The organism is Pedobacter sp. (genome assembly GCF_965227205.1).
Lineage (GTDB): Bacteria > Bacteroidota > Bacteroidia > Sphingobacteriales > Sphingobacteriaceae > Pedobacter.
The window spans coordinates 4,037,010-4,094,680 of the sequence record NZ_OZ245727.1 but is presented as its reverse complement, the minus strand read 5'-3'; the positions used below and the strand labels follow the sequence as shown (position 1 = coordinate 4,094,680).

The 57,671-nt window shown below is 35.8% G+C and carries 49 protein-coding genes (1 of these 49 only partly in view); 19 read left to right on the top strand and 30 right to left on the bottom strand.

Annotated elements, in window-relative coordinates:
* Both ACO05K_RS17715 and ACO05K_RS17710 read right to left on the bottom strand, forming a co-directional pair.
* On the bottom strand, positions 1-87 hold the beginning of the coding sequence (locus ACO05K_RS17715) for a SusD/RagB family nutrient-binding outer membrane lipoprotein (RefSeq protein WP_421945744.1). 1,488 nt of this gene lie to the left of the window's left edge; 87 of the gene's 1,575 nt are visible here — the first part of the coding sequence; the start codon lies at positions 85-87; its stop codon lies beyond the left edge, outside the window.
* Positions 88-97: 10 nt separating this feature from the next.
* Complete coding sequence (locus ACO05K_RS17710) at positions 98-3,190, bottom strand: SusC/RagA family TonB-linked outer membrane protein (protein WP_421945743.1); 3,093 nt, start codon at positions 3,188-3,190, stop codon at positions 98-100.
* A 233-nt stretch (positions 3,191-3,423) separates the two neighbouring features.
* Here ACO05K_RS17710 and ACO05K_RS17705 point away from each other — a divergent pair, with 233 nt between their 5' ends.
* On the top strand, positions 3,424-4,173 hold the full coding sequence (locus ACO05K_RS17705) for a DeoR/GlpR family DNA-binding transcription regulator (RefSeq protein ID WP_421945742.1): 750 nt from the start codon (positions 3,424-3,426) through the stop codon (positions 4,171-4,173).
* Between the two features lie 46 nt (positions 4,174-4,219).
* On the opposite strand, the gene ACO05K_RS17700 is transcribed toward ACO05K_RS17705, so the two are convergent.
* From ACO05K_RS17700 to ACO05K_RS17665, 8 genes are all read right to left on the bottom strand, one after another.
* Positions 4,220-4,681: an Hsp20/alpha crystallin family protein gene (locus ACO05K_RS17700; RefSeq protein ID WP_421945741.1), complete on the bottom strand. Its 462-nt coding sequence runs from the start codon at positions 4,679-4,681 to the stop codon at positions 4,220-4,222.
* Positions 4,682-4,697: 16 nt separating this feature from the next.
* A complete protein-coding gene (locus ACO05K_RS17695; RefSeq protein ID WP_421945740.1) occupies positions 4,698-5,078 on the bottom strand; it encodes a hypothetical protein in 381 nt (126 codons plus the stop codon).
* Between the two features lie 8 nt (positions 5,079-5,086).
* Positions 5,087-5,314, bottom strand: coding sequence for a hypothetical protein (locus ACO05K_RS17690; RefSeq protein ID WP_421945739.1), 228 nt, complete (start codon positions 5,312-5,314; stop codon positions 5,087-5,089).
* A gap of 3 nt (positions 5,315-5,317) precedes the next feature.
* Positions 5,318-5,584: a hypothetical protein gene (locus ACO05K_RS17685; RefSeq protein WP_421945738.1), complete on the bottom strand. Its 267-nt coding sequence runs from the start codon at positions 5,582-5,584 to the stop codon at positions 5,318-5,320.
* A 614-nt stretch (positions 5,585-6,198) separates the two neighbouring features.
* Positions 6,199-6,543, bottom strand: a complete 345-nt coding sequence (locus ACO05K_RS17680; protein ID WP_421945737.1) for a hypothetical protein — start codon at positions 6,541-6,543, stop codon at positions 6,199-6,201.
* Between the two features lie 11 nt (positions 6,544-6,554).
* Positions 6,555-7,106 (bottom strand): RNA polymerase sigma factor, encoded by a 552-nt coding sequence (locus ACO05K_RS17675; protein WP_421945736.1) that lies wholly within the window; start codon positions 7,104-7,106, stop codon positions 6,555-6,557.
* A gap of 608 nt (positions 7,107-7,714) precedes the next feature.
* On the bottom strand, positions 7,715-8,623 hold the full coding sequence (locus ACO05K_RS17670; protein ID WP_421945735.1) for a TolB family protein: 909 nt from the start codon (positions 8,621-8,623) through the stop codon (positions 7,715-7,717).
* A gap of 86 nt (positions 8,624-8,709) precedes the next feature.
* The gene (locus tag ACO05K_RS17665) at positions 8,710-9,459 is read right to left on the bottom strand and encodes a DUF4197 domain-containing protein (RefSeq protein WP_421945734.1); all 750 of its coding nucleotides are present in this window, start codon (positions 9,457-9,459) and stop codon (positions 8,710-8,712) included.
* A gap of 411 nt (positions 9,460-9,870) precedes the next feature.
* Between ACO05K_RS17665 and ACO05K_RS17660 the strand changes: the two genes are divergently transcribed.
* The 3 genes from ACO05K_RS17660 (at position 9,871) to ACO05K_RS17650 (ending at position 12,530) form a co-directional block, all read left to right on the top strand.
* On the top strand, positions 9,871-10,449 hold the full coding sequence (locus tag ACO05K_RS17660) for an RNA polymerase sigma factor (protein WP_421945733.1): 579 nt from the start codon (positions 9,871-9,873) through the stop codon (positions 10,447-10,449).
* Positions 10,442-11,716, top strand: a complete 1,275-nt coding sequence (locus tag ACO05K_RS17655) for a carboxypeptidase-like regulatory domain-containing protein (RefSeq protein WP_421945732.1) — start codon at positions 10,442-10,444, stop codon at positions 11,714-11,716. Before ACO05K_RS17660 ends, ACO05K_RS17655 begins: the two co-directional genes overlap by 8 nt.
* Before the next feature lie 199 nt (positions 11,717-11,915).
* The gene (locus tag ACO05K_RS17650) at positions 11,916-12,530 is read left to right on the top strand and encodes an FMN-binding negative transcriptional regulator (protein ID WP_421945731.1); all 615 of its coding nucleotides are present in this window, start codon (positions 11,916-11,918) and stop codon (positions 12,528-12,530) included.
* 177 nt (positions 12,531-12,707) lie between these two features.
* On the opposite strand, the gene ACO05K_RS17645 is transcribed toward ACO05K_RS17650, so the two are convergent.
* The 10 genes from ACO05K_RS17645 to ACO05K_RS17600 all read right to left on the bottom strand — a co-directional run bounded on the left by ACO05K_RS17645 (position 12,708) and on the right by ACO05K_RS17600 (position 22,253).
* Complete coding sequence (locus ACO05K_RS17645; RefSeq protein ID WP_421942443.1) at positions 12,708-13,727, bottom strand: IS110 family transposase; 1,020 nt, start codon at positions 13,725-13,727, stop codon at positions 12,708-12,710.
* Between the two features lie 371 nt (positions 13,728-14,098).
* On the bottom strand, positions 14,099-15,109 hold the full coding sequence (locus tag ACO05K_RS17640) for an inorganic phosphate transporter (RefSeq protein WP_421945730.1): 1,011 nt from the start codon (positions 15,107-15,109) through the stop codon (positions 14,099-14,101).
* A gap of 12 nt (positions 15,110-15,121) precedes the next feature.
* Positions 15,122-15,763, bottom strand: a complete 642-nt coding sequence (locus ACO05K_RS17635; protein ID WP_421945729.1) for a DUF47 domain-containing protein — start codon at positions 15,761-15,763, stop codon at positions 15,122-15,124.
* Positions 15,764-16,033: 270 nt separating this feature from the next.
* The gene (locus ACO05K_RS17630) at positions 16,034-17,059 is read right to left on the bottom strand and encodes a sensor histidine kinase (protein ID WP_421945728.1); all 1,026 of its coding nucleotides are present in this window, start codon (positions 17,057-17,059) and stop codon (positions 16,034-16,036) included.
* Positions 17,060-17,092: 33 nt separating this feature from the next.
* The gene (locus ACO05K_RS17625; protein WP_421945727.1) at positions 17,093-17,857 is read right to left on the bottom strand and encodes a TIGR03915 family putative DNA repair protein; all 765 of its coding nucleotides are present in this window, start codon (positions 17,855-17,857) and stop codon (positions 17,093-17,095) included.
* 37 nt (positions 17,858-17,894) lie between these two features.
* Positions 17,895-19,151, bottom strand: coding sequence for a putative DNA modification/repair radical SAM protein (locus tag ACO05K_RS17620; protein ID WP_421945726.1), 1,257 nt, complete (start codon positions 19,149-19,151; stop codon positions 17,895-17,897).
* An 84-nt stretch (positions 19,152-19,235) separates the two neighbouring features.
* Complete coding sequence (locus ACO05K_RS17615) at positions 19,236-19,769, bottom strand: hypothetical protein (RefSeq protein ID WP_421945725.1); 534 nt, start codon at positions 19,767-19,769, stop codon at positions 19,236-19,238.
* A gap of 91 nt (positions 19,770-19,860) precedes the next feature.
* Positions 19,861-20,505, bottom strand: coding sequence for an HD domain-containing protein (locus tag ACO05K_RS17610; protein WP_421945724.1), 645 nt, complete (start codon positions 20,503-20,505; stop codon positions 19,861-19,863).
* A gap of 68 nt (positions 20,506-20,573) precedes the next feature.
* A complete protein-coding gene (locus tag ACO05K_RS17605) occupies positions 20,574-20,858 on the bottom strand; it encodes a helix-turn-helix domain-containing protein (protein ID WP_421945723.1) in 285 nt (94 codons plus the stop codon).
* A gap of 216 nt (positions 20,859-21,074) precedes the next feature.
* The gene (locus ACO05K_RS17600) at positions 21,075-22,253 is read right to left on the bottom strand and encodes a THUMP domain-containing class I SAM-dependent RNA methyltransferase (RefSeq protein ID WP_421946309.1); all 1,179 of its coding nucleotides are present in this window, start codon (positions 22,251-22,253) and stop codon (positions 21,075-21,077) included.
* 72 nt (positions 22,254-22,325) lie between these two features.
* Between ACO05K_RS17600 and ACO05K_RS17595 the strand changes: the two genes are divergently transcribed.
* The 3 genes from ACO05K_RS17595 (at position 22,326) to ACO05K_RS17585 (ending at position 25,592) form a co-directional block, all read left to right on the top strand.
* Entirely contained in the window at positions 22,326-22,694 is a 369-nt protein-coding gene (locus tag ACO05K_RS17595) for a DUF3127 domain-containing protein (RefSeq protein ID WP_421945722.1), read from the top strand.
* A 185-nt stretch (positions 22,695-22,879) separates the two neighbouring features.
* Positions 22,880-24,709 carry a sensor histidine kinase gene (locus tag ACO05K_RS17590; RefSeq protein WP_421945721.1) on the top strand — a complete coding sequence of 610 codons (1,830 nt, stop codon included), beginning with the start codon at positions 22,880-22,882 and terminating at the stop codon, positions 24,707-24,709.
* 187 nt (positions 24,710-24,896) lie between these two features.
* On the top strand, positions 24,897-25,592 hold the full coding sequence (locus ACO05K_RS17585; RefSeq protein WP_421945720.1) for a response regulator transcription factor: 696 nt from the start codon (positions 24,897-24,899) through the stop codon (positions 25,590-25,592).
* Positions 25,593-25,644: 52 nt separating this feature from the next.
* Here the strand turns inward: ACO05K_RS17585 and ACO05K_RS17580 are convergent, their stop codons facing one another.
* Both ACO05K_RS17580 and mqnB read right to left on the bottom strand, forming a co-directional pair.
* The gene (locus ACO05K_RS17580) at positions 25,645-26,478 is read right to left on the bottom strand and encodes a menaquinone biosynthesis family protein (protein WP_421945719.1); all 834 of its coding nucleotides are present in this window, start codon (positions 26,476-26,478) and stop codon (positions 25,645-25,647) included.
* A 42-nt stretch (positions 26,479-26,520) separates the two neighbouring features.
* Complete coding sequence (gene mqnB / locus ACO05K_RS17575) at positions 26,521-27,144, bottom strand: futalosine hydrolase (RefSeq protein WP_421945718.1); 624 nt, start codon at positions 27,142-27,144, stop codon at positions 26,521-26,523.
* Positions 27,145-27,274: 130 nt separating this feature from the next.
* On the opposite strand from mqnB, the gene ACO05K_RS17570 reads away from it, so the two are divergent.
* The 4 genes from ACO05K_RS17570 (at position 27,275) to ACO05K_RS17555 (ending at position 33,107) form a co-directional block, all read left to right on the top strand.
* Positions 27,275-27,685 (top strand): 6-pyruvoyl trahydropterin synthase family protein, encoded by a 411-nt coding sequence (locus ACO05K_RS17570; protein ID WP_421945717.1) that lies wholly within the window; start codon positions 27,275-27,277, stop codon positions 27,683-27,685.
* Between the two features lie 6 nt (positions 27,686-27,691).
* Positions 27,692-28,327: a GTP cyclohydrolase I FolE gene (gene folE / locus ACO05K_RS17565; protein ID WP_421945716.1), complete on the top strand. Its 636-nt coding sequence runs from the start codon at positions 27,692-27,694 to the stop codon at positions 28,325-28,327.
* A gap of 81 nt (positions 28,328-28,408) precedes the next feature.
* Complete coding sequence (fabD, locus tag ACO05K_RS17560; RefSeq protein WP_421945715.1) at positions 28,409-29,290, top strand: ACP S-malonyltransferase; 882 nt, start codon at positions 28,409-28,411, stop codon at positions 29,288-29,290.
* An 88-nt stretch (positions 29,291-29,378) separates the two neighbouring features.
* Positions 29,379-33,107 (top strand): ATP-binding protein, encoded by a 3,729-nt coding sequence (locus ACO05K_RS17555; RefSeq protein WP_421945714.1) that lies wholly within the window; start codon positions 29,379-29,381, stop codon positions 33,105-33,107.
* Between the two features lie 4 nt (positions 33,108-33,111).
* On the opposite strand, the gene ACO05K_RS17550 is transcribed toward ACO05K_RS17555, so the two are convergent.
* On the bottom strand, positions 33,112-34,014 hold the full coding sequence (locus tag ACO05K_RS17550; RefSeq protein WP_421945713.1) for a hypothetical protein: 903 nt from the start codon (positions 34,012-34,014) through the stop codon (positions 33,112-33,114).
* 210 nt (positions 34,015-34,224) lie between these two features.
* Here ACO05K_RS17550 and ACO05K_RS17545 point away from each other — a divergent pair, with 210 nt between their 5' ends.
* Entirely contained in the window at positions 34,225-35,769 is a 1,545-nt protein-coding gene (locus ACO05K_RS17545) for a glycoside hydrolase family 10 protein (protein ID WP_421945712.1), read from the top strand.
* On the opposite strand, the gene ACO05K_RS17540 is transcribed toward ACO05K_RS17545, so the two are convergent.
* From ACO05K_RS17540 to nagB, 3 genes are all read right to left on the bottom strand, one after another.
* The gene (locus tag ACO05K_RS17540) at positions 35,770-36,912 is read right to left on the bottom strand and encodes an acyltransferase family protein (protein WP_421945711.1); all 1,143 of its coding nucleotides are present in this window, start codon (positions 36,910-36,912) and stop codon (positions 35,770-35,772) included.
* A gap of 107 nt (positions 36,913-37,019) precedes the next feature.
* Positions 37,020-37,523, bottom strand: a complete 504-nt coding sequence (locus ACO05K_RS17535; protein ID WP_421945710.1) for a transposase — start codon at positions 37,521-37,523, stop codon at positions 37,020-37,022.
* Between the two features lie 145 nt (positions 37,524-37,668).
* The gene (gene nagB / locus ACO05K_RS17530) at positions 37,669-39,591 is read right to left on the bottom strand and encodes a glucosamine-6-phosphate deaminase (protein ID WP_421945709.1); all 1,923 of its coding nucleotides are present in this window, start codon (positions 39,589-39,591) and stop codon (positions 37,669-37,671) included.
* Positions 39,592-39,747: 156 nt separating this feature from the next.
* Here nagB and ACO05K_RS17525 point away from each other — a divergent pair, with 156 nt between their 5' ends.
* From ACO05K_RS17525 to ACO05K_RS17505, 5 genes are all read left to right on the top strand, one after another.
* Positions 39,748-40,944 carry an anhydro-N-acetylmuramic acid kinase gene (locus ACO05K_RS17525; protein ID WP_421945708.1) on the top strand — a complete coding sequence of 399 codons (1,197 nt, stop codon included), beginning with the start codon at positions 39,748-39,750 and terminating at the stop codon, positions 40,942-40,944.
* A 70-nt stretch (positions 40,945-41,014) separates the two neighbouring features.
* On the top strand, positions 41,015-44,143 hold the full coding sequence (locus tag ACO05K_RS17520) for a SusC/RagA family TonB-linked outer membrane protein (protein ID WP_421945707.1): 3,129 nt from the start codon (positions 41,015-41,017) through the stop codon (positions 44,141-44,143).
* A 15-nt stretch (positions 44,144-44,158) separates the two neighbouring features.
* Positions 44,159-45,460: a RagB/SusD family nutrient uptake outer membrane protein gene (locus ACO05K_RS17515; protein WP_421945706.1), complete on the top strand. Its 1,302-nt coding sequence runs from the start codon at positions 44,159-44,161 to the stop codon at positions 45,458-45,460.
* A gap of 164 nt (positions 45,461-45,624) precedes the next feature.
* Positions 45,625-46,860, top strand: a complete 1,236-nt coding sequence (locus ACO05K_RS17510) for a DEAD/DEAH box helicase (protein WP_421945705.1) — start codon at positions 45,625-45,627, stop codon at positions 46,858-46,860.
* A 64-nt stretch (positions 46,861-46,924) separates the two neighbouring features.
* Positions 46,925-47,836 carry an AEC family transporter gene (locus ACO05K_RS17505; RefSeq protein WP_421945704.1) on the top strand — a complete coding sequence of 304 codons (912 nt, stop codon included), beginning with the start codon at positions 46,925-46,927 and terminating at the stop codon, positions 47,834-47,836.
* A 650-nt stretch (positions 47,837-48,486) separates the two neighbouring features.
* Here ACO05K_RS17505 and ACO05K_RS17500 read toward each other — a convergent pair.
* Entirely contained in the window at positions 48,487-49,914 is a 1,428-nt protein-coding gene (locus ACO05K_RS17500) for an L-serine ammonia-lyase (protein ID WP_421945703.1), read from the bottom strand.
* Between the two features lie 79 nt (positions 49,915-49,993).
* Between ACO05K_RS17500 and ACO05K_RS17495 the strand changes: the two genes are divergently transcribed.
* The gene (locus ACO05K_RS17495; RefSeq protein WP_421945702.1) at positions 49,994-51,052 is read left to right on the top strand and encodes a TonB family protein; all 1,059 of its coding nucleotides are present in this window, start codon (positions 49,994-49,996) and stop codon (positions 51,050-51,052) included.
* Positions 51,053-51,072: 20 nt separating this feature from the next.
* A complete protein-coding gene (locus ACO05K_RS17490) occupies positions 51,073-51,570 on the top strand; it encodes an RDD family protein (RefSeq protein ID WP_421945701.1) in 498 nt (165 codons plus the stop codon).
* Here the strand turns inward: ACO05K_RS17490 and ACO05K_RS17485 are convergent.
* From ACO05K_RS17485 to ACO05K_RS17475, 3 genes are all read right to left on the bottom strand, one after another.
* Positions 51,551-52,210: an MgtC/SapB family protein gene (locus ACO05K_RS17485; RefSeq protein ID WP_421945700.1), complete on the bottom strand. Its 660-nt coding sequence runs from the start codon at positions 52,208-52,210 to the stop codon at positions 51,551-51,553. The two genes, ACO05K_RS17490 and ACO05K_RS17485, sit on opposite strands and share 20 nt — an antisense overlap.
* Positions 52,211-52,233: 23 nt before the next feature.
* Positions 52,234-53,115, bottom strand: coding sequence for a PorP/SprF family type IX secretion system membrane protein (locus ACO05K_RS17480; protein ID WP_421946308.1), 882 nt, complete (start codon positions 53,113-53,115; stop codon positions 52,234-52,236).
* A 140-nt stretch (positions 53,116-53,255) separates the two neighbouring features.
* Positions 53,256-57,506 (bottom strand): PKD domain-containing protein, encoded by a 4,251-nt coding sequence (locus tag ACO05K_RS17475; RefSeq protein ID WP_421945699.1) that lies wholly within the window; start codon positions 57,504-57,506, stop codon positions 53,256-53,258.
* Positions 57,507-57,671: the final 165 nt, after the last annotated feature.

Sequence of the window (57,671 nt, the reverse complement as noted above, 5' to 3'; positions counted from 1 at the left end):
TGGATTTGTATTTACATCCAGAAATTTTTTACAGCCACCCAAGGCCAAAAGTCCAAAAAGTGCTGTTATGATATATATCTTTTTCATTTTATTTTCTTTATAAACCAACTCTAATACCAAAGTTTAAACCAATAGGCATTGGGAAGTTACCATAATCAACACCTTGAGCGCCAGAGCCACCCACTGCAGCTGTATTTCCGTTTACAACAGGGTCAAGACCTGAATAGTTTGTTATCAAAAACAAATCTGTACCAGTAACAAAAACACTTGCCGATTTAACAAACTTTTGGCGTTTTAATAACTTAGGTGATAAACGATAGTTTAAAGTAACATCTTTTAACCTAATCCAGTTGATGTCTTTTTCAATAAACAACTCTTCACTCATTAGGGTATAAAATGAGTTTTGATAAAATGGGGTTACTGAAATATTATTAACTGTTGGATTCGCTGAGTTCTCTCTTCCATCTTGCAAAACACCTGTTACAACACGTGGCTGCAAACGATCTAATGTTTTGGTTGATAAACCACGTTGTGTTAAGAAAGCTTGTGTACCGTTAAATACATCACCACCTTTTCTAATATCCAATAAGAAAGAAAGCGAAAAATCTTTATAACTGAAACTGTTAGTTATACCTAATTGAAAATCTGGCTGTCTATCATAACCACCTTCAATAAACACAGTAGAACGTACTGGTAATCCAGTAGCTGGATTAATTAAAATTTGCCCAGCATTATTTCTGAGGTAAAAGAATCCTGTTAACGAACGTGTAGATTGGCCTGGAGTTACTCCATTACGAACGTTACCGTATAACCAGGTATCAGAGACATAAGATTCAGGTAATGAACGTGGAAGTTCCAGTACCTTACCTCTTGTAGCATCAAAATTAGCTAAGATATCCCATTTAAAGTTCTCTGTTTTAAATGGTGTACCTCTCAAACTAACTTCCCATCCCTTATTTTGAGTTTTAGCACCATTTAAGTTAAACAATACGTAACCTGTAGCGTAACTTCCTCGAATATCATTTACAATCTGATCACGGGTTTCCTTGCTGTAATATGTAACGTCTAAACCTAATCTATCATTAAAAAATGCTAACTCTGTACCGAATTCGTATGAACTTGCAAATTCAGGAACCAGATTTGGGTTGGGACCAGTAAAACCATATCCATATCCACCACCAACTGTCGTTTTACTTTCGAGAGCTGGTACGTAAGCATAAGGTTTAGCATCCTTACCTACATTTGCATAAGCTGCTCTTAATTTACCTGAGGTAAATATTTTACTTAAAGCTGGTTTAAAGGCCGGAACATCTGTGAATATAAAACTTCCAGAAACTGATGGATAGAAGAATGAGTTTTCTCCAACCGGAATAGTAGAAGTCCAGTCATTACGACCAGTTGCTGTTAAATAAAAATAATTTTTATATCCAATTGTTGCTCTTCCGAATAAACTTACAATTCTTTGTTCTATAGTTGTTGACTTTGCATTTCTTAATGTAGCAGTAGTATTATTAATAGATACAAAATTTGGATCTAAAAAATTCTCACCATAAGCACTTTCTGTAACAGATTTTAAAGCTTTCACTGCATTACCAACCGTCATATCAAAAGTAATGTCCTTTGTAATATTTTGCTTGGTTAAGTTAACTAAGGTTTGAGAGTTTAGGTTTCTCGTATTATCGTTTGCCAAATCTAAAATTCCTCCTTTTAACAAGCCTCTTCTACTTTCAGGATGACTTACTAATATTGCGTTGTTATTATAAGCATCTATACCAAAAATGGTTTTGATGTTTAAAAATTTAAATGGAGTAATGGTAAAACTTGCATTAGATAAAATCCTGTTATTTTTGGTAGAATTTCTATTCTTATTAACGTTGAAATAAGGATTTTCAATTTCGGAAGTTAAATCGGTTGCTGTGGTAAAACGTCTACGCGTACCAGATGCTGTTAAATAATTCCTTGCGTCATCCTCTTGAGGCCATAACAACAAACCAATTAAAGCACCCCCATCTCCTTTAAACGCTTGATTATTTAAGGCATAAGAATAATTCATAGAGAAATCTGCAGTTAACCACTCATTTAGTTTGCCGCCTGCAGAGCCAGTTAATGTAAAACGGCTGTAATCTGAACCTGGGACTACGCCATTTTGGTCAGTGTAAGATGTTGATACTCTATAGTTAGCTTCATTTCTACCACCTTCTAAAGATAAGTTGTGTTTTTGTGTGAAAGCTGTTTGGAAGAAACCGTCTATGTTATCGTAAAATTGTGTGTTAGGCGCATACCTAGGGCCGAAATAAGTAAATGCAGTACCTGCAGATACGCCACCTGTACCTAAACCAAAATCACGCTGTAACTCTGGCTGGTATCTGGTTTTTTCTACTCTAAAGCTATTGTTGTAGTTAATAATCCCTTCACCAGCTTTACCTCTTTTTGTAGTAATCACGATAGCTCCATTAGCAGCATCAATACCATACAAAGCTGCTGCTTCTGGTCCTTTTAATACTACCAAGCTTTCAATATCTTCAGGATTAATATCGGCTGCACGGTTTGTAAAATCCACACCCCTATTAAATAATCCTGTTGTAGAACTATTGTCTGAATAAAAGGCGGAAGTATTCATTGTTTTGTTATCAATTGGCAAACCATCTACAACAAATAGTGGTTGATTACTCCCGCTAATTGAACTAATACCACGTATAGTAATTGATGATGATGCACCCGGTACACCCGAAGAACTTGTAACCTCTACACCGGCAACACGTCCTTGTAATGCATTAATAAAATTTTCTCTTTGCGTGCCGGCAATGTCAGCACCCTTAACGGTTTGTTGCGCAGTACCCAATGACCGCTTTGAAGCTGTTTGGCCCAATGCTGTAACAACAACCTCATTTAATGAATTGCTATTTTGCTGCATGAATACATTAAATATTGTATTATTGCCAACTGTTTTTTCTACAGTTGTATAGCCTACATAAGTAAATGATAGAACATCTGTTTTGGCGGCTTTAATAGAGTAATTTCCATCGCCATTGGTTTGAGTTACCGTTGTGCCTCCTTTTATTTTAATAGAAACACCAGGTATTGGTCCGTCGGATGACGTAACCTTACCAGTAACAGTTATTTGCTGCGCAATGGCATGAGCCAGCAGCAAAAACGTACCGATAAAAACTAAGAGTAGCTTTTTTTTCATAAACAGCCAATAAGGTTAGTAAAAAAGTTTGTTTGTAGTTAGTTATTCCAGTTAAGAAAAAACACGCACAATACCGCATGATTTTCAATATTTAGCTAATATCATAAATGTTTTCCAATAAAAGAACAAACTTTATTAAATATAATTTACAACCAGCAACACATAATTGCATAAAACCGCAAAAAAACGCAATTAATTAATATTTTTTTTACATTAGCACAAACCAAACTTATATGCTTAAAAAAGAACGACATGATTTCATTATGCGCCAAATTAATTTGCACAATAGGGTGCTTACTTCTGATTTGGTTCAATTATTAAATGTTTCGGAAGATACCATTCGAAGAGATCTACAAGAGTTGGTAGATTTAGGCAAACTTTACAAGGTTCATGGTGGAGCATTATCCAAATCCTATCACTCCTCTTTTGATGACAGTACGGTGTATGCCCGTGATAGTAAAATTATCATCGCAAAAAAGGCAATTACCTTAATAAAAGACGGCATGGTTGTTTTAACCGGTGGTGGAACAACCGTGTTAGAATTTGTTAAGCAACTTCCTGAAAATTTAGAAGCAACATTTTTTACGATTAGTCCACTGGTTGCGGTTGAACTTGCCAAATACAACAATGTGGAAGTTATCTTGATTGGTGGCTCTTTCTCGAAAAACTCTCAGGTATCCTATGGTGGCAGTGTTATCAATCAGTTATCAGAAATAAAAGTAGATTTATGTTTGATGGGAACCAGTGCATTACATCCTGAAGAAGGCATGACAGATACAGATTGGGAAATTAATCAATTGAAAAAAGCGATGCTTGCCGCGTCAAAAAAATCTGCGGTGTTATGCATCTCTGAAAAATTAGATATTACGCTGCGTTTAAGAGTATGCCCAACAGAAAGCATAAGTTATTTGGTTACAGAATTAAATAGTAATGATGAATTACTTCAACCTTATTTTTCGAAAAACAATATTAATATTTTATAAAAAAAGCCCCGAATATTCGGGGCTTTGGACATTATATAGACGAAACTTAATTAACTGCGATATCTACCGCTGGTTTATTAGTTTCGGGATTTTTTGGAAGGGTTACTTTCAAAATTCCATCAGCATAACTGGCTGAAATATTTTCACTCAATACTTTTCCGTTTAAGGCAAAAGCTCTTTCGAATGCACCATTACTATATTCTCTTCTGCTGAACTTTTTATCAGTATCTGCTTCCTCTTTGGGTGTGTAAGTGATTGTTAAAACATCATCTTTTGTTATCACTTTTAAATGCTCTTTTATTAATGCAGGAGCAAAAAGATGAATGACAAAGAACTCTTCAGTTTCTTCAATATTAGCAGCAACATTTCTGAATCTACTAAAGAATTGTTCTGCATGGCGGGCAAATCTTCCATGGTGATGACCAAATCCTCCACCTCTTGCTGCGCAACCTCTATTCATTTTGCCATTATGGCATCTATATTCGTTATACATTGTATTATTTTTCACTTATTAAATCTGTTAATTAGTTTGAAACACAATATTGGGTTTTCGGAATCCCTAATAACTGGGTTATGATATTTGCGTATGGGTAAGCTGGAGAAAAAACAGCATAATCGAACTTTAAATCTCTAATTTGCTCAACAATATTGTCGATAAACTTCATCGGTTCTAGCAAAGCCGTTATTAAACCCGATTTTTGATTTTCTCCCTCAACCTTGTTAAAAACGCCTAAATCCTTGCCATAAGCCTTAAAATCAGCACCAATACTTTCTATCGGTTTCTTAAATTCATCCGAGCTAAAGAATGTTACTTGTTCGCCACGAGTAATCATTTCGCTGGCTAAATTTAAAATCGGATTAACCGCATTTAGTGAAGGGTTGCTTAAAAATAAAACTTGTGACATGGCTTTAATTATTTTCTTGTGCTATCAATCGGTGTTATATTACTGTCAATGGTTTTTCTGCTATGATGACTAAAACCGTGGTTTCGGTAATGTTCATAGTGGCAATCCACATCATGATAATTTCTATTCTTGAAATCTAACCTATCACGATATCCATTTTGAACAGCCAACACATTTAAGCTGTAAAAAGTTGCTCCTGCAACCGCCAACGCTAATAATATTCTAAATGCTTTCATCGCTTAATAATTTACGTTAATGTTTTGCACCATACCATTACCTTGTACCGTTGGTTTATACCATTGGTTATCAATTGGAACTATAGCAGAATGGTTATTTTCAAAGTGGTTAAACCGCTCCATAAAATGCCTGCGTTTTCTGTGAGCAAACATTCTTACAACCATTCCAATTACCATTGCAATTAGAATAAACTTAAATATGAATGGAACAAAGAACATGGTTGCACCTAGCACAATCCCAAACCCTATTGCTTTTAATATCTTTTTCATCGTGTTATTTTATTGTTATTTAAAAGGGTAGACGATGGGGATTTATTTTTACTTTAAATAATTTTACTTTTTTTCACTACCTAAGAAATCTAAGGGTAAGAAACCTCACCCTGTGAAAGGAATTCGGGAAATCTAATGTGTGCAATCCCTCTCCTATGAAGAGAGGGAAATTTAAGATTGTGGGTTTAACCCAGAGACTGAAATTACAGGAACCTGAATGCGAGGACGAAGCAATATTCATAGTTGCGAGGACCGGCATAGCAGATATTTGCAGTAAAAAACGACAAACTGTTCGCAGTTTCAATCATAAACCACCAAACAAAATAATTTTCAGCTGTGTGGAGGAATTGCGGAGTGGAAAGAGCCTAACAAATTATTTTCGAAAACAGTTTATCGAATTTTTACACAAATAGATGCAAGCCTTGATTTATTCATCTGTTTCTATATTTTATTGGTATTCATGAACTCGCCGAAAGGTTCGGTTTTGCTCCACTTTTTATCAAGAAAAAGTGGAAAGCCAGTCTGGCTAAGACAAAAAAACAAAATCTATAAAAAATTAACACGATAACCATTATTAAAACAAAAAAAAACCAGCTGAAAAGCTGGCTTTAAAATTAATCTTTATTGCGGTGTCCCCATCCCCCACATCTTTGCCTGTATTCTTCTTTAAACTTCGCTCTTTCTTCATCGTTCATGCTTTGCCACTTAGAACGCAAACCCATTGCCTTTTCTCTGAAACGGTTATTACCGCCGCCTTTATTAAAGTTGCCAAATAGTAATCTGCACAGAACCAATAAGCCAAGGGCCTGCCAAAAATTCAATCGCCCACAATGCGTCACTTCGGGCAAAATCCAGTTCCATAAATACATTACAGTGTAACCTAAAGCAGTAGCAATTAACGCTACAACAGGTAAAAAGAAAATGAACTTCTTGCCCTTACTAAACTTTCTGTTTCTCATCTCCTGCCAAATTAATAGTTTATAAATTCCTGATATAAATTTTGTAACCGATTACGCAGATGTTTCACCGCATAACCTTTTCTCGATATTAATGTTTTAATGTTTTCGCCAGTTTCATCTGCAAGTTCTTGCAAAGTTCTATCCTCCAATTCATTCTGAACAAAAACATAACGTTGATTTTCCGGTAGTTCTGCCAACGCTAAAAAAAGTTGATCCCAGAAAAGTTTTTTTAAACTTTCTTCCTCGGGCGAGAAAGATTCAGCCAATAAAATCTCTCTAAAGTTTATTTCGCCTTCATCATCCTCATAACTCAAATCCTCAATAAGCACATCTTTTTGCTTCCGGTAACGATCTGTAATTTTATTTCTGGCTACACGATAAAGCCAACCACCAATCTGTTCTATAGCGCCAGCTTCGGGCTGATTGCTCAACTGGCACCACACATCCTGCAAAATATCTTCCGCGTCCTCATCCGTATTCACCCGCCCACGAATGAAACTGAATAAGCGCTTACCATAATCGGCAACTGTAGAAATTATATTTTGGGATTCGTTTGTTGGCACTAAATTATCTTTGTTAAACCAGTAAACGGATGAAAGCCAATATTACTTTAAATTATTTTATTTTTTTTTTAGGAAGGTTGAGAAGCGTTACTAAAATTAAAGATTTCTTTTTTGAAAACTAAAGGAAGTAGTTTTTGGCGAAATTCAGCCCTGCTTTTCATTACAATCTTTTTGTGAATGGTAGTACCCAATATTGTCACGCTGAGTTTATCGAAGCGTCAGCAAGTATTAACCGAATCCTTCGACAAGCTCAGGATGACAGTGCACCAAAAAGTATTTCCATTGCAATCAGGTTTAAGAAACTTTGGCTTGTGAAAGAAACTTAGGTTGCAAATCGCACACTCAACTTAGGGAGTAATGAACTTTAAATTGCCTTTTGGCTAGGCCGAACCACTTAGTCCCCGTTTTACTTAAATCGGCCTAACATCCCGTACGTACGGGATTGGGGAAGCACAATAAAGCCCAACCACTTACTTAAATACAAAAACGGCGAAGCCCTCATGAATACCAATAAAAAAATAAAAGCCAATGAATAATTTTAAGCCGACATTTTTGTTTCTTTTGATGCCAAAAGAAAAAAGCCCGTCTGGCCAAGACAAATGAAGTGTTTACTTCAAAGCACCAGTCGGATAAGTTCCTTTGTTAACCAACAATTTACTATTACCATCTAAATCAGAAACATAAATTTTATTGTTCGAAGATTTTTCAGCTCCGCTGTAAAAAATTCTATCATCTGCTGTTACAAAAATGTAAGGAACATTCATTCCTTCAGGCGAAATTCTATCTACTTTTTTACTTGCTAAATCTAAAATATAAACCGCTTCACCCGTTTTGTTATTTGCATTAAAAACAAGCCCCTTCCCATCACTTGTATAAAAAAAGCGATTACTACTTGCTATAGCGAAATCATTTCCTATTAATGCAGCAATTGGCTGGGAGTTTTTCAATTTTCCAGAAATATCAAAAGTGTATAGATTAGCCAAATCATGCCCAATTAATTCTTGCTCATTTTTCCAGGTTGGCGAAAAAACATTAATTTTCGATGCACTATCTAAAACCGTTAGGCCAGTATTATCCGGTTTAACAACACCAATTTTCCATATATTTTTTGCACTAAAAATACTAAAGGCTAAAACGTTTCCACTTGGCGACCACATGGCTTGATAATAATTACCACTATTTGCCAGCAATTGCAATTGGCTTTTATTTTCCATATCTGCAACCCAAACACTTCTGTGTCCGGCGCTATCCGTAACCGTATAAGCTAATTTATTCCCATCAGGGGAAATTGCCGGATTAGTTGCGCCACCAAAAGAAATTTGTTTCATTGTATCAATACTTGTTGCTACAATTTTATTTTCATCCTGATAAGCTAAAGCGAAGTTTTTGTTGCTTAAAGAAACCGTATCCAAGATAGCTTTTGAATTTTCTTCAGTAGTTTTATTGTTGCTGCAAGAAATAATAATGGCTACACACGGAATTAAAAGTGTCGCTAATTTGCCCGAAATTTTAGTCATGCACAATTTTACAAATAGTTTTTAAACAAAAAGATTCAGGCGCTTTTGAAACCTGAATCTAATTGTTTTTATGATTTTAATAAGACTTAACTCTTTTTCTTATCGGCGTAGCCGAAAACTTTTTGCAATAAGGTAGAGCTACGTGAGCTGAAATTATCTCTGATTTTTAATTCTTCTTTAGCTACTTCTAAAAACAAACCATCAATCGCTTTTTGCGTTACATATTCCGTTAAATTAGTGTTTACAGGTTTTACCAATGGCAATCTATTATATTGTGTGGTTAAGTCGCTGTAATATTTAGTTGCTTCAACTTTGTTTAAACTGGTCGTAACTATCGGACTAAACTTTTGCATCAATTGAGCTGTAGTTGTTCTCTTAAAGTATTCAGTTGCAGCATCTTTATTTCCTAAAAGGATATTTGTTGCATCAGTTAAGGTCATTTGTTTAATTGCAGAAACAAATATTGGTTTAGCTTCTGTTGCTGCATCTTCTGCAGCTCTATTTAAACTCGTAATTACATTGTCGCAGAGTTTATTTAACCCGATTCCTCTCAGTGTTCTCTCAACCTTTTGCGCTTCGGGTGGCATTAAGATTTTAACAGCTAGATTACCAAGAAATCCATCTTTAACCGAAAGTCTGTCGGCACCGGCAGAAACTCCAATTTGTAAGGCTTCTTTAATTCCCTGTCCAATTTCTAAGGTAGATGGTGTACCTGTTGTAGTCGTTTTTTCTGTTACTTTCTTAAAAATGTCGCTTAATTTAAACTGAGCATTGGCATTCAGGTTTGTAAATAATATTAATGCTAGGGATGCAGATAGAATATTAATTTTTTTCATTTTGTGTGTGTTTAGTTTTGCTATGCAAAACAACTGCCATAAATTTTATCGGCATTCAAAGATAAGGCTTTGTGTAAAAATGAAATGTTAAATCTTTAGGGCGTTATGCAACTGAAGTTTCTTGCACAAACCTGCGTTATATAAACCCGATTGCAGTGGAAATACTTTTGATGCACTGTCATCCTGAGCTTGTCGAAGGATTCGGTTAATATTTGCAGACGCTTCGATAAACTCAGCGGGACAATATTTAGTACTACCATTCACAAAAAGATTGCAACAAAAAGCGGGACTGTGGCGACCAAAAATGTGCTGGTTTTGCTTTTCAAAAAACAAGTCCTAATCATTTTATAGTACCGCACTGGAAAATATTTTTTATACTTGAATGATAATTTGCCTTAGCTACCCAATTTTTTGAAGTTTATAAAAAATACAGCTGGAAATAACCAGAAAGAAGATGCAGAATTAATTGCCGAGTATAAAAATACTGGCAATTTAGATTCTTTGGGTTCGCTGTATAATAAATATATGCACTTGGTTTTTGGGGTTTGCCTTAATTATTTTAAGGATGAGGAGTTGAGCAAAGACGCGGTTATGCAAATTTTTGAGGAACTTGTAAGTAAACTCAGGGTGCATGAGGTTCAGAACTTTAAAAGTTGGCTGCATGTACTTACTCGAAACCATTGCTTAATGGCACTTAGAAAATCTTCTAAGCAAAATAATGTTTCTATCGATGAAAATTTTGTGGAAAACACTGAGTTTGTGCATCTGGATATTGACGATACAAAAGAAACACAGCTTACCATAATGGAAAAGTGCATGGAAACATTGCCTGAAGAACAGCGGAAAAGCGTAGATTTATTTTATTTACAAGAGAAATGCTATAAAGAAGTAGCCGATATTACGGGTTACGATATGCTGAAGGTTAAAAGTTATATTCAAAACGGAAAGCGGAATTTAAAGATTTGTATAGAGAAAAATAGTAGTGAATAACGATTGGTTAGATATTGATGTACTTGAGGATTACCTTGATGGTAAGCTTGATGCTAAAGGTATGCACTTTGTAGAACGCCAGGCTTTGGAAGATCCTTTCGTGGCTGAAGCTTTAGAAGGGCTTAAACAATCGCCAAAACGCAAGCAAACACTTTCTATACTTCAAAAACAACTTTACGATAGGGTTGCCCAAAAACCAATTAGGCGAAAAATGTGGGGCATTACCACACAACGTTTAAGTATTGCGGCAACAGCTACGGTTGCTTTTATTGCAGTAAGCATTTTATTCTTTATGCGTGAAACCAGTCGTAAAAACGCTGAAATTGCGGCCAGAAAATCTAATGGTGTAGTTGTAGAGGTGTTGCCAAAATCTGATTTAGCAGCAGCTAAAGAAAAGGAAGCTGAAACAACTGCTAGCGATGGCGTGAAAAGTGCAGTAATAGATAAAGCAATCGCTGATTCGAAATCTGGAGATTTAGCGAAAAATATGAAGGTACCTTCTGCGCCGAAAAATGCTACTGTATCTGCGGCGGTTGCTGAGAATATGCCAGTTAAAGAAGAAAGTGCGGTAATTTTACGTGATGCTGTTATTAACCGTGCTGAGCCTGCCGCAAACAAAGATGCTGTTGCTTATTCTACAAACTCGCTCTCTAACAGCGGTTTAGTTTACAGCGGTAATGTGATTTCGCAAAGTGGACAACCTGTACCTGGTGCTGTTATTAAAGTTGCCGGAACAAAGGCAGTTACCAGTACAAACTCCAGAGGATTTTTCACGCTTCCGGTTGATAGCACTGATAAAAACAAAGAAATATTAGTGAAAGCGCAGGGCTTTGACGATAAAGCAGTTACTACAGATCCTGAAGCCATACGTTTGGCTTTAAGTGGAAATCGTTCTTTAAATGAGATTGCGATGATAACACGTTCTAAAGGTCAAAAAACTCCAATACCTACACCTAAAATTGTGCTGAAAGCTGTTGAGAATTTGGATAAAAATACCGCAGAAGTTAATAAGCCCATTCCGGTATCGACCGTTAATTATACACAATACTTAGAAAGTAACAATAAGTTTTACAACCCAAAAGGGCCCGAGCAATTTGTTATCCTAAGCTTTAAAGTAAAAAGTAACGGCCGTCCATCAAATATTAAGGTTATTAAATCTTTAAATAAAAACGCTGATGCAGAAGCAAAACGGCTTGTTTCAGCTGGTCCAGATTGGGTATTACCTAAAAAAGGAACAAATACTGTTGAGCTTAGCATTAAGTTTTAGTTTAAAGATTTAACCGCAAAGGCGCAAAGTTTTTCGCAAAGTACGCTAAGTTTTACTAAGCAAGCTATCTATTTTAGATGATATTAACCACCGAGTACACTGAGAAATATACACAGAGAAAATTTGAGTTAACAACATAAATTCTTTGTTTATTCCGTAAAAACTCCTTTACTCTGTAGTTAAATAAATTAGTAATTCTATGTACAAACTCCCATATTTCACAGCAGATAATCAAGAAGAAGTTCTTGAATTTATGCACAAGAATACCTTTGTAACTTTAATTGGTTATGATGGCAATTTTCCGGTAGCTACGCAAATTCCTGTTAAAACTGTTGTAGATGGAACATCAATAAAATTGATTGGTCACATTATGACTAAAACCGACCATTGTGAAGCTTTTGCGCAAAATCAAAATGTACTTGCAATTTTTACCGGCGCTCATGCTTACATAAGTGCCTCTGTTTATACAGAACCAGCTTCAGCATCTACCTGGAATTATAAAACGGTACAAGCTAAAGGAACCATAAAACTTTTAAATTCTGAAGAAACGTATAATGTTATAAAAGATTTAACAGATAAATACGAAAACCCAGAAAGTAGCCCCGCAGCTTTTAACAAAATGAGCGAGGATTATATTAGAAAGCATTTAAAAGCAATTACAGGTTTTGAAATTTTAGTTACCAATATTGACCACGTTTTTAAAATGAGCCAAAATCATTCTGAGCACAATAAAGCTAAAATTGTTGAATATTTAGAAAAAAGTGATGATGTTTCAGCGCAAGAGGTGGCAAAAGAAATGAGGGGTGAATTGTAGATAAATTATTTTACCAAAGGAAGCAAAATTTTTTATTGTACTTAGTTTTTGAAAATGCTTTGTACAGTAAGATTTTCCAAAGAATTACCTACAATCATTTTAAACCCGATTGTAGTGAAAATACTTTTTGTTGCAGGTCTTCGACGAGCTCAGACTGATTGTTATGACTTTTGCAAATTAGGCTGCTATATTATAATTGCTTTTATAAGGTTGTTGTGTTTTAATTACAGCTGCTATTCTTAGCGTTATTTTATTTCTCACTGCATTAAGTATACTCATGCTATGCTTACCTTCATCCTTTTTCCTTTGGTAGTAGTTCTTGAATTCCATATTATGTTGGATAACTGATAATGCGCATAGATGTAGTAGTTTTTTAAGGTCTTTGTTTGCCATCCTATGTACCCTGGTTTTACCTTTTACACTAATCCCGCTCGAGTGCTCGAACGGAGCGACTCCTGCATAGCATGCCAATTGCTTTCCACTTGGGTTGCTGGCAAAATTCGCTGTACAACCAATCAGGTAAACCGCGGTGACATGTCCGATCCCTGGTATACCGGTCAACAGGTTATAGTTTCGTTGAAAGGCGCTGTTTTCTTTAATAATTTTGCGGATTTGTTCTTCAATATTTTTAATCGATTTTGCTATTCCATCAATAGCAGATTTAAGTGCTTTCTCAATTAGTTTCTGATGTGATTTTTCATTTACATTACCTAGCTCTTTAATTGAAACGCTAAGTCCTGTAGCCTGCTTGAGTAATTTTGTTCTGGCAGATATGAAATCTTTTAAATGCAATAACTGTGGATCTAAGGCTTCTGTGGCCTTTAATGTATCAGATTCCTTAAAGGCATACTTGCATAAACGGACACTATCTATCTTATCATTCTTTCCTCTAGCTATCCCAAAACTCCATTTAATATGGGCTGCATTACCAATATGAATTGGTACGTGTTTGTTACTGCAGAATGACCAGATTAGCCGGTGATAGATCCCTGTATTTTCAATCACCACCAGAGTGTCTGGATTAAAGGTGACCTTATGAAATTTAAGCCATTTCTCAAATGTCTTTATCCCAGAAGCTGTATTCTCAAACCGGGCGCTTTGGATAGCTTGTTTTACATGACTGATAACAGTCATTAAAGAAGCATCAAAGTAGGGCTTTGATACATCAATCCCAATAAAGAAATTTGTATTAATCATATTATTTATTCTTTAAATTTGTAGCAATTACCTAAGTTTTACCCCATCGATCCAAGTCCTTAATAATGGGTAATGCCCTAATTGTTATCTGGTCACTAAGGGAAAATCGGTAGCGGATTATATCAGTCTATAGGTATCTAACCTTGACAACGCTTAATGAGCCGCTACCGATTTAGGTAACTTGTTAAATATAAATCAATTCAATCATTTTAGACCACTGCAAATCTAAAGGACAATAACAAAAAAATTGCAACGAAAAGCGGGGCTGCTGTTGGCGAAAAGCTTCTGCCTTTGCTTTCCAAATCTCTTATAAACGAAAAAAGACTAAAGCAATTTGCCTTAGTCTTTAATAAGAATGATTTTTGAGTATTTTATTTTAAATAATAAATTGCTGCATAAATAATAGCTGCAAGCGTCGCAGAAACCGGGATGGTTAAAATCCATGCCCAAATTAAGTTGATGGTTACACCCCAACGTACTGCTGAAACACTTTTTACAACACCCACACCCACAATCGAACCTGTAATGGTGTGCGTAGTTGAAACCGGGATACCAAAATGCTCGGTTATACCTAAAGTAATTGCTCCAGCACCTTCTGCCGCAACACCTTCTAATGAGGTTACCTTTGTTATTTTAGAACCCATTGTTTTCACAATTTTCCATCCACCACTCATTGTACCCAATGAAATTGCAGAGTAACAGGCAATAGGAACCCATGCAGGCATCGAATCAAAATCTGGAATAACTTTAGCCGCAATTAATGCTGTAGCTATAATACCCATAACTTTTTGCGCATCGTTACCTCCGTGGAAAAAACTTAAAGCTGCAGATGATAACAACTGCAAACGTTTAAACCATTTCTCGGCAGTGGCAGGTTTTGCATAGCGGCAAATGTTGATGATGATTAATGTTAAAATAATCGAAATTACCATACCAATTATCGGTGCTAACACAATAAAAGATACGATTTTAACAACGTAACCCATGTTTACAGCATCAATCGGACTAGCGCCTGTAAGCAAGGCATGTGTCATACCTGCACCGGCAAAACCACCAATTAACGTATGCGAAGAACTTGAAGGAATACCGTACCACCACGTTAAAAGATTCCAGATAATTGCGGCAACTAAGCCGGCAAGAATAACTTCTAAGGTGATGTAGTTTTCTATTACAGTTTTAGCAACTGTATTGGCAACTTTATGGTCGGTAAAATAAAAGTAAGCGGCAAAATTAAATAATGCTGCCCATAAAACGGCTTGAAAAGGTGTTAGAACTTTTGTAGAAACAACAGTTGCAATCGAGTTAGCGGCATCGTGGAAACCATTTATGTAATCGAAAGCAATAGCTAGAATTACAACAACAACCAATAAGGTAGTTACCATGTTTTTGTTTGATTAAGCGTTTTTAACTAAGATAGTTTCAAGCACATTTGCTACATCTTCGCATTTGTCTGTTGCTTTTTCTATCGTTTGTAAAACCTCTTTTTGTTTAATTAATTCAATTGCATTTGTTTCGTATTCAAATAAACGGGCAACCGCTAAAGTAAATACATAATCAGCTTGGTTTTCGCCACTGTTAATACGAATACAAGCATCAGCAATAACACGTATGTTTTTGAAACTGCGTAATTCTTTAATTGCTTTATCAATATCGGTACACATTTCTACCAAAAGCTCAGCAATTTTAACAATCGGTTCGCTAATAGCATTCATGTTATACATCTGCATTCTATTGGCTGTACCGTAAATGTAATCAGCTACATCATCAACAGCAGTTGCCAGTTGGTGAATGTCTTCTCTATCAAACGGTGTAATAAAGTTTCTACTTAACTCTAAGAAAATTGAGTGTGTAATATCATCACCAACGTGCTCTAAACGCTCAATTTCTTTAAAAATAGATTTTCTGCTTTCCGGATCTCCCGTACTAACCATTTCTAAAAGTGCCTCAGCTATTTTCAACGCATTGCTTCCAGCTTGCTCAAATAGAGGGTGAAATTTTTTGTCTTGAGGGGTAAAGAACTTAAAAATATTGTTCATGTTAATTTTTAATATGCTGCAAAGCTACGAGCCCAATGTTAACTTAATGTTAAGTTGCCAATTATATTAACGAATTATCTTGCTGTGTACTAGTGCATAGTCTGTTTTACATCAACTATATTCTAAGTTTTAGAAAATGAAAGTCAGTATTCCATTTGAAATGGTAGTCTCGCTGTAGCCTCATTGCATTTCCGGGCTGCCGCTTATATCGGGTTTAAAAACTTAAGCTAATCGTTCTTAGGGAAAAACCAAATCGTTAATAACCATTGCTTAGCCAACTTTCTGCAAGGTAAATGCAAAGGTTGTACCAATTCCGGGTGTACTTCTAACCGAAATAGTTTGCTGGTGAGCCTCAAGAATATGCTTTACAATTGCCAGACCTAATCCCGTTCCGCCAACTTCTCGAGAACGGTGTGAATCGATACGATAAAATCTTTCGAACAAACGCAACAAATGTTTTTCTTCAATTCCAATTCCGTTATCCGTTACTTCAATTAAAAACTGATCATGAAGTTCGAAAATTTTAATTGCTGTTTCGCCTCCATCAATACCATATTTAATGCTGTTAACCATTAAATTAATTAAAACCTGACGAATCTTTTCTCTATCGGCAGAAACGGATGTTAACGCTGTATATTTATCTTTAAAGAAAAGCTTAATATTCTTTCTTTTTGCACGGTCTTCAAGGTTTTCCATAACCTCTTTAGCAAGCTGCACAAAATCAAATTTCTGATAATTTATAGGTGCTTCACCAGTTTCGAGTTTAGCAATTGCATCTAAATCGTTAATTAAATAACTTAAACGCTCAACATTGTTTTCAGCTTTCTTTAAAAACAAAACAGCCTGATCGGGATCATCAACAATACAATCTTGCAATGTTTCTATATAACCTTGTATCGCAAAAAGAGGCGTTTTAAATTCGTGAGAAACATTTGAAAGAAATTCTCTTCTAAATTGCTCTTGCTTTTTAAGCAAATCTATTTCCTTTTTCTTAGCTCCTGCCCATTCCTTTACTTCCTGTTCAACATCGTTTATTGGGTCAGAACTTACATATTCTCCAAGCGCATCTTTTAAATCTTTGCCTAATTTCAGATTATGAATAAGCTTATATATCAGTTTGATTTTAGTGTAAATGTACTTTTCTAACAAATAGTAGAAAACTAAGAAACTGCTTAAAAAAGAAACGCCAAAAGAAATTGCCAGATAATACCAGCTGTGCTGAAAGTAAAAGTTTACCATGCCAATAGACAACGCTACGGCAAGGGCAGTAAATAAAACCAGCACACTTAATTTCATGCTGCAATTTAGGATTTTTGTGTTAATAGAATATTAACTCAATTGCTTTTCGGTTAAATATTTCCAGTAACGCTTTGGCACATGCTGTATATGGAGCTTGGTATTTTTTCGTGCTACAATATTTGTACTATTAAAATAATCTTTCCATAAAACGGAATAAAGCTCTTCTTTTTCATCCATTAAAATACTTGCCGGGTTAGCTTTATTTACATTTTTTTCAAACGAAATTGTAATTTCTTCAACCGTGTTTAAATTATAATGCAAACCGCACTTCCGCTTCAAATCATAAATTATCCATTGCTGGTCGGCGTAGCGGTTTTTAAAATGATTGGAAATTAGCGGCAATACATTAAAGTCAGGGTCTATGCCTGCGTAAAACATTCCATCTCCGGTTTTTTGAAAACGGATAAAAGCTTCCATTCTATGTTTTTCCCGCTCTACACTTTTTGCATATTTTGCTAAAGCAATTACGTGTTCATTTCCATAGTTATTTTCAGCACCACTTTCATTTTGAAAGATATAAATTGCGAAGTAAAAAAGGTGATTATAAGCTTCCGGAAGCTCAGATAAATAGCTGCAATAAAATTTCCGCAACCAATCTTTCTTTACCTTTTTTTGCAAACCCGCCCAAACTCTGTCCGATTTTTCTGAATCGGTAATAACCGTAAAGCTTTCTGCAAAAGCTTCTGGCTGAAACAGCGAAATAGATTTCAATGTAACTTTTCCAGGTTTATGCTCAAACCAATCGAAAACTGCCGTTAAAAGCCCAGCTAAAGAACCATCAAAAATGTAAGTCATTCAATTCCGTGTTTTCTGTGTTTCCGTGGCAAGAGCCCTAAAACAAAAGCATTTGATTATTATCTGTTTTTAAATATTTACTCTGGCTTTCAGCTAAAATAAAGGCTTTAATTTGTGTTCCTTGATAATCTCTCAATTGATAGGGAGAATCTGCACAAACAATAAAATGTTTGGCCCGGTTGTAAGAAACTCCAATTTTTTTAAGTTGATCAATTCTTAATTTACCAAATTTACGTGCCTGAACAATTTTCTGAGCCGACATAACTCCTATACCAGGAATTCGTAAAATCATTTTATAATCAGCAGTATTAATATCAACCGGAAAATGCTGCATATTCCGAATTGCCCAGCTCAATTTCGGATCTATATCTACATCAAGATTTGGATTTGCATCATTAAGAATTTCCTGAACTTTAAAGCCATAAAAGCGCATGAGCCAATCTGTTTGATAAAGTCGGTTTTCTCTCAATAATGGTGGCTGAGTGCCCAAAACTGGCATCCTAGTATCATTACTAATTGGAACGTAGCCAGAATAATAAACCCTTTTAAGCGCAAAGTTTTTATAAAAAGCATTGGCGGTGTACATAATGTCTTTATCACTTTCGGGCGTTGCACCAATAACCATTTGAGTACTTTGCCCCGCCGGAACAAATTTTGGCGTATGTTTTATTAACTTTTTTTCTTCGGTTAGCTGTATCATTTGCTTGTTCACAAAATCAAGCGGTTTTATAACATCTTCGTGATTTTTTTCTGGGGCGAGAAGCTTCAAACCAGCTTCAGTCGGCATTTCCAAATTAATGCTCATCCTGTCTGCATATAATCCGGCCTCTCTAATTAATTCTTCACTTGCTCCGGGAATTGTTTTTAAATGAATGTAGCCGTTATATTTTTGTTCCAATCGAAGTTTCTTGCAAACTAAAAGCAAACGTTCCATGGTAAAATCGGCATTTTTGAAAATTCCAGAACTCAAAAACAGCCCTTCAATATAATTTCTGCGGTAAAAATTCATGGTTAAATCCACAACTTCATCTACCGTGAAGGCTGCTCGTTTTATATCATTGCTTTTTCGAGATACGCAAAACAAACAATCGTAAATACAATGATTGGTTAATAAAATTTTTAAAAGCGAAACACATCGACCATCTTCTGTATAAGTATGGCAAATTCCAGAAGTATGGCCATTTCCTAATCCTTTATTATCATTCTTTCTATTACTTCCACTCGATGAGCAAGAAACATCATACTTTGCTGCATCAGCAAGAATGCTCAACTTTTCACGAATTCTATCAGGCATACACAAAAATTTACTAACAAATATAGCTTAAAAAGCTAAATATATTAGTAAATTAAGATGTAAATCTAACGCTATTTGGGAATATTAAGCTTGAGCTAATTTTTGAGCAGAACGTTTATGGTAGGTTCTTTTTGCTTCGCTGATTAAATATGTATTTTGATAGTATTCCAATTCAGAGAATAAATAGTCTGCTTCAGCATCCTTCTCTTGTATTGGACTTAAATTAACTGTGATATTCGGATTTTTAAATTTTAATCGGTAAAAATATTTACCTGTTGCATTGCAAAATATCTCTGATATTCCTATAACGTTTTCCCATCCCGAGTAGAAATCTTTACGCTGATAGAATAAGCTTCTTTTCAGAAATCTATAACCAATTCCGTTTTCAGTTACATCTACCTTGCAAGGAATATTTATTTCTTTATTAATTGCCCAATATAAAACTATCGCCATTAAAAATATCGAAGTTACAATTGAGCTAACAGTTAAAACACCAAAAGATTCTTTTGGTAAAGAAAGTAAGGTAATTAGCAGCAACAATGTACCTAACAATGGAATTGCTATTATAAAACACAACAGCAAGATATTTTTATGGTAGTTTAGGATGAGATTTTTCACGGCGCTAAAAATTTATATAAATTTAGCGTTAATCATTTTACCAAAACATACCCAATAAGAGGTATTTTAAAAGGGTATTTTTACCTTTTGATTAATTCCCCTCCCACTCCGAGTAGAATTGCTCTAGGTAACTAAGCATAAAATTATGACGCTTTTCAGCTATTGCTTTCCCTCTTTCGGTATTCATCATATCTTTTAATAACAAAAGCTTTTCGTAAAAATGATTAATGGTTGGCGCAGTTGTATTTTTGTAACTTTCTTTAGATAGATGTTGTTCGGGTTTTATTTCAGGATCATATAAAACGCGATTTTTGAAACCTCCATAAGTAAAAGCTCTTGCAATACCGATAGCTCCAATTGCATCAAGTCTATCCGCATCTTGTACAATATTCATTTCTTTAGAGGTGTAACCTGCTTTATCAAAACTGTTTTTAAACGACATATTTTGAATAATCAACTTTACCTCATTAATAATGTGTTCATTTACATTTATAGATTTCAGAAAATCTGAGGCAACATTAGGCCCGAGTTCTTCATCGCCATTATTAAATTTTGGATCGGCAATATCATGCAGAAGCGCAGCGAAAGACACAATTAATTCATCGCCCTTTTCAATTTTATTGATATTAAGGGCAGTTTTAAAAACCCTTTCGATGTGAAACCAATCGTGACCAGCTTCAGCATTTTCAAGGGTTTTTTTAACGAAATTTATTGTTTTTTCTATATAATTCTGCATGCCCAAAGGTATCAGAATTTAGAGTTGAAAGAAAAACCGAATGGTTAATATTTCAAATTAAAGCACATTTATTTTGTTCCAACGGCTTCCATTTGATTTTCGGAAGAAATATTTTTAATTAACTCTGCGTGGTCTAAAGTTAGTAATTGAGTAACCTCTATATCTAAAATTGCAGAAATTTGAAATAACCTTTCTATTGTTAATTTACTGTAACCAAGTTCAATTTTACTATATGCGTTTTGCGAAATCTTTAATTTTGCAGCAAGGTAATCTTGAGTATAATCTCTGTATTCTCTGATTTTTCTAATGTTCCCTGCAACATTTTTCGTCTTCAAAGCCATCTGATCTTCCATAGGGGTGAGGATTTTTTTTATTATCTAATACGCATATAAACGAAAATTGTTCCAAAAAGGATCTTAAAAAACTGCATTTTACAGAAAAGCAGCTTCCAAGTTATTGAAACACATGTTTTGTCGATATATTTTTTACAATTTAAAAAATAAAATAAAACAAATACTACAATTTTTTAAGAAAAATTTACCTAAACCTAATCAAGAGGTTATTTGAATTTAATCTTCTAGCGGATTTATCCTTCTTGTACCATCGTACAATTCGTACTCTAACAACCTGCAATCGAGCTTGCCATTATAAAACTCCACTTTTTTAGAAGCCTTAAGTCCTATTTTTTTAGCCAAATCAGGGTTTCCAGTAAAAATGTAACCAGAGTAACCTTTACAATGCTGCTTCATATAATCGCCCATTCTTTTATATGTTGATTCGAGCTTGCTATGTACACCCAAGCGTTCGCCATATTCCGGATTAAAAACTACCGCACCTTTTCCACCTTCTGGAACTGGAGTTAGTTCGAAATCGCAAACCTGAAAATCGATGAGCGTATCTACACCCGCAGTTTTGGCATTTCTTCTGGTAACTTCTACTGCATCTTCAGAAATATCAGAAGCGATAATTTTAATATCAGCATTTTTAATAACCTGATCCTTTAACAATCTGCGCTCTGCAAAAAACACTTCTTCATTATAACCAATAATATGCATAAAACCATAATTCATGCGGTATAAGCCTGGAGCACGGTTAGTTGCAATTAAAGCAGCTTCGATAGCTAATGTTCCAGAACCACACATTGGATTTATGAATGGCGATTTTTTATCCCATTGGGTAGCATAAATTACACCTGAAGCTAATGCTTCTAACATTGGTGCCTTTCCAGGAATTTTACGATAACCATGTTTTGCAAGTGTTTCGCCCGATGTATCTAAGAAAACATCAGCTTCTGCATCTTTCCAATACAAATGAACAACTGTTTTATTAGCGTCAGAACCAGAATTTGGTCTGATTCCTTTTAATTCTTTTAGTCGATCTACAATCGCATCTTTAACCTTTAAATTAGCAAAAAGTGGCGTTGTAATATTTGGATTATCAACGTTTGATGTTACAGAAAAATATCCGGTAAAATCTATCAATTCTTCCCACTCAATCGCCTTAATTTGTTCATACAAATCATCAGGCGTTATGGCTTTAAAGGCTTTAATTGAATATAAAATCTGACTTGCGCATCGCAAATTCAGGTTAAGCTTAATACATTCCGTTAGGGTAATATTAAGTTCAACACCTGTTGAAAAGGCTCTTTCAATAGTATAACCTAAAGCCAAAACTTCTTCTTGCAAATAGGGAGAAAGGCGTTTATTGCAGGTAATTATAACCTTGCTTTTATTGTGGAAAACTTGCATCATATTATATGCGAAGTTATCAATAAAATTATAGAGATTTGATCTTTATAGTACAATAAAGTAGTATTTAATATGGAAATTAAGGGAAAAGTACACGAAGTGGGTGCCACGCAGCAAGTAAGTGAAACGTTTAAAAAACGTGATTTAATAGTGGAGTATGCAGAAAATCCAACATATCCGGAATATATCCGTTTTGAGGCTTTGCAAGATAAAACAGGATTATTAGACACTTTTAAAGCTGGCGATGAGGTTGAGGTTTTCTTTAATTTACGTGGTCGTCCGTGGACAGATAAATCAGGTAAAACATCTTACTTTAATAGCCTTGTAATCTGGCGTATTAACGCAATTGCAGCTGGCGCACCAGCAACAGCGGCTCCTGCATATGCAGCTCCGGTTGATGTGAGCAATACAACAGGCGAAGACGATGATTTGCCTTTCTAAATAAAGAATCTTTTTTAAGCAAACAATTTTGAACCATGCCGAGGCTTTAGTCTCGGCATTTTTTGTTTATAATCCTCTGTTAAAATATGTTAAAAACAAGAACTTAGCTACGTTATTAGTTATTTTTGAATTTGAAAAGGTTTTAAATATCGTTTCCTAATCTTCTAATTCCCACACACAACTAAATGAAGAAAAGAGGTTTTTGGGTAATTACTGTTTTAATGACAGTAGCTTTGCTTGGTGTATTTGTAATGCAATTGTATTACATCAGGGAAGCGTATAACCTAAAATCGCAACTTTTCGATGAGCAGGTAAACCAAACCTTAACTTCGGTAGTAAATAAAGTTCAAAGGTTAAATGCTGCAGACCGAATTAGCAGAAAAGACATCGAGAACAAGGTTAAGCGCAGTCAAGATAAAAGGCAGCGTGAGCTTGACATTAAGGACTTAAAACAACAATTTGCTGAGGCATCAGAAATAAGGCAGGCAGAGCGGGAAAATGAGATTGAAAATTATCTTAACCAGCAAGATAGTTTGATTAGAAATCGTTTTTCTTCACCAAAAGTAATTTCGGAGGTTGAATTTGTTTCTTTATCACCAGGAGGAGGTGCAAAGTTGGATTTGCAAATGGAAGCTTTCATTGACATAAAAAACTATGCGCTCAGAGGCTTAAGTTTACGTTCGAAACCTTATACCAGCAATACTAAAACCTTCGATTTCAGAAATGCACAAACCTTACCTGACACAATCAGATATCAGGTTTTTGAACCCAGCACAGGTAAACCATTGTTTGTTACCCTACCGAAAATCTCTGATGATTTAGAAAAGAAATTTAAACGAGAAGATGCTATCGCAAAGCGCCAGTTAAATTATAAAATCTCAGCCTTAGGAAAAGATACAATCTCTTTCAAAAACGGATATAACCTGCTAGAAGATGTTGCGAAGGAAATGACGGAGAAAAACATTCCTTTAAACCAACGCATCAACTTTACTTCTCTTGATAAGCGTTTGAAACAGGAATTTTTAAACCATAGCATTACGCAAGACTATAATTTCAGAATTAAACTGGCAGAAAAAGACTCTATTCTATATCTCCAAGCATCGAACTCTAGCAGAGATTTTTTACCAAAAAACACTTACAGAACTACGCTTTTTGGCAATGATCTATTTCGCGACCCAGGGATTTTAGAGGTTACCTTTCCTGATAAAAACTCTGCAATTATTGGCAATTTAAGTGTAACACTGGCCTCTTCTGTTGGCTTGTTATTGGTTCTGGTTTTCATTTTTAGTTATACGCTTTATGCTATTCTAAAACAGAAAAAAATATCGGAGATGAAGACAGACTTCATTAATAATATGACGCATGAGTTTAAAACGCCTGTTGCTACTATTATGATTGCCAGTGAAGCGCTAAAAGACCCCGAAGTAACGGAAGATAAGTCTCGATTAAAACGCCTGGCAAACATCATCTATGATGAAAATGTACGTTTAGGAAGCCATATAGAACGTGTTTTAAGTATCGCCCGACTGGAAAAAGGCGAACTTAAAATGGAAAATACCGAAGTTGACATGAACGATTTGGTTATGATTGTTTTAGATAGCATGGGGCTTCAACTCCAAAAGAAAAACGCAATTTTAACCGTTAACACAGATGCCGAACATGCAACTGTTTTTGGCGATGAACTCCACCTTTCGAATGTACTTTACAACTTGATTGATAATGCAAACAAATACAGTAAAGAAATTCCTGAAATAACTATAAATACACGGAACGTAGGTAAAAATTTGGTTATAGAAATTGCCGATAAAGGCATTGGAATGAACAAAGAACATACGAAGCGTATTTTCGATCAATTTTATAGAGTTCCAACTGGTAACTTGCATGATGTAAAAGGTTTCGGGCTTGGTTTAAACTATGTGCAGGATATTGTTAAAAAGCTTAACGGAACAATAAAGGTGAATAGTGAAAAGGATAAGGGAACAACTTTCGAAATAATTTTACCGTATATAAATTGATATTTTAACTATCGGCACAAAAGCAGTCTTTGTCGATACATTAAAATTTTGCAGGCATTTATTCTGTAATATAGCTGTTAATTAATTTAACTATTATAATTTGAATTAAACCGTTATGCAGAATTCCACTCAAACCTTAAGTAGCGTTTACTCTAAAAACAGCGTTTACTCAAATAAAATAAATAAAATGAAAAAAATACTTCTGGTAGAAGACGATCCAAATCTTGGCCTTTTGTTGCAAGATTATTTGCAATTAAAAGGAAAATTTGATGTTGTTTTATGTACCGACGGAGATGAAGGACTAAGAGCATTTAATAAGCAGGGTTTCGATTTATGTATTTTAGATGTGATGATGCCTAAAAAAGATGGTTTTACTTTAGGGAAAGACATCAGGAAGGTTAATGCTCAGGTTCCGATTATTTTTGCTACCGCGAAAACAATGCTCGAAGATAAATCTGCCGCTTACGATTTAGGTGGTGATGATTACATTACAAAGCCATTCCGCATCGAAGAATTATTATTGCGTATTAATGCAATGTTTAAACGGGTTGCCAATAAAGTTGGTAATACCGAAGAAACTGTAGAAAGTCAGTTCTCAATTGGTAAATACAATTTCGATTATACAACACAGATTATTACACATGATGATCAAATACAAAAGCTTTCTACAAAAGAAGCAGAGTTGTTGCGGTTATTGTGCTTGAAGAAGAATGCAGTTTTAACTCGCGAAGAAGCATTACTTACCATTTGGCATGATGATAATTACTTCAACGGTAGAAGCATGGATGTTTTCTTGAGTAAACTTAGAAAGTATTTACGTGACGATTCTTCTGTAGAAATTATAAATGTTCACGGTAAAGGTTACAAGCTTTTAGTGAGCTAAACTTTACAAGAAATGTTTTAAGCTTTAACAATTAAAGCTTAAAACATATAAATTATTGCAAAACGTATAAATCAGCCGATACTACCGGAATCAGATTTCGTTCCTGAGCAAGGTTAAATAAAGTGTTAACGGCCTTTCTTCCCTCCTCGCCTAAATCAATACTATATTTATTCACATAAAGTTCTATGTGTTTATACATTACCGCTTCGTCCATTTCTTGTGCATGCTGGCGAATAAATTCTATACACGATTTTGGATTTGCAAAAGCATACTCAACTGATTTTCGAATTAACCTGTTTACTTTTAGCTGAACTTCTTTATCAAGGTTTCTGTTAATTACTATTCCACCAAGCGGAATAGCACATCCGGTTAATTTCTCCCAGTAATCGCCCAAATCAACAATCTTATTTAAGCCTTTATCCTGATAAGTAAATCTGTTTTCGTGGATAATTAAGCCTAAATCAATTTCTTTGTTTAACAAAGCGGCTTCAATTTCTGAGAAAACCATAACCTTTTTGTTTTGCAAATGAGGATATGCAATTCCCAACAAGAAATTTGCTGTAGTGTACTTGCCAGGTATACCAACTTGTAAATCGGCAGATAAATCATCATCAAATTTTTCTTTGCTGATAAGTAACGGACCAACTCCAAAGCCTAAGGCGCTACCCGCATCAAGCAAGGCGTATTGATGGGCAACATATGCAAAGGCATGAAAACTTAACTTCGTAATATCTAATTCGCCTTTTAAAGCCTTTTGATTTAGTGTTTCTACGTCATCAAAATAAACCTCAAATTCTAAACCTTCAGTATCAATTTTATGATGAATTAACGCATCGAAAATAAATGTATCATTTGGGCAGGGCGAAAAACCGAGTGTAAGCTTCATGGTTTCAAAATTATAAAACTATGCTGCATTAGTCAGTCATAATCAATTCATATCTCCAATAAAAGAAATAGCCCAATCATTTAAATTTTTAATTGCCAAACCAATTTTCCATTTGTCTTTATTTCTTGGTTCAACATAATTGGAAATGCTTCTAACCTGTAAACAATCAATTTTTTCTTGTTGGCAAGCATATAAAACGGCGGCACCTTCCATACTTTCTGTTGATGGATTCAATCGCTTTAGTAAATTTTTTATGTTTTTATCGTTTCCGCTAACACGGTTAACTGTGATACCCGAAACTTGCAATAAATCGGTATTTATATTGTTTTTGCTTTTATAAGTGCTTTCGCCAAAACCTAAATCGGTAATGGTTAAAAAATTATCACCATCTTCAGCACCAAGTTCGGCAAAAGTATCTTGAGTAATGTTAACCACTTTTCCAAGTTCTATGTTTCGGTCAAAACATCCGGCAATACCTAAATTTAAAACCAGGTTATACTTGGCTGATAAATGTCTCCCCAATGAAAAAGCCGTAGCAACCATTCCAACACCGGTAATCAGAACATCGAATTTTTTTTCTTCGATAAAATCGCCCTCCTGTAAACTAAAGTGTTGATATAAGAAGGCAAGTTCTGCTTTAGTGGCAGCTACAACAAGTGTTTTCATAGGTTTAAAGTTAAATAAAGCACATTGAATGTGCCGTATAAAAAACGGATAAGTTCACAGTTCATTTTACATCTTCTATAATTCGTTCGCCTTTCGGGTAATACGTATATTTGCATTTTATTTTTGAACAATGATCTATATAACAAGAAAAGCATCGTTTAACGCGGCTCATAAATTAGCCAGACCAGACTGGGATGCTGATAAAAATGCTGAGGTTTATGGCAAATGCGCAAACCCAAACTGGCATGGACATAATTACTGGCTTTATGTTACCGTTAAGGGCGAGGTAAATCCTGAAACAGGCTTTTTGGTAGATTTGAAGTGGCTTAAAGATGTAATGAATACTTACGTTGTGGATAAGGTTGACCATAAAAACTTAAATCTTGATGTAGATTTTATGAAAGACAAACTTGCATCGACAGAAAATTTAGCCATTGCAATTTGGGAGCAACTTTTAGCACCAATTACTGAGGCAGGCGCTATTTTGCATTGCGTTAAAATTTACGAAACTGAAAATAATTTTGTTGAATACTTTGGTTAAACCTTAATGGAAAAGAAAGACATTTTAAAAGGAGAATCGCGAGATGGTTATGTAAAAATAGACCGTTACGATGAATCTAAAATTGAAGCTGTAGCCACACATTATAAAGATATTTTAGTTAATCTGGGCGAAAACCCTGAACGCGAGGGTTTGTTAAAAACGCCAGAAAGAGTTGCAAAAGCCTTACAATATTTAACACATGGTTACGATTTAAAACCTGATGAAATTTTAAAATCGGCAATGTTTGAAGAAGATTACAGCCAAATGGTTGTAGTTAAAGACATTGAGGTTTATTCGATGTGTGAACACCACATGCTGCCTTTTTTTGGTAAAGCACATATTGCTTACATTCCAAACGGACATATTGTTGGCTTAAGTAAAATACCAAGAATTGTTGATGCCTTTGCCCGCAGGTTACAAGTACAGGAAAGATTAACAAATGAGATAAGAGATTGCATCCAAAATACCTTAAACCCAATGGGTGTTGCGGTTGTAATGGAGTGTAAGCACCTTTGTATGGCTATGCGTGGGGTTCAAAAACAAAACTCAGTTACTACAACTTCTGCTTTTACAGGTACTTTTTTAAGTAATGATAAAACCAGAGCTGAGTTTTTAAGGTTAATTACCGCGAGCTTAGATTAACCCATACTTTCTTATTGGAAGCTTATGGTAAATATTAATAATTTGTAAAACATTTAATTTTCCCTTTGGGGATAAACGATTATGAAAGCATATATTTTCCCTGGTCAGGGAGCACAATTTGTAGGAATGGGTAAAGATCTTTATGAAAACCCGGCAGCTGCAGCATTATTTGAAAAAGCGAACGAAATTATCGGTTTCCGCATCAGCGATATTATGTTTAGCGGAACTGATGAAGAACTTAAACAAACTAACGTAACACAGCCTGCTATATTTTTACACTCTGTTATTTTAGCAAAGGTTTTAGGCGATGATTTTAAACCAAATGTTGTTGCTGGCCACTCTTTAGGTGAGTTTTCTGCATTGGTATCTGCAAATGCACTATCTTTTGAAGATGGACTTAGATTAGTAATCGCTCGTGCTAATGCAATGCAAAAAGCATGTGAAGCGCAACCATCAACAATGGCTGCAATTTTAGGCTTAGCTGATGATGTAGTAGAAAAAATATGTGCTGAAGTAGATGCAGTAGTTGTTCCGGCGAACTACAACTGCCCTGGTCAGCTTGTAATTTCTGGAAGCATTGAAGGAATTGACCTTGCTTGTGCAAAGCTAACAGAAGCTGGCGCAAAAAGAGCTTTAAAACTAAATGTGGGTGGTGCTTTCCATTCTCCATTAATGGAGCCTGCAAAAATCGAACTTCAGCAGGCGATAGAAAATACAGTAATATCTACTCCAATTTGCCCGATATATCAAAATGTTGATGCTAAACCATATACCGACCCTGAGCAAATAAAACAAAACTTAATCAAACAATTAACAGGTGCGGTACGTTGGACACAAACCGTAACACATATGTTGGCAGATGGCGTAACAGAGTTTGTAGAAGTTGGCCCAGGTAATGTTTTACAAGGATTAGTTAAAAAAGTAAGCCGTGAGGTAAGTACAAGCAGTGCAAGCATTGCTTAAAATCCTCGTAAATAATTAATATTCGGCGCCATAAGCATTAATGTTTATGGCGTTATTTTTTATCAATATTTAATATCTTTATCCGTAGATGAAACTGAGCTTTGGTGTTAAAATAAGATTTCTACTGCTTATTCTAGGCTTTTGCCTAATTGCCACATCTATTTCGCTGAACCGTTTTACTACGAAAACCCAACTTCTAGAGCGTGATGCGAAAAAAGTTCAGTTAAATCTTTCTCTAAAGGAACATATTGTTGATGAGTTTTTATCTGATAAGAAAAAAATCAAACAAGCAGAAAATCTCCATTTAAATGCCAACGAAGGATTAGAATTTTTAGAATTTTATCGAAATAACGGCATCAACCTACAAACGTTTCAAAAAAACCAATTAAAATACTGGAGCACCCTAAAAGTTACCGATATAAATCCAGCCTTTATCAAAGAAGGAAAATCTGTTCTTCAACTCTCCAATGGTTATTACGAAGTTATAAAGAAAACCGATGGTGATTTCACTCTGCTTTTTCTTATAGCCATCCAATCTCAATACGCCGTTCCAGAAAACAGATACTTTAAAAATGATATTGATGCGCTTCTTTCTGATTCTAAGATAATTACACTCGCTTCATACTACGATAAGGATGCTTACGCAATTAGAAGTAACGACAACGTATTTCTATTCAGTTTAAAAATTAAAGCCAGCTATGCCGATGATTATTATTCTGATACCCAGCTATGGTTATTCGTTGCCGGAATTATCTGCATTTGCATGTTCGTTAATTCCCTGTGCTCGTTAATTGCCAGAAAAGGGCATTTAATATTTGCAAGTCTATTGCTGCTAGCCTTTTTTGTTTCTGGTCGTTTAACTGATATGTCCTTTGGATGGTTTAACCATCGGTTTCCGTTAGAATTATTTGATCCAAAAATTTACGCTAACAGCGATTTAATGCCATCACTGGGAGATTTCCTGATGAATGTTTTAGCTGCAACCTGGTGGCTCCTTTTCGTTTATAATCATAAAGAGCAATATAAATTTCCGCAATGGGTACGAAACAGTAAATGGATTGGTATCGTTATCCACGCCATTTTACTTATTCATATTGGCGCAATAGCCTTTTTTGTTGATGATTTATTTTTCGGCCTAATTAATAACTCAAAAATTAATTTCGACATTATTAATATCTTGAAGCTAAGTGGCAATAGCTGGGTAAGTATTGTTATTTTATGTCTGGCGTGGTTTCAAATCTATTTAATAACAATTGTATCTATAGAGGTTAGCAAGCAATTAAACGTAAATAACAGAGAGCGAATTATACTTTTTATAGTTGGATTTATAGGTGTATTCATTTATCGTTTACTAAATAATTTCACTGCATTTTTTATCGTTTATGCGCTTGTTTTATTTATTGTTGCAAAAATATCTTACATAAAAGAGAAGCACTTTTCGATAGGATTATTGGCTATTTTGTTCTTCTGTTTAGCTTTTAATACTTCGATTAAATACATCAAGTATAAAGACATTAAAGAACGAAGTGAGCGAGAACTTTTAGCACGAAAGGTGCAAGCATCTGATGATCCTAATGCAATTATCGCTTTAGGAAAATTAGAACGTCAATTGCTTGAAGACGATTTCTTAGTCAAATATTTCAATACCAATGGACAGGCGAATTTTGCAGTTTTAAAAAATCATTTAAAAGGTTATTTGGATGGATACTTAAACCGCTACGATTATAATATTTACGATTACAACAAACTCGAAAGTGCTTTAAGCAATGCAGACGCACAGCCAATAGAAAAATATAAGCGATTGGTAGAATCGGGCTCGGTTAAAATTGAAGCTTCAAACTTTTTCTATCAGGTTAACAATACATTTGGCTATCAGGATTACTTCGGAATTATCCCTGTGGTAAGTAAAAATAGCTTAGTGGGTACATTAATTATTGAGTTGCGCTCAAAACCATATAATTACAGCAATCGCTTGCCAGATTTACTTGCAGACCAGAAATATAATAAAGACGAAGAATTTAAGGGTTATTCTATTGCATTATATAGCAACGATAAACTTTTAAATCAATCTGGCGCTTACACTTACCCTTTAAATGGCAAGATATATAAAGGCAAGCAAGATGATTTTGTAATTGCAAATGATGATGACCAACGTTATAGCCATTTACTTTTTAAGCCTAGCGCTAGCAAAATGGTAGTAATTAGTAAAGAAAAAGTTGGTTATGTAGAACGTTTAGCCGCTCTATCATTCTTCTTCCTTGTTTTTATTATTTTCTGCATAATACTTTACGGTTTAATCTGGCTTATTAAAAACTTAGATGATGATAAAGTAGGTTGGTTTAGTATTAATCGCTCGTTAATGATTAATGCAAATAAAATTCTTTACAAAACACGTATCCAGGTTTCTATTGTGCTAACTGTTGTTGCAACTTTACTTGTTGTTGGGTGGACTACTTACGGCTATATGAATAAAGAATATAGAGGACAGCAAGATGTATTGATAAAGGATAAGATTAGAAAAGTTCAGCAGAATTTTGAGAAACAAGTTTTTAACGACGGCAAAATCAAAACGGATGAAAATGCAATTGCAGACTTTAACAACTTTGCCGACATCAATACTGCTGACTTAACGCTTTATGACACCAAGGGTAATGTTATCATGACCACATACCCCAAACTCTATAATTTTAAAATCATCGGGAGAAAGATGGGCACTAAAGCATTTCTAAATTTGAATGGTTTACAACGCTCCGAATTTATTAATCAAGGGGAAAAAATAGGGAACTTAACTTACGCTGCTGCCTATGCTCCAATCAGGAATGCGCAAAATAAAACCATTGCGTTTATAGGCTTGCCGAATTACTCTAACGAAGACGAATACAAAGATAAAATAGCACTTTTTGTTAGTAACCTTATTAATATTTATGCTTTAGTATTTGTTGCTATCGGTGTACTTGCTGTTTTTCTAGCTAATCAAATTACCAGCCCGTTAACATTTATTCAAGAGAGCATTAGTCGTACAAAAATCGGTCAGAAAAATGAACCAATAGTTTGGCGCCGACATGATGAGATTGGCTCTTTGATTAAAGAATATAATAGCATGATTGCTGCCCTTGAAGAAAGTGCGACTAAACTTGCCCGTTCTGAAAGAGAAAATGCGTGGCGAGAAATGGCGAAACAAGTTGCTCACGAAATTAAAAACCCGTTAACTCCGCTTAAATTAGGCGTTCAGTTACTCGAAAAATCATGGAAAGAAAAAGATCCTAATTTCGAACTCAAGTTTAATAAGTTCAGTAAATCTTTTATTGAGCAAATTGAAAGTCTATCAAAAATCGCATCAGAGTTCTCTAATTTTGCTAAAATGCCTGATACAAAACTGGAGCAAACAGCGATTTTACCTGTGATTGAGCAAGCAAGAGAAGTATTTAGAAGCGCAGAGAACGTAGAAATAACTGTGACTAATAAAAATGAAATTAATGCATACATACAAGCAGATAGAGATCAATTATTGAGAACTTTTAACAACCTCTTTAAAAATGCAATTGAGGCAATTGACGCTGATGCAGCTTGCAACATTAACGTATTGTTATACAACGATAATAAAAACGCTTACATCGAGATAAAAGATAACGGAAAGGGAATACCTGCAGTATTGCACGATAAAATCTTCGTTCCAAATTTTACAACGAAAACATCGGGAACTGGATTAGGTTTGGCGTTTGTTAAACAAGCTATCGAAAATGCAGGAGGGAATATTACATTCACTTCAGTAGCGGAAAAAGGAACAACTTTCTATTTAAGTTTCCCTTTGGTTTAGAAGCCTATTTTAATTCGATTTGTGCTTTACCCATTGTACTTCCATCGGTATATAAAATAACTGTGTAAATACCTTTGATAAATGGTTTTGGGTTGGCCCAATCTATTGAATAAACGGAGCCGTCGTTATTGTAATCGATAAATATTGAATAGCTGAATTGCATTTCCTGTCCATCAGCTTCGAAACGATTACTATCATCAGCTAAAAGGTTTCCGGCCGGGTCAAATACTCTGATAAAAACATTATGATGCCCTTTTTCGGCAAGCTCGTTAGGAATAATTTCAAACTTAATATTTAATTTTTCGGCTGTTGAAGATTTGGTCACTTCAACTTTTTTTCCGCTTGATTTTGTACGATAAGCAAATACATCAGCCTGCTTTAATTTTAGAGCCGCAGCTGTTTTAACTTTAGCGTTTAATGCAGAATTTTCGTTTGCAAGATTGGTTGCCTTATCATTCGCACTTTTCAGCCCGCTTTCAAGGCTATCTCTTGATGATTTTAAAAAAATATTTTCGTTTTGAAGTTGAATTACCTGTTCGTTATAGTTCTTAATAAAAACCTTTAACTCTTCAATCTGGCTTTGAGCCTTATCTAATTCAGATTGTGTAATCTGACCTTTTTCAAGTGCTGCTTTAAGCTCGTCAATTTTTGTTCTGGCTAATTGCTGTTCACCTAATAATTTCTCATTTAAATCAAGGTTTAGGGCATTTACTTTATCTAATTCTACTTCAATTTTTTCAACTTCTAAACGTAGTTTGTCTTTTTCTGCACTTACAGTAACCAACTTTTCCCCTTGTTGCCTATCCTTAAAAAACAAGTATCCATTAGTTCCAATTAGTGCAGCAATTACAATTATCAGGAAGTAAATTTTATTTCTATCGCCTTTATTAACGTTTTGTGGTTCCATTTTTTTAATAATGCTCTTTCGTTTTCAGTTTTAATATAATTTGTCATCATAGGTAAATGGTAACACAGTTGATATTTGTAACTTTGGCGCAAATTAAAATTTTTAATAAACTTATATGAGTTTTTAAAAAAAATCGTTTACTTGCTAAGGTTCAAAATGTATAATTGTTTAAACAGCTATACAACCTCAATAAAATAACAGACAGAAATAATGCTTAAAAACTTTCTATACGCACTTTTATCTTTAACAATACTACCATATATATTAAATGCACAAGCAATATCAAAAATTGCACCAAAAAGAGAGTTTAGAGGCGTTTGGGTAGCTACTCTATCGAATATCGATTGGCCTTCCAGACCTGGTTTAACAGCCGATCAGCAAAAGCAGGAGTTCATTGGTATATTAGAAAAGCATAAATCGCAAGGTATAAATGCCATAATTTTACAAGTTAGACCAGCTGCTGATGCATTCTATGGTAAATCTCGCGAACCTTGGAGCCAGTGGCTTATGGGCAAGCAAGGTGTTGCCCCGGCTGCAGGGTACGATCCGTTAACTTTTGCGATTAAAGAGGCGCATTTTAGAGGAATTGAATTGCATGCCTGGTTTAATCCTTACCGTGCAAGCATGAACAGCGTTACGCCATTAAGCGAGCAACACATCACAAAAAAACATCCTGAATGGTTTTTCACCTATGGTGGAAAAAAGCAATTTGACCCGGGAATTCCTGAAGTTAGAGAATACATCACCCAGGTAATTTTAGATGTTGTAAAAAACTACGATGTAGATGGTATTCATTTCGATGATTATTTTTATCCATATCCAATTGCCGGACAAAGAATAGATGATGGAAACACGTTCTACAAGTACCCGAACAACTTTTCGGATGTTAAAGACTGGCGTAGAAACAATGTTGATTTATTAATTAAAATGGTTGATGATAGTATTCATCATTACAAAAAATACGTGAAGTTTGGGATAAGTCCGTTTGGGATTTGGAGGAATAAATATGAGGATGCAGAGGGCTCGGTAAGCAGCGGGCTTTCCAATTACGCAGAACTTTACGCCGATAGCCGCAAATGGGTTAAGGAAGGTTGGGTAGATTACATTAATCCGCAAATCTATTTCACCTTTACCAGAAAAGCTGCTCCTTTTGGGGTTCTATTAGATTGGTGGAGCAATAATGCTTACGGCAGACATGTTTATGTTGGTCATGGTGCTTATCTGGTAAATTCGAGAGCAGAGCTGGCATGGAGAAATCTTTCTGAAATTCCAAACCAGATTAGAACTTTGAGAGAAAGTAACCGCATTCAGGGCAGTGTTTTCTTTTCTTCTAAATCACTTAGTACGGTTGCCCGTTCATTAGCTGATTCGTTAAAAAACGATTTATATAAATATCAGGCTTTGCCACCTCAAATGCCATGGTTGGATGAAACGCCTCCTAATGAACCGCAATTTCTAACCGCTGATGCGATGAAAGATGGTGTGCATTTAAAATGGCAATTACCATTAAAAGCTAAAGATGGCGAAACAGCTTCAGGCTTTGTGATTTATCGTTTTGATGAAGGCGAGAAAATATCAGTTTTAGATGCAAAAAACATCCTAAAAATTAGTTTTGAAGATTACCTTTCATTTATTGACACAACAGTAGAAAGCGGGAAAAGATATAGCTACCTCGTTACCGCATTAGATAGATTAAAAAACGAAAGTGAACCAAGCGGGCCGGTTGGAGTAGAAATTCCTTTAGCTAAGGAATAATTAAACCTTAATAATGATGTTTTTCTTGTACATGATGTAGAGCAAAACATAAAAGCCTAAAACGTAAGTTATTGCCCAAACCAACGATGCATTTATTGGTGAGAAGTATGGTGTGTAACAGGTTTCGTAAAAGCGCACTAATATTCCGGTTTTAGTACCATCTGGCTTAGTAACCTGAATCATGTTTAAAACTCTTGGCATTAATCCCGCCAGGAAGAAAACGGTAATTGCATTTACACCATACACCACAAATGGTGTCGTAAATTTTTTATAACCCTGAACATCAATTATCCAGTAACAAAGCGCAAGCGCAACAGAGGCTAAACCTCCGGTATATAAAACGAAAGAGCTGGTCCATAAAGATTTGTTAATCGGGAATTGTAAATCCAGTAATAATCCTAAAACAACGGCAAATATTCCGGCAGAAAAAAGCCAGGCTACTTTTGTTGGATTATCAACATCTTTACGTCTCATCCAGATACCAACTAATATTCCAAATAAACATGTGCCTACTGCAGGCAATGTGCTTAAAACACCCTCAGGATCCCAGGTTTTTGATGATGCCCAAGTATGTGCTTCTGTAAGAACGCCACGATCTATCCAGGCAGCCAGATTGGTTTCCTTTTCCATGTTCGCATAGCCAACGCCAGGAACAGGAACTAAAGTCATCAAGGCCCAGTAAACCGCAAGAATAACTATTAAAGTTTTAAAGATATTTTTCTCTGAAACCTTTAAAAATATAATCGAGCTGATGATAAACACAATTCCGATGCGCTGCAATACACCTAACAGTCTAACAGTTTGTAAAGCATTAGCCGGGTCGTTAATCAGTTTACCAAAAATTGCGAGAAAAAAACCTAAGAAATATAATATTAAACCACGTTTAATTGCTTTAACAATTGTCTTTTTATGTGTTGATGGATCGGCTTTACTGCTACTCATTGCAAATGCAATTGATACTCCAACAATCCATAAAAAGAATGGAAAAATTAAATCAGTTGGTGTACAACCATTCCACTCTGCATGTTCAAGCGGCGCATAAATGTGTCCCCAACTTCCAGGATTATTAACTAAAATCATTGCTGCTACAGTTAATCCTCTAAAAAAATCAAGAGAAAGCAGGCGTTGTTTGGGTTGATTCATTGCAGTTGGTTAGTTTGGTATAAACTTACGAAGTCTAACAGGCATGTGCAAATAGTTCTATAAACTTACGAAGTCTAATAGACGGTGTATATTTGGACTTCGTAAGTTTATTGGTGGTCGGCAATAAAGCCTGCCAAATCTTTAAACCATTCTAAAACTTTTTTCTTGCTAACTAATGTAGGCTTGTCTAAAACAAAAGAATTGTAAGAGGAATACTTATAATCTTGCATTCTTGATGCTAATCCTGCTTTAATTGGATTTTGATGAATGTAGGTTATTATTCTGGTGTAATAGCTTTCAGAATTGATTACTTTGGCTTTATAACGCCCTTGAAATAAACTACCAACTCGATTATAAGATTTATTAATTGATTTGGAATAAGAGATGAAGAAATTTTTAATCCCTTTTTCGAAGTTAACCTTATCCCTTATTTGAATAAAGAAATGAAAATGATTCGGCATTAAACAATACGCATACACATCAACATAGGGTAATACGTATTTTTGAAATTGGTTAAGAAAGTATTTATAGTTACTCTCTTCATAAAAAATTAAACTTTTGTTGTTTCCACGATTGAATACGTGATAAAAACTATTTTCCTCTATTTTCATAATTAAACGATATAAAAAAATAGGGAGGATATAAACTTACGAAGTCTTAATAGACAAATTAAAAAGACTTCGTAAGTTTCTGTTTTGTTGAAATCTTAACAGACTAAGCTAAAAGACTTCGTAAGTTTCTGGTAAGTCAAAAGATTTAGTCAAACTTCCAGCGTACGAAAGCTTCCATCGCTTCATATTCTGCTAAGCCTAAAGCATCATAAGCTTTGGCTGTATCTCGGTTGCGGTCTTCAGCTCTTTGCCAAAATTCTCTTGCATCATCACCAGGGAAAACAGCTCTGTCTTTCTGACTTTGGTGCTTGAAAATTGCATATTTTTTGCGCTCAAGTTCTTGTGGACTAATTGGAACTGCCATTTCGATTTCATGTGTTTCAAACTCATGCCATGCGCCACGGTACATCCATAACCAACAATCTTTTGCCCAATCTTCTGTTTTACGAAGCTCGGTTAGAGCAGCTAAAATAATATTGAAACAAACAATGTGCGTTCCGTGTGGATCTTCAAAATCTCCAGCTGCAAAAACCTGTTGAGGTTTTACTTTTTGCAAAAGTTCTTTTGTAAGTTCTACATCAAGTTGCGTAACTGGATTTTTCTGGTTTTTACCACTCTCATAGAACGGAAGTGCTTGAAAATGGATGTGATCATCTTCCAAGCCACAATATCTTGCTCCAGCTATCGCCTCACCTTTTCTGATTAATCCTTTAACCGTTTGAATTTCTGGAGTATCTACCTGATTGGGCTTTTTCTTATCAATAAATGTTCTCATTTTTTGATACAACTCTTTCAAATGGCTATTATCCATACCCATCTTTTCGGTAAAATCTACATTAAATTCTACAAAACGTAAAGCATCATCATCCCAAACAGCAGTATTACCAGATGTTTGATAAGCTACATGCACATCGTGTTTCTGATCAACTAAGCGGATAAAAGTACCGCCCATAGATATCACATCATCATCAGGATGTGGGGAGAAAATGATAACACGTTTTTTTGCAGGCTCTGCTCTTTCAGGGCGTTGAGAATCATCTGCATTAGGCTTTCCACCCGGCCATCCAGTTATTGTATGTTGTAGTTTATTAAAGATATGAATGTTGATGTTGTAAACCGGGCCTTTCTCAGTAGCCAGTTGCGCCATCCCGTTGTTGTTATAATCGTCTTCGGTAAGTTTTAAAATTGGCTTTTTCAAAGTATTAGCCAACCAAATTACCGCCTTACGAATTAAAGCATCTGTCCATACACAATCTTTTACCAACCAAGGTGTATCAAACCTTGTTAAATCTGATGCTGCCGGAGCATCTAAAATAAATTCAACGTTTTCTGAAAGCTGTAAGTACGTTGCCGGAACATCGCCAGAAATTTCTCCTTCTACAGCTTTTTTAATAATTGAAGCTTTTTTACGGCTCCAGGCCATTAAAATAATTTCTCTTGCTTTGAAGATTGTACCAATACCCATGGTGATGGCTTTTGTTGGTACGAAAGATTTTCCACCGAAATCACGAGCAGCATCTCTTCTTGTTAAATCATCTAGTGTAACTAAACGTGTACCAGAGTTTGGTGCAGAACCTGGCTCGTTAAAACCAATGTGACCAGTACGACCAATACCTAAAATCTGAATATCCAAACCACCTAAATCTCCAATCTTTTTCTCATAATCCAGACAGAAAGCAGGAATGTCTTCTAACGCCAAAGTTCCATCAGGAATGTGTACGTTATTTTTATCGATGTCGATATGGTCGAAAAGGTTCTCGTTCATAAACGTAACATAACTTTGCGCCGCATTTGGCTGCATTGGATAATACTCATCCAAATTAAAAGTAATTACATTTTTAAAACTTAAGCCCTCTTCTTTATGCAGCCTAACCAATTCAGCATAAACTGCAATTGGGGTAACACCTGTTGCTAAGCCCAGTACGGCAGGTGTGTTGTTTGCTTGTTTTGTCTTGATAAGACCTGCAATGCGTTGCGCAACATTTACAGAAGCAATTTTTGGATTTTCGAACACGCTCACAGGGAGTTTTTCGAAGCGTGTCTCCTCCAGTAGATTTAATCTTGCCATTTTTTGTTATGGTTTTTAATGTACGGAGCAGTAAATATAACAACATATGGTCGGTTTTCACTAAAGGTTTTTTACTTTTATTGCAAGTAATTCAATAATATTAGCTTTAAGTACCAAACAAACGTTTGCTCGTTTTTCAATAAAAATCAATCTGTTATGAATCTTCAAATACAAAAACTCTACGAGAAAACGAATAAGGCTGAGCGCCTGATTATTGGCTTAATGAGCGGAACATCGATGGACGGTTTAGATATTGCACTTTGCAACATTAAAGGCAGTGGCGCTGAAACTGAGGTAAAAATATTAAAGTTTAAAACAGGAGATTATACTGATGATTTTAGAGCGAAGATTAAAGCAATTTTCTCAAAAAAAGAAGTCGATTTGCAATTGGTTTGTTTGATGAATGAACACATTGCGAATGTTCACGGTGAGCTTATTAACCAGGCTTTAAAAGAATGGGGTTATGAGAAGGAACAAATTGATTTTATTGCCAGTCATGGTCAAACGATATTTCATGCGCCAAAATCATTGCACAAGCTAGACGGATATCCGAATGGCACATTGCAAATAGGCGATGGCGATCACATTGCCATGAAAACTGGTATTATTACTTTATCCGATTTTAGGCAAAAACACCTTGCTGCAGGCGGAGAAGGTGCGCCATTAGCCGTTTATGGCGATTACCTTATATTTTCTAAAGCCGGAGAAAACCGCATCATGTTAAATATTGGTGGTATATCAAACTTTACTTATCTGCCGGCGAATTTAAAAGCTGAAGAAATTTTCTCAACGGATGTTGGCCCTGGTAATACTTTGATGGATCAGTTTATGCAGCAACATTTTAATCGATTTTACGATAAGAATGCTGAAATATCATCATCTGGAAAATTAAACGATGCGCTTTTATCAGCTTTGCTGGATTGTGATTTTTTTAATGACAGCTTTCCAAAAACTACGGGTCCTGAATTGTTCAATCTAGAGTATTTAATTCGAGCACAAAAAAAATCATCAACAGAAAATATTTCTAAAGAAGATGTAATGGCTACTTTATGCCATTTCTCAGTAGAAACAATATCTAATGCTATAAAAAGCTGCTTTGATGAAACTTCTGAAATTCACATATTTATGAGTGGCGGCGGTATGCACAACCCATTGCTTGCTAGCTTATTAAAAAGCAAATTATCATCAGCCATTTTTAAAACTACTGATGATTTAAACATTAATCCGGATGCTAAAGAAGCGGTGTTGTTTGCAGTTTTAGCAAACGAAACACTCTGTGGAAAACCAATAAACTTCGGCAAAAGACAAGGAGTACCTTCTGTTTGTATGGGAAAGATTAGTCTTTCAGAATAAAAAATTTGGTTTGTGTTGTAATTTGCTAAATTTGTTAATTAACTAATCATAATTTAACAAACCAAACTTTATGGAAAAAAGTTACCTAAAATGGTCGCCAAAATTATTATCAATTTTGATGATCTCATTTGTGCTACTTTTACTTTCAGAAATGGCAAACGCTCAGAATAAGCGCTATACTATTACAGGAAAAGTAACCGAATCTGCAAATAAAGAACCTATACCAGGTGCAGTTGTAAAAATCTTGAACACCAATCTGGCTACAAGCACTTCAGGAAATGGTAGTTATAGTTTTATCGTCGATCTTCCGGCAGGTAAATACCAAATTCAATTTTCTTACGTAGGATTTAAAACATCTGTACAAAGTGTCGATTTAGGCACAGGAGACCAAATTCAGGTAAATGGCTCGCTTACTGGAGACGCCGTTGGCTTGGATGAAGTAATTGTTACCGGTACATCGCAAGGAACGACAAGAAAACAACTTGGTAGTTATGTAAGTACCGTTAAGGGAGACGATTTGAATAAAGCGCCGAGTGGAAATGCTCTAGCTTCGCTACAAGGTAAAACACCTGGAGCACAAATTAGTCAAAACTCCGGAGATCCGGCGGGAGGAATTTCTGTTAGATTAAGGGGTGTAAGTTCCGTAAATTCATCTTCAGAGCCATTGTACATTATTGATGGTGTAATTGTAAACAACTCAACAACAAGAGTAACCAATACATCTGCAAATTACGATGGAGGAAACTTTGTTGGAAGTATCGGGCAAAACCGTATGGTTGATATCAGTCCTTCTGATATAGACCGTATCGAGGTATTAAATGGAGCAGCAGCGGCAGCAATTTATGGCTCAAGAGCAAATGCTGGCGTTATCCAGATTTTTACCAAAAGAGGTAAAACTGGTGAACCACAAGTAAGTTTCAGCACCAGCTTAACCATTAGCGAATTGCGCAAGCAAATAGAAGTTAACCAATCGCCAACAAAATTTGGAGGACCAACTGATGGAGCGACTGCACAAACTCAGGATGTATTAACACCTACCTTAACAAACACAACTCCGGTAACCAGATATAATTATCAAGATTATATTTTTAGAACTGGTATCGGAACAGATAATTCAGTATCTGTTTCTGGCGGTAACGACAATACAAAATTCTACACTTCGGCAGGTTATTTTTCTAATCAGGGGATTATTAAAAATACTGATTTCAGAAGAATGAATTTCAGAGCAAATCTTGATCAAACCATTAACAAATGGGCAAAACTAACCGCTGGATTTAATTACATCCACAGTGATGCCAATGAAAAACCTGATGGTAATTCATTCTTTTCTCCAATGAACTCGGTTACAATTATTGGTAACTTTCATGACCTGTTTGCAAGAGACGCTTTAGGTAATTTAAAAGCGATTGGAGAACGCGGTCGTGTAAATCCAGTTTCTGTTATTGAAGATATTAAGCAGCGCCAGTTTACAAACCGCATTATTGCAAATACAGGTTTAAAGCTTACACCAGTTAAAAACCTTACTATTGATTATAGTATGGGTGTTGATAATTCCATACAAAATGGAACAACCTTTATTCCACCATTTGCATATAATGTAAGTACTGGTTTTTATGGTGGTGGTCCAACTTTAGATCCATCCTTAAATGGTTATGCTAGTGCAGCGAATGCTACTACAACATTATTTAATAACGAACTGAATTTTACTTACGATACTAAAATTACAGATTTATTGAGTTCGACAACACAATTGGGTGGTTCTTATCAATATCAAAAAGATCTTTTCAGTTTACTTAACGGACGTGGTTTAGCGCCTTTCGTTCAGGTTGTAAATGGAGCAAGTACAATTCTTCCAAACAGCGATAGCCGTTCAGAATTTTCAATCAGTGGGGCTTATTTACAACAAAACTTTAAGTATAAAGATCATTTGTTTGTAACTGGAGCAATCAGGGTAGATCAATCTACTGTGTTCGGAGAAGAAAACAGAACGCAATATTATCCAAAAGCAAATGTTAGTTATGTGCTATCGTCTGCTGATTATTGGAAAGATTTTGGCGTTTCATCTTGGTGGAATGCTTTTAAGTTAAGAGCCGCTTATGGTCAATCGGGTAATTTGACAGGTATTGGTGCTTATGACCGTCTTAATGTGTATTCTCCAAGCGCATTGAACAGTAAAACATCACTAACATCATTAACTACTTTGGCAAATACCAATGTAAAACCTGAGCGTCAGCAAGAACTTGAAGTAGGAACAGACATGTCGTTTTTCAATAATCGATTAGGGTTAACTTTCAGTTATTATGATAAAACCGTAAAAGATTTACTATTGGGAGTGGTGATTGCGCCAACAACTGGTTATTCAAGTTTATTAGATAACATTGGAGGAAAACTTAAAAACAAAGGTTTCGAGTTAATGTTAACTGGTGTTCCATTGAAAAGCGATAATTTCACATGGACATCAACTGTGATTTTTAATAGAAACAGAAATAAAATTGTGGGTTCAGGTGCGCAAAGGTTAATTTCAACCAATGCTGGTGCACCGGTATCTATTACTGATGGTTATCCGGTAGGTGTGTTTTACGGTACATTCTTTGCCCGCAATCCTGATGGAAGTTTGTTATTGAATGCCCAGGGAATCCCGCAAACAGAAAGAGGTGTTCAGACATCGGCTACAACTTACGAAACTTCAAGAACTGGCGGACAGCCATCAGGTACTGTTCTCCGTAAAGTTGTTGGTGATCCAAATCCTGATTATACGGGTTCGTTTGTGAATGATTTTACTTATAAAAAATTAAGTCTTCATGTTCAATTAGATGCTGTTCAAGGTGGTGATGTATGGAATGCGGATTGGAGAACTCGTCAGGGTGTGGGTAATGGTAAAGTTGCTGAAGCAGAACAATTAGGACAATTGCCAAGAGGTTATGTTGCGGGCGCATACAATGTCGAAGAATGGCGTATAGACGACGGATCTTTCGTGAAATTAAGAGAAATCTCTTTAAGTTATAACATCGGACAGGTTAAATTTATTAAAAGCTTAACAGTAAACTTAAGCGGCAGAAACTTGGTTTCGTGGGATAATTACAAAGGCTACGACCCTGAGTTAAACTCTGGCGGTCAATCTACAATTTTAAGAAATATTGATTTCGGTTCTGTGCCAATTCCACGTACTTACTCATTAGGTTTACAAGCAAGGTTCTAAATAAAAAGACTTATTATGAAAAATTTAAAATCAAAATATATAGGTTATGCATTTCTACTTACAGCTGTTGCTTTTTCAAGTGCTTGTAATAAGGAATACTTAAATCCTAATGCGGCTACGGCCGAAGAAGTATTAACCTCTGCAAAGGGTTTAACAGGTGTTACTGTAGGGTTGCAAAAAAACTTTTCGACCACAAGAGCTGGTGTTTTATACGCATCGATTACCTTAAACGGATTAACCACTAATGAATTAATATCCATTAATACCGGTAATACTAACGAAGAACGCTTAGTTGCAGGCGGTGTTCAGGTAGATGGAACCAACACAATATTATTAAACGTTTGGGCGGGTTCGAATAAAATCATTTTCGATGCAGATAACGTAATTAATAATTCAGCCAATCTTGCTGATAAAAATTATGCTTCGGGTTTAATTGCTCATGCAAGTATTTTTAAAGCATTAGCTTTAGGCAACTTATCTGAGTATTGGGAAAGAGTTCCTGCAAGTATTGGTCAAAATGTTACTTTTATTAGCCGTGTAGAAGGATTTAATAAAGCAATTGCTACAATAGATAACGCGTTAGCGGTTATTGCTGCAAACCCAATCAGCGCTTCGTTTACGGGGAACATTCCGGCAGGAATTGATATTCCAAACACTTTGAATGCATTAAAAGCACGTTATGCTTTATTTGCAGGCAACTATGCTTTAGCTTTAACAGCAGCAAATGCAGTCGATTTAAGCATATCAAAAAAATCGACTTTCACTTACGATGCGTTAAACCTAAATCCGATTTTCGAAATTGCTACCTCTACAAATAATGTAATTCAGCCGAAAAATATAAGCCTGGGCCAAACTGGTGCAAACGTACCAGATGCTGGTGATGCAAGGATTCCATTTTATACTGTGGTAAATACAACAGTTCGTATCAATGGTTTCGGAGCGGCAACTTTCGCACAAATCCCAGTTTATTTACCTGGTGAGGTTACTTTGATTAAAGCAGAAGCTTATGCTCGTCAGGCAACACCAAATTTATCAAGTGCTTTAACCGAGTTAAATAAAATTGTAACCAAAACTGCAGCAACAGATGTTTTTGGAGTTGGTGCAGCACTTCCTGCATTAACCGGAACTTACACGCAACAACAGCTTTTAGATTTAATTTACAAGCATCGTTGTATTGAGTTATTTATGTCAGGATTGAAACTGGAAGATATGAGAAGATTTAACCAGCCGCTTACAGATAGAAAGCGTAACTTCTTCCCTTATCCTTTCCAAGAGCGAGATAATAACACAAACACTCCGGCAGATCCGGCGTTTTAAAAAAACCTAAAATTACCAAAAGCCTCAAGTTAAAACTTGGGGCTTTTATTTTGGAAACAGATTTTCCGATGAGTTATTTACATCACATTAAGCTGATATTAAAATCTTGCTTGCTATTGGCTATATTTTAAGGTACTTTTGCTAAAATAGATAAAGATAACAGATTGAATTTTAACGACTTTAATTTTAACCCCGACTTACACGAAGGCCTTATGGCAATGGGGTATAAAAGCGCTACTCCGATACAAGAACAAGCCATCCCGGTAATTTTAGATAACCACGATCTTATTGCATGTGCCCAAACAGGTACAGGAAAAACCGCCAGCTACCTTTTACCCGTAATGGATAAAATTAGCCGTGCTACCGATAGACATAACAATACCTTAATTTTAGCACCAACCCGAGAGCTTGCCCAACAAATTGATTTACAGGTTGAAGCACTGGCTTATTTCACAAACATAAGCTCTTTAGCGGTTTATGGCGGTGGCGATGGAATTGCATACGAGCAACAAAAACGTTCGATGCGTGATGGTGTAGATATTATTATTGCTACACCTGGTCGCTTAATGGCGCATTTATCTTCCGGTGTTTTAAAACTGGAACATTTGCAACATTTAATTTTAGATGAAGCAGATAGAATGTTAGACATGGGTTTCTACGATGATATTATGCGCATTGTAAGTTATCTGCCTAAAAAAAGACAAACGCTGTTATTTTCTGCGACTATGGCTCCTAAAATCAGGAAAATGGCCGGTAGCATTTTAGATAACCCTCAGCAGATTACCATATCAATTGCTAAACCAGCAGAAGGAATTAGCCAACAAGCTTATAACATTCACGACCAGCAAAAGCAGGCTTTATTAACCGATATTTTCAAGGATGATACTTATAAAAGCGCCATCATCTTCGCCTCTACAAAGGAAAAGGTAAAAGCATTGTACAAAACTTTTAAAGGTTTAAAAATTCAGGCCGAAGCCTTTCACTCTGATTTAGGTCAAAAGGAACGTGAAGATATTTTACTCGCTTTTAAAAACAAAAGGTTGCCAATTATTATAGGTACTGATGTTTTATCTCGTGGTATTGATGTTGAAGGTGTTGACTTAGTCATCAATTACGATGTTCCGGGCGACCCTGCCGATTATGTACACCGAATTGGCAGAACGGCAAGAGCTGCTACAAAAGGAACTGCAATTACCCTCGTAAACGGACGAGATAAACGAAAGTTTGATAACATTGAAAAGCTAATCGAAAAAGAAGTTCCGCGGATGGTTTTACCCGAGCACATTGCCACCATGGAAATTATGCATGTTGAAGAAAAAAGACCTCAACACCCAAGAAATAACGGAAAGAAAAAGGTTTGGCACAAGAAAAAGCCTAAACCAAGCAACCCAAGTTCATAATATTTAAACGCCAGTAGAATTTCTAATTGGCGTTTTTCTTTTATAGATTATCTTTGAATAATTAATGGCAAATTTCATTTTAATCGGCTTATGCATCCTCGCCGGGATTCTCTTTAGAAAGAGCAAAACCCTACCAAAAGATGCACACAAAGGCATAAACGCCTGGATAATTTACATCGCCCTTCCAGCGGTTTCTTTTAAATACCTTCCGCACATTACCTGGACAAAAGAATTACTCTTCCCTGCTTTTGCGCCAATTTGTGTTTGGTTGCTTGGATGGGTATTCATTACAATTTATTCAAAGTTCAGCAAAATTAGCAAAGCAACTTCAGGAGGTTTAAAACTGGTTAGTTCCTTAAGCAATACATCATTTATTGGTTTTCCATTAATAATCGCTTATTTCAGCGAAAAGGAATTGGCAATTGCAATTATTTGTGATCAGGTCACGTTTACGCTACTTTCTACTATTGGAATAATTGTAGCCATTCGTTCTTCTCAGCAACAAAAACTTAATGCAAAGCTGGTTCTTAAAAAAGTTTTAACCTTCCCTCCTCTTATCGGTTGTGTTTTAGCTTTAATTTTACCACGATATTTAGATTTATCTTCTTTTGATGTATTATTCGATAAATTAGCCGGAACAGTTGGTCCGTTAGCATTGTTTTCGATAGGCTTGCAGTTAAAATTTGGTGGTTGGTTTAGCGAAATCAAACACATTAGCTTTGCCCTGTTATACAAATTGATTTTAGCACCGCTTTCGGTTTTATTAATTGCTCTGCTACTAGGCTTAAATGGTATGATTGCCAAAATTACAATTTTTGAAATGGCTATGCCAACGTTATTAACCGCCGGTGTTGTTGCCGATCAATATAATCTAAACCCCAAAGTTTCAAATTTAGTAGTTGGGATAGGAATTTTACTTTCCTTTATTACTACTGGCTTGTGGTGGTTAGTTTTAACACAAACGAACCTATTCTAAATATTTTTTGAAAATGAATGTTTCTGTACGCTTGGCGGCATGTAGTCCTGCTTACCATTACCTGCCTACCGCAGGCAGGCAAGTCCGCACTCGTACCTCGCTTGCGGGCTTTTCATTATAATCAGGTTTAGGAACAAAGGCATCTGCAAGGAACAAGATTTAAGAATCGCTAACCAGTGTTAAAATCGTCATTTCAAGCGAAGCCAAGAACCATGAGGTGGTCAGCGAAACTAAATCCTTATACCTAGTTTAAAAGATTTCTCCACTACGGTCGAAATGACGGGCAAGTTATGTGTATTACTTGGAGGCTCATCGTCATTTCAAGCGAAGCCAAGAACCACGAAGTGTTCAGTGAAGCTAAATCCTTGTACCTAATTTAAAAGATTTCTCCACTACGGTCGAAATGACGGGCAAGTTATATGTTGGTTAAGCATAAAGGCTTTTGCAGGGAAAACCAGCCCAAGCGCTACTGTTTGTGTTTCATAGCCCCGACATACGCGGAAATACTTTTGGCTTACCAAACTAACGAAGTCTTTTACGGTACACTCAAGCAGAGACTTCGTAAGTTTTGCCAAAAGATTGTAGCATTGGCGGGAACAATGTTTCCGAAAAGCACAAAAATTGCGCTTCAAAAAAGAAAATTTAAATAACTAACACTCTGGCAAACTGATTGGAATATTCGTTGCCAAGCCACCATCAGATGTTTCCTTGTATTTTGCATTCATATCCAAAGCGGTTTCCCACATGGTATTTACAACAGCATCCAAACTTACTTTTGCCTTATCGGGATTGCTTTGTAAGGCCAACTGACTTGCAGTAATTGCTTTTATTGCGCCCATCGTATTCCTTTCAATACATGGTATTTGCACCAAACCACCAATCGGATCGCAGGTTAAACCTAAGTGATGCTCCATCGCAATTTCGGCAGCCATTAAAACCTGACGTTGAGAACCACCCAAACATTCTGTTAAAGCCGCAGCAGCCATTGCTGAAGAAACACCAATTTCTGCCTGACAACCGCCCATAGCAGCAGATATTGTTGCGCCTTTTTTGAAAATACTTCCAATTTCTGAGGCACAGGTTATAAATTGGATAATTTTATCTTCAGAGTAACCATCGCAAAAGACAATAAAATATTGTAAAACCGCAGGGATTACGCCTGCAGCTCCATTTGTTGGTGCGGTAACAACTCTACCAAAGGAAGCATTCTCTTCGTTAACGGCTAAAGCAAAGCAACTTACCCAATCTAAGATATAGTTAAAACCGTTTCCACCTTTTCTAATTGCATCAATCCAGGTATCGTAATTTGAATATTCTGCTTTATTTATTAGTCTTTTATTTAGTGGAAATGCCCTTCTGGCAACATCTAAACCGCCTGGTAAAAAACCTGTGGTGTGGCAACCGCGGTAAATGCAATCTCTCATAACATGGAAATGCTGCAAAATGCCAGATTTTGTTACCGATTCAGGCCTCCAGGCTAATTCGTTTTCCATCACAATTTCGCTTACTTTTAAACCGGTTGATAAACACCAGTGTAAAAGTTCTTTCGCTTTTTCTACAGGAAAAGGTAAATCTACCTGTGGTTTTTGGCTATTATCTTCTCCTTCTTTTACAACGAAACCACCGCCGATTGAATAATATGTTTCAGAAACGGCCTTGCCATTTTTTAAAAGTGCCTGAAATGTAACCGCATTCGGGTGGAAAGGTAAGCTTTCGGCGAAAAGGAAAAGTAAGTCGTTTTCGTAAACAAAATCTATAACTACATTACCAGCCAGATTTAATTTTTTATCTCTCTTAATATTTTCGAATGTTGGCGTAACTGCATCAACATCAAATGTTACTGGGTCTGCACCCGTTAATCCCAATAAAATTGCAACATCAGTTCCGTGGCCAACACCTGTTTTAGCAAGCGAGCCGTAAAGTAATATTTTTATCGCCTCAACATCACCAAGCAAATTATTTTCTTTTAAAGATGCTGTGAATTGCTGAGCAGCCCGCCACGGACCAAGTGTATGAGAACTTGATGGACCAATGCCGATTTTAAAAATATCAAAAACTGAAATTTGTTCTTTAATCATGAATTTAGTTAGTTACAGATTTATCAATGCAGGGATGATCTGTTATACAAAGCTATAATTGTTTTTAACATTCCCGAGAATGAAAATTTATTTTAATTATCAGCAATTATATATTTATCAATTCTTATTAGATTTGGTTATGAAATTACGCTTGCTCATATTATTTAGTTTATTTATTACAGTTTCAAAGGCACAAAAAACCCAAAACGTTTACTTCCTTAAAAACAACGGTCAAAAAGTTGAAAAAAAGGAAGACGCTGATTTTGTAAGAATAATTCAGGAACCTGATTCTGGAGACACCCGTTTTAAATTATTAGAGTTTTACAAGAACAATAACAGAAAAACTGTTGGTCACCTTATATCTTTTGAACCAAGATTATCTTATGATGGCATTATTATGGGCTTCGATTCTTTAGGTAGAAGAACGGAGGCACTAAGTTATAAGAATGGCATTCCTGAAGGTGTTTCCGTATATTATTATTCTAACGGAAAAATAAAAAGAAAGACAGAATATATATCATCAGCCAGACCAGTGAACGAAGTGATAGGAGAAAATTCTTCGTTAAATGATTTCATTTTTAAAACGAACTCGAAGATCTTGTATCATGCGGATTCGACCGGAAAAGTAAATATTGAAGATGGAAAAGGACATTTAAAGGAAGTAAATAAATTTAAAGAATATGAATCTGGTGAAGAGGGAGATTATCTTGATGGTATGAAAACTGGTTTATGGACTGGTTACGATACACAGCTTGGAATTACTTTCAAAGAAAATTATGAGGCTAATAAATTAATTTCTGGTGAAAGTATTAAGGATGGAAAAACCTATCAATACACTTCAAGTTTTGAAGTGCCAGAATATAACGGTGGAGAAAGAGCATGGAAAAATTTTATTGCCTCGAACACTAAATATCCAACTTACGCCTATCGGAATAATATAAAAGGAACAGTTAAAACTAGTTTTGTGGTAGACAAGACCGGAAAAATTGTTGATATTGTTATTGAAAAATCTATCGAAAATTCTTTGGATGAAGAAGCTAAAAGAGTCTTAATGTATGCTCCAAGATGGGAACCTGGGAAACAAAGAGGTATTCCGGTAAGGGTTAAGTATAATCAAAGCTTTAACTTCAATTTTTAAATAAATATAGAAACGCTCAAATGGCTTTTAGTACCCCAAATTACGAAGAAATTGATTATCGTTACTGTCAGGCATCAACAGGCTTAAGGTTTGCAAATTATTTTATCGATACGATAGTTATATACATATTGATATTTGCCTTAGGTATTGTAGTTTATTTCATTAATCCGGAAATTCTAGATTCGCGTAATGATGGCATTACAGAACGTGTTGTTGGAATGATTTTTTATGGCGTAATCATGTCGTTCACTGAAGCGATGTTGAACGGAAAATCAATTGGCAAATATATTACTAAAACTAAAGCTGTAAACCTCGATGGAAGCGACCTTACTTTTGAAAAAGCATTTACCAGAAATTTAATCAGGATTATTCCTTTTAATCCGCTAAGTGCATTAGGTTCTCCTTGCAACCCATGGCATGATAGGTGGTCGCAAACTATGGTTGTAGAAGAAAAGAAAGTGGCTTTACAAATGCAGAAAACAGAGTTATTTTCTACGGTTAAAAATCAAACTCTATAATATCGCTATCTTTTAACATTTGCTCTACAAACTTCTGGTGATTTTTAGGCGTTCCGGTGGCAGTCCAATTCCCGGTAATTACATTATTAACCAATTGATGTTTCCCTCGTTGTGGCTTCAGTTTATTTTCTTTAAAAACTTCTTCGTAGCTTTCTAAATCTCCGTGAACGTGCTGTTTTTTAACAATTCGATAAACACGTTTGGTAAAGCGTCTGTCGCCAATTTCCTCCAAAAAAGGAAAAATAATTAATGCCAGCAAAACTACTCCTGTTACACCAATGGCTTGCTCGTAATAGCCTGAACCAATAGCCATACCGATTGCAGCTACAATCCAAATAATACAGGCAGTAGTTAACCCCTTAACCCTATTTTCTTCTTTAAAGATTACACCTGCGCCTAAAAACCCAATTCCAGTAACAATATTTGAAGCAATTCTATCCTGGCTTGTTGCGCCTATTTTAATTGATAAAATGGTAAAAAGCGTTGCACCTAAACCAATCATCATCATGGTTTTTAATCCGGCTGATTTGCTTCTGTATTCTCGCTCTGCACCAATTAACCCACAAAGCAGTGTAGCCAACAGAAATTTATTGATTTCGCTTTGGGTAATAAAATGATGGTTTTCTATTATATCGTTCATTATTTGCTTAATAATAAAGCAAATTAATAAAAATCATAACATCTTAATCCATTCGCCCGGCCATAGTTAGAACTATTAAGCCAATATTTTTCGTAACCCACACCAATTTCTGATGTTCCTCCGGTATTTGTGTAGTTTAATTTCGAGGTAGTTGCATCGTGACTTAAGCCAATTCTAAACTTTTCGCCATTTGTCCTTCTGTTAAAAATATCGAATATTACAGAGAACACAATTGCATCATTACCATTGGTTCCGCCATCGTTTCTATACCAAATCCCTGCATTTACACCAGAATATTTAAATTGAGTGCCCAAACTAAAAGACATTACATTTTGCTGGCGATAAGCAACTACAGAAGGGATTAGGTAAGCTCCGTCTCTATCATATCTATCAGGAATAATGGCTAGTTTATAACTCATATTGGCCGAAAAACGCATTGGTAATCTGGCTTGGTAGCCTGCCAGAGACTCATCTGGACGATTTAAATGATGAACGCCTAAACCCAGCATAAAATTTTTGTACACAATATTTCCTCCCGCCGCCGCATCAAAATAAAATCTGCTATCAACATTTGGTCTTTCTGCACCAGAAATTCCACCCGGAATAATACCTGCGTTTATGTCAATCTGATCTCCAAATACTAATCTATCCCAGTTTAACTTTTGGTTGGTTATACCTCCTTGTAATCCGAAGGAAAGTGTAAAATCTTCTCCACCAATAATGTACGAATAACTTAAAGCTATGTTATTTTTTTGGAGATAAGCTGTTCCTTCACTGCTTCGGTTAAAAATTATTCCAACGCCACTGTTTAATTTTTGAAGATTTAAATCTGCAGATGCGCTCATGTAAGAAAAATCACCAGAGAGCCCCGTCCATTGATTCCGATATAAGGCATTAAATCTAATATCGCCTTAAAACTGCCCGGTTAATGCCGGATTTAAATAAATTGGCGAATTGTAAAACTGGCTGTAAATGTGATCTTGCCCTTTAGTTACAAAAGGGAAAGTAATCAACAATATAATTAGGTTAATCCAACTTCGCTTCATCATCTTATTAAATATATTGTACCTGTTTTTCTAGGTGAAGAATTATCGTAAGCCATTCCTTTCCAATCGCTACCATTGATAAATTTCACTTCAATTTTCCAAAAATATACACCTTGCGGCTGCTCTTGCCCGTTAAAAGTTCCATCCCAACCTTCTGATGGCGCACCATCATCAAGCTTAGTGGTTTCCCATAAGGCTTGCCCCCATTTATTAAAAACAGTCATTTTCCAAATGTCAATCCCTCTTCCCTTAGCTTTAAAAGTTCGCAATTCATTTTTAGCACTTGCCGGCATAAAGGAGTTTGGCAAATGCAAAGTTCCGGGAACACCAATTACCCTTACCATTTGTGTTGAAGTAGCTGCACAACCTTCTTTATTAATAATTTTTAGCGTAACCATGTATTCGCCAACATTGCTGTAAGTGTGTGTAGGATTTTGTAAGGTCGATTTAGAACCATCGCCAAAACTCCACTCCCAACTACCAGCAACATTTATACTTGCATCTCTAAAATTGAAAGTGTAGTTAGGTATTGAAAGTTCGTTACCGGGTAAAACCGTGAAATTTGATTGAGGAGGTGCAACTAACTGAATGTAATTAGGCAAAACAGAAACATTTTTACATCCCTGAATATTTGTAGCAGTTAGCGTAACTGTATAATTCACATTATTTCCAGAGTAAGTGTGCTCCGGCTCGAATTGGTTCGAGGTAGTTCCATCGCCAAAATCCCAAAGGTAGCTTACTGCGTTTTTGCTATTATTTGTAAACTTTACTACAGTGCCACTACAGCCAACTGTTTTATCGGCGGTGAATGCTACAGTTGGTTGCTCGAGCACTACTATAGTTTCAGTAGTAAAATTGGTTGAACAATCGTTAGAAGTGTACAAAGTAACCACATATGTACCAGGTTTGGTGAATGTATGAGCAATCATTTCTGGTGCAGAGCTTGTAATTGCTGAGCCACCATCGCCAAAATTATAGTAAAAAGTACTTGCCCCTTTTGTGTTGTTATAGAAATCGACTGTATGAGGTGCGCATCCTCTTAATTGAGGCGCATTAACAACTAGCTCAGGTATAATATTATTTGGCGAAACCCTTATTGTATATTGTGATACACTTGTACCACAATCATTGATGGCCGTCATTTTCACAACATATTCTGTAACTGCATTTGTTGTATAGGTGTGCGTAACTTTGCTTTTATCCGTAACGGTTAACACAGGACTTCCATCACCAAAATCATAAGTAAAGCTTGTGTATGTTCCTGGTGAAGTATTACTAAATGAAGTTGTAAATGGAGAACAACCCGAGGTTTTATCTGGAGAAAAAGCTGAAATTGCTGCTGCCTTTACCAAAACAGTAGATGTTTTAGTAATTTCTCCGCAAGGTGTTGTAGCCTTTAATATAACCGTATAAGTAATATCATTACCTTCTGGATCTGAACGATAATCTACTCGTGGAGGATTAGCTAGGTTTGAGGTTGTACCATTTCCAAAATCCCAAGAGAATGTTGAACCCGTTAAATTTGATGAAGTATTTACAAAATTAACACTAAATGGGCCACAACCTGATGTTTTATCTTGAGTAAAATCAACCGTAATATTCTCTCTTGTTCTAAAAGTATGTGATATTTCATCTGCCAAACATCCAGAAAGGCTTGTTACAACCAATCTAATAACCACATTGGCATTATTATTTGTTATTGTATAACCAGGGAATACAGCGCCGGTACCAATTGGATTACCATTGGCAAACCAACTATAAGTTGCATTTCTGCCGGGATAAAGTCCTGCCTGAACGATGGTTGGACTTAGAATAAATGGTGCACAACCAATATCTGTAGTATACAAAATTTCAGCTTTTGCATTTTGATTCACCGTTATAAGCACTACATTGCTTGCATTTGCCGAACCACCAGAACATGCAGCACTTGATACTAATCTGCGATAGCGTATACTAACTGTTGGTACTGGAGGTGCATAATTAATATCCGTAGCACCTGCAATATCTGTCCATGTAGTTCCATTAAAGCTCGATTGCCATTGGTAAATAAATGTACCATTTGCTCCAATTGGTGTAGTGCCTGTTAATGGTGTTATTGGAGCGCCGACACAAATTGTTTGGTTTGCTGAGATTTCATTATTGGTTATTGCAGGCAAAACATCCAATTGTATCGAATTACTTTCTGATGGACAAACAATACTGCTTACAACTCTTCTAAAATATATGTCCGAACTTACCGTAATGTTCAAATCTTTTGCATTTCTGCCTGGTAAATCAGTCCAGGTAATACCATCCGTACTGCTTTGCCATTGAATAGTATACGTACCATTTCCACCAGTTGGAACTGAACCAACTACAGTAATTGTTTGCCCTGAACATACAGTTGTAGAACTTGTAGTAATCGTATTGGTTATTGCCGCGGGATAAGTAACTAACACTTCATCGTAACTGCCCGGGCAAGAGCCTCCGGTCATTGTCCATCTAAACCCATAACTATTTCCTGCCGATAAGCCTGAAACAGTTGTATTGTACTGAGTGGGCCCATCAATGCTTACTAACGGGCCAGAGATTTGTGTCCATACTCCGACTTCGTTATTACCAACTAGAGTTGCAATAGTACCTGTACATAAAGTTTGATCCGGACCAGCCGCAGCACCTTGAACGGTAACTGTTAGAGGTGCCGAAACAACAGCGCCGCAAGCACCACTTGTTACGCTTAAGGTTATTGTATAAGTTCCCGCAGTTGTAAAATTGAATATCGGATCTTTACTAGTAGCAGTTGTGCCACCGGCAAATGAAACTGCCGGAGTAACTGTCCATAAATAAGTTGGAACAGCATTACAGGTATTATCAATTTCAGATGTATTTATCGGCGCCAGTGTACTTGGCGCACAAACTGTAGTACTCGGCAAAGTAAATATTGGTTTTGGTGGGTCTTGAATACAGATTTGCTGCTCGACCGGGTCGGCATCACATGCTCCAGAACTAACAGAAGTTAATCTGATGGTATGGATTCCCTTAGTTAAAAATCTATAAACAAAATTGTAAGAACGTGGCTTATTTGCCTCTATCAAAGTGCCATCAACATACCAATTATAAGTTACCATGTTCGGCTCGCAACCTGCTGAAGTTGTATTAGGATTTTGACCTAGTTGTGAAGTATTAGTAAACGTAATTTCGGTATTTGTACATGCCGGAGTTTCATAAGTAAATGAATTAATTGGCTTAATTACAACCTTTGCGTAAGCACTCAATGGGTCGCCTAAATTTCCACAGAAATCATTTGCTACCCTTATGGCTACATTAAAGGCATTATAAATTGGCCCTGAGGCAGTATTTGAAACCCGACCGCATGACGAAGTTGTGTAATCATGACCAACTTTACCACCCGCTTTTAGTATATCGCAGAAGGTATATGTTGTAGAAGTACCATCTCCCCAGTTTATAACATATCTATCTCCAGGAAAATTATTTAAAATACCACTAGCTGTTAAATCGACATTAAATTGATAAGAAGCTAAGGGCAAGCAAACCGGATTATTATTTATAGTTGCAAAAGCAGTTGTAGCCTGATTATTAATGATAAAATAGGCTTTTGTACCAACAGTCCCATCGGGCATTGTAGCCTTGGCTAAAACAGTGTAATGAGCAAGTTGGGCGGTAAAGTTTTGAGGGCTGTTTAAATTTAGATTTGTGGTAGCGTTAGTTATTTCGTTTTTAACACTTGCACTAACTGTAGCATTGGCAGAAGAGTTATTGGAGAGTATCAGATCATAATTAGCCCTGGTAATACACGTGCCAAAAGCCTCTTGTCCAGCAGGGCTGTTTAATACTGTCGATAAAACCTCGGCCCTTACTGGTACACCTGCTTTTATTTCAAAAGCGGCTGATTCCGTACTAATTTCTGCTGGTACAGTTGATTTTACTCTAACCTTGTAGCCTGTACCGATTGGTGTATTAGCAGGAATTAAGCCATTTACATAAGTGCTGTAAAAACCTGTGTAAGTGCCAATTCTTCTCTCTGAGGCAAAACTTCCGCTTGCATCAGAAATATATAATTCAAAAGTGTTAGTTGTTGCAACACAAGAAGCATTTCCAATTGTAAACGGAACGGCAATTGTACTACCCGGCGTATATGGACCTGCATCAACAGCACCCACAGTTAACTGTGAAAATGTGTTTAAAGCAAATAATATTAATGTCGAGAAAACAAATACGGAACGCGTAATCTGTTTACACCAAATCTTCATAAAAATCTTTAACAATAGGGGTTATTAAAGACATTACTTCGCACAAAAAAATAAACGACAAAATGAAAGCGCTGAGGAGACTTTTAAAATCAATTTGTAGGGTAAAGTTTTATTCGATAGAAATGATCTTTAAAGGCTTATAAGTCACTAAACTATACAAACCAA

What these genes read in the sequence shown, in the direction of transcription:
- ACO05K_RS17710 (WP_421945743.1), bottom strand. Translation starts at nt 3,190, where the DNA reads ATGAAAAAAAAGCTACTCTTAGTTTTTATCGGTACGTTTTTGCTGCTG.
- ACO05K_RS17705 (WP_421945742.1), top strand. Translation starts at nt 3,424, where the DNA reads ATGCTTAAAAAAGAACGACATGATTTCATTATGCGCCAAATTAATTTG.
- ACO05K_RS17695 (WP_421945740.1), bottom strand. Translation starts at nt 5,078, where the DNA reads ATGTCACAAGTTTTATTTTTAAGCAACCCTTCACTAAATGCGGTTAAT.
- ACO05K_RS17690 (WP_421945739.1), bottom strand. Translation starts at nt 5,314, where the DNA reads ATGAAAGCATTTAGAATATTATTAGCGTTGGCGGTTGCAGGAGCAACT.
- ACO05K_RS17685 (WP_421945738.1), bottom strand. Translation starts at nt 5,584, where the DNA reads ATGAAAAAGATATTAAAAGCAATAGGGTTTGGGATTGTGCTAGGTGCA.
- ACO05K_RS17680 (WP_421945737.1), bottom strand. Translation starts at nt 6,543, where the DNA reads ATGAGAAACAGAAAGTTTAGTAAGGGCAAGAAGTTCATTTTCTTTTTA.
- ACO05K_RS17670 (WP_421945735.1), bottom strand. Translation starts at nt 8,623, where the DNA reads ATGACTAAAATTTCGGGCAAATTAGCGACACTTTTAATTCCGTGTGTA.
- ACO05K_RS17665 (WP_421945734.1), bottom strand. Translation starts at nt 9,459, where the DNA reads ATGAAAAAAATTAATATTCTATCTGCATCCCTAGCATTAATATTATTT.
- ACO05K_RS17650 (WP_421945731.1), top strand. Translation starts at nt 11,916, where the DNA reads ATGTACAAACTCCCATATTTCACAGCAGATAATCAAGAAGAAGTTCTT.
- ACO05K_RS17645 (WP_421942443.1), bottom strand. Translation starts at nt 13,727, where the DNA reads ATGATTAATACAAATTTCTTTATTGGGATTGATGTATCAAAGCCCTAC.
- ACO05K_RS17640 (WP_421945730.1), bottom strand. Translation starts at nt 15,109, where the DNA reads ATGGTAACTACCTTATTGGTTGTTGTTGTAATTCTAGCTATTGCTTTC.
- ACO05K_RS17635 (WP_421945729.1), bottom strand. Translation starts at nt 15,763, where the DNA reads ATGAACAATATTTTTAAGTTCTTTACCCCTCAAGACAAAAAATTTCAC.
- ACO05K_RS17630 (WP_421945728.1), bottom strand. Translation starts at nt 17,059, where the DNA reads ATGAAATTAAGTGTGCTGGTTTTATTTACTGCCCTTGCCGTAGCGTTG.
- ACO05K_RS17625 (WP_421945727.1), bottom strand. Translation starts at nt 17,857, where the DNA reads ATGACTTACATTTTTGATGGTTCTTTAGCTGGGCTTTTAACGGCAGTT.
- ACO05K_RS17620 (WP_421945726.1), bottom strand. Translation starts at nt 19,151, where the DNA reads ATGCCTGATAGAATTCGTGAAAAGTTGAGCATTCTTGCTGATGCAGCA.
- ACO05K_RS17610 (WP_421945724.1), bottom strand. Translation starts at nt 20,505, where the DNA reads ATGCAGAATTATATAGAAAAAACAATAAATTTCGTTAAAAAAACCCTT.
- ACO05K_RS17605 (WP_421945723.1), bottom strand. Translation starts at nt 20,858, where the DNA reads ATGGAAGATCAGATGGCTTTGAAGACGAAAAATGTTGCAGGGAACATT.
- ACO05K_RS17600 (WP_421946309.1), bottom strand. Translation starts at nt 22,253, where the DNA reads ATGCAAGTTTTCCACAATAAAAGCAAGGTTATAATTACCTGCAATAAA.
- ACO05K_RS17595 (WP_421945722.1), top strand. Translation starts at nt 22,326, where the DNA reads ATGGAAATTAAGGGAAAAGTACACGAAGTGGGTGCCACGCAGCAAGTA.
- ACO05K_RS17590 (WP_421945721.1), top strand. Translation starts at nt 22,880, where the DNA reads ATGAAGAAAAGAGGTTTTTGGGTAATTACTGTTTTAATGACAGTAGCT.
- ACO05K_RS17585 (WP_421945720.1), top strand. Translation starts at nt 24,897, where the DNA reads ATGAAAAAAATACTTCTGGTAGAAGACGATCCAAATCTTGGCCTTTTG.
- ACO05K_RS17580 (WP_421945719.1), bottom strand. Translation starts at nt 26,478, where the DNA reads ATGAAGCTTACACTCGGTTTTTCGCCCTGCCCAAATGATACATTTATT.
- mqnB (WP_421945718.1), bottom strand. Translation starts at nt 27,144, where the DNA reads ATGAAAACACTTGTTGTAGCTGCCACTAAAGCAGAACTTGCCTTCTTA.
- ACO05K_RS17570 (WP_421945717.1), top strand. Translation starts at nt 27,275, where the DNA reads ATGATCTATATAACAAGAAAAGCATCGTTTAACGCGGCTCATAAATTA.
- folE (WP_421945716.1), top strand. Translation starts at nt 27,692, where the DNA reads ATGGAAAAGAAAGACATTTTAAAAGGAGAATCGCGAGATGGTTATGTA.
- fabD (WP_421945715.1), top strand. Translation starts at nt 28,409, where the DNA reads ATGAAAGCATATATTTTCCCTGGTCAGGGAGCACAATTTGTAGGAATG.
- ACO05K_RS17555 (WP_421945714.1), top strand. Translation starts at nt 29,379, where the DNA reads ATGAAACTGAGCTTTGGTGTTAAAATAAGATTTCTACTGCTTATTCTA.
- ACO05K_RS17550 (WP_421945713.1), bottom strand. Translation starts at nt 34,014, where the DNA reads ATGGAACCACAAAACGTTAATAAAGGCGATAGAAATAAAATTTACTTC.
- ACO05K_RS17545 (WP_421945712.1), top strand. Translation starts at nt 34,225, where the DNA reads ATGCTTAAAAACTTTCTATACGCACTTTTATCTTTAACAATACTACCA.
- ACO05K_RS17540 (WP_421945711.1), bottom strand. Translation starts at nt 36,912, where the DNA reads ATGAATCAACCCAAACAACGCCTGCTTTCTCTTGATTTTTTTAGAGGA.
- ACO05K_RS17535 (WP_421945710.1), bottom strand. Translation starts at nt 37,523, where the DNA reads ATGAAAATAGAGGAAAATAGTTTTTATCACGTATTCAATCGTGGAAAC.
- nagB (WP_421945709.1), bottom strand. Translation starts at nt 39,591, where the DNA reads ATGGCAAGATTAAATCTACTGGAGGAGACACGCTTCGAAAAACTCCCT.
- ACO05K_RS17525 (WP_421945708.1), top strand. Translation starts at nt 39,748, where the DNA reads ATGAATCTTCAAATACAAAAACTCTACGAGAAAACGAATAAGGCTGAG.
- ACO05K_RS17520 (WP_421945707.1), top strand. Translation starts at nt 41,015, where the DNA reads ATGGAAAAAAGTTACCTAAAATGGTCGCCAAAATTATTATCAATTTTG.
- ACO05K_RS17515 (WP_421945706.1), top strand. Translation starts at nt 44,159, where the DNA reads ATGAAAAATTTAAAATCAAAATATATAGGTTATGCATTTCTACTTACA.
- ACO05K_RS17505 (WP_421945704.1), top strand. Translation starts at nt 46,925, where the DNA reads ATGGCAAATTTCATTTTAATCGGCTTATGCATCCTCGCCGGGATTCTC.
- ACO05K_RS17500 (WP_421945703.1), bottom strand. Translation starts at nt 49,914, where the DNA reads ATGATTAAAGAACAAATTTCAGTTTTTGATATTTTTAAAATCGGCATT.
- ACO05K_RS17495 (WP_421945702.1), top strand. Translation starts at nt 49,994, where the DNA reads ATGAAAATTTATTTTAATTATCAGCAATTATATATTTATCAATTCTTA.
- ACO05K_RS17490 (WP_421945701.1), top strand. Translation starts at nt 51,073, where the DNA reads ATGGCTTTTAGTACCCCAAATTACGAAGAAATTGATTATCGTTACTGT.
- ACO05K_RS17485 (WP_421945700.1), bottom strand. Translation starts at nt 52,210, where the DNA reads ATGAACGATATAATAGAAAACCATCATTTTATTACCCAAAGCGAAATC.
- ACO05K_RS17475 (WP_421945699.1), bottom strand. Translation starts at nt 57,506, where the DNA reads ATGAAGATTTGGTGTAAACAGATTACGCGTTCCGTATTTGTTTTCTCG.